We start from the raw sequence: 56,879 nt of genomic DNA on the forward strand, positions 1-56,879 counted from the left end.
CAGCGAAGTCCACTAAGAAGTCACGCACGAGGTAAAACGAGCTGTTAAATATAACGTCTGTCTCATCGAACAACAGCAGCACCCCACTAGAGGGCTGAGATTTCCCCAAATAGTCACAAGGGAGCAACCGCGACTGAACTCTTGAAGTTAGTGCGACTCCAAGTTGAACGATTAAGTAGAGGAAATTACTCAGCGCATCAGGCTCGGGTGCTGCTGCTGTTTTGGGGGGAAAAGTAGGGGAGCCGGTGTAAATGTAAAGTTTCGTGACAAGTGCTTGACGGGGAGTTCCCACCGGCTATACTGAGAACAGAAGCGAGAAAGCTTCTCTGACAGAACCAACAGCGAAGTCCACTAAGAAGTCACGCACGAGGTAAAACGAGCTGTTAAATCTAACGTCTGTCTCATCGAACAACAGCAGCACCCCACTAGAGGGCTGATATTTCCCCAAATAGTCACAAGGGAGCACCGCGACTGAACTCTTGAAGTTAGTGCGACTCCAAGTTGAACGATTAAGGAGAGGAAATTACTCAGCGAATCAGGCTCGGGTGCTGCTGCTGTTTTGGGGGGAAAAGTGGGGAGCCGGTCTAATGTAAAGTTTCGTGACAAGTGCTTGACGACTATTTTCCACCGGCTATACTGAGAACAGAAGCGAGAAAGCTTCATCTGACAGAACCAACAGCGAAGTCCACTAAGAAGTCACGCACGAGGTAAAACGAGCTGTTAAATATAACGTCTGTCTCATCCAACAACAGCAGCACCCCACTAGAGGGCTGATATTTCCCCAAATAGTCACAAGGGAGCACCGCGACTGAACTCTTGAAGTTAGTGCGACTCCAAGTTGAACGATTAAGGAGAGGAAATTACTCAGCGAATCAGGCTCGGGTGCTGCTGCTGTTTTGGGGGGAAAAGTGGGGAGCCGGTCTAATGTAAAGTTTCGTGACAAGTGCTTGACGACTATTTTCCACCGGCTATACTAACAACACAAGCGAGAAAGCTTCATCCGACAGAACCAACAGAGAAGTCCACATTAGAGTAAACGAGGTACACAACACTGTTAAAGCTAGCGTCTGTCTCATCGAACAACAGCAGCACCCCACTAGAGGGCTGATATTTCCCCAAATAGTCACAAGGGAGCACCGCGACTGAACGGTTTCCGTTAGTGCGATGATAGGGGCTGCCGTAAAATTTTGTTTCGAGATTCCCCATTTCTCCTTGATAGAATGCTAGAGTATTCTCGTTAGCTATTGGGGAACACCTCAAGCTGGCTTCTCAAAGGATCAGCTTTTTTGTGGTTTTTTTTACCCATCGAACGCACAAAAATTAAGAAGATTGACCCATGAAAATGAAACAACTTCTAGCTGCTTTCTTACTCATGATTGCCTTGACTTTCTCCATAGGACAAGGACAAGCACTAGCTCAAACAAATTGTGAAAACGTTATCAGTCAGGGAAGCTCCACCATTGAGAGTGGCTGGTTTACACAACAGACTGCAACGATTGGTTGGTATAAGGGACTTATCACAACAGATGTTAAGTATGACGTTTGTACACCAACTGCTGTGATCAGAGTCAATGGGACAGACTGGAACAAACTGGTTGCAGAGGGGAAACTAAACGGCTTGCGATATGAAGTCTATCAATATGCTGATAAAGATGGAAATTACCAAAATTTCTTGTTCAGGAAGATCGTAAATACCGCGCCAACGACAATTACAGCCGCGCAATTTAGACAGTAACAGCAATGTATTAATCTAAATTGTCTATCTTTGAGCCAATTGTATTAACTTCTATTAGCTCAAAAGATTGCTATCACCAGGCAACTAGTGGCTGAGACTTAAGCAAATCAGCCACTTTTTGTAGGGTTGCTGAAGTTAATAGCTTATTGCCCTATTCATCTTGCAAGGTTATTCTCTGGGAGGTTGAGGATAAATCCATTGGCTCAGATTTAGCACCCTACCCCTACAGATATTAATGTGGTTGCCGGTTACGCTATCGCTAACCCACCCTACATATAGAGGTTCCCAGGCGGAACCTGGGAACGAGGATAACGAGGGTAAGATTAGTAGGGAAAGTGATAAATTGCCCTCACCGGCTAGAGGCTAATGAGACTGACTGATTGCGAGGCGCGGGCGCTCCGCGCAGCAACCCTTCGGTGCTGATATCCTCATCGATTTCTTCCCAGTGGATGCCATAGCCCCCACCACAGATTTGCCACTGTTCCCGCTGTTCTTGAGTCGCATTTAATAATCTGGGAAACCACGCTAAGGGGACTGATATTGTCCGCCCATCCATCAGTTCAACACTGAGGGTGTCTTCGTCTATCTGTACTGCTTTGACTCGCTCATCTGCTTGAGGTGCCAAAATACCCATTCCACGCCTCCAAAAACATTTGTTGATTGGTTTCTACTATTGACTGGAGTTTCCTGAGCTCCCTAGCACTAAATCCAATGTTACGGGCTAGGGTGACTGGTGCTAGCCAAAAGGCAGGTATTGAACGCGGTTGACTAAATCTTCAGGTTCGCTGGCTTTAGCAATGATTTCCAAGTCTCGCACGCAATCGCCAATGGTAACAAGCCGTTGGTGAGCGTAGATAACACCGGCAAAACTCACCCCCTCAACCTGACGGCGGTTCGCTTCGACTAGAAAATCCCGATCTTGTGTGAAGATAACGCGCTTAATTTCGGTAGCGCGGTCAAGTATAATAGGATCTGGGCTGCCGGTTCGACCATCTTCTTGAACAGTCAAAACATCTACTCCTCGCCGGCGCAACCCATCTGTAATCCCTCCATGTACATGTTCGTCCATGTAAAGAGCTACCGTCATTTGATAAGCCCCTGTGCGCGAAGTTTTTTAGCCAGAGGAGATTCACCGGCTTCTTGGCGCAACCTTTCGGCATCCTGGAAGCGGCGCTCCATATCGGCATCAAGTTCCTCTTTGCGATCCCAGTAATACGCTAAAGCGGAATAAATTTGGCTCATACTTAGATAGGGATGTTGCCGGTGGATTTCTTCTGGATTCCAACCGTAAATTAGATGAGCTTCCACTAATTCAACGACTTTCATGGTGGTTCCAGCGATGAGCGGGACATTGCGCTCGTCGAGTTCCACATATTTATGTTCGCTTTTTGTGAGGGTCATGGGTTTCGCCTCGTCGATTCCTTCCCTCTCAATTATAGCATGTTTCATCCGGCGAGTTCGTCAAGCCAACTGAGAATCTCGCTGACTAAATTAGGCTGATTTTGCGGAAACCCCCGCAAGGGCGACTCCACAGGAGCGCCGGCAATCCAGCCGATGTGCGCGGTATCCGTGAGCTTGCGGCAGAATTTCACGAGTGCCGGTTCGGGGGCGCAGCTGTGCAAGATTAAGGCTAATGCCGGTGTTTTAACCCGGCATTTAAGGGCTGTCAACTGTCGCGCCAACTGTGCCGCACTGTTGACTTCGGGCGGAATTTCTGTAGAATTGGGAAAGGCGGCGCTATAAATATTGTTGCAGAGGTGTTGGGCAATTTCTCCGGTGTCTGTTTCCCCTGATAGGGTTTCGGCGTTGATGCAAATTAGCTTGACAGATTCCTGCAATTGCGCTTGACGGGCAATCGCACTCGCAAGCACTTGGGGTAAATTGGCGAGGGTGAGGCTCTGCGGGGGTGTGCCGGTGGTTTGTGTGTGCCATGCCTGATAGAATTCAGGGTACGGCATCGTTTGGGCGCAGTGCCAGATGACATTGTAGCAATCCTTGAATTGCTCAAAGTCATTTTCGTAAGTCTCATCGGATAAGAAATCTTTTAAGCCGGTGACAGCAAGCGCCATTTGAGACTTTTCCAAAATCCTCGGCAAACTCCATGCCGCTTGCCGGCGGGTATTTTCATCCTGAGAGGTGCGGATTAATTCCACACGGGCAGCAATAGCTGTTGGGTTGCCTTGGTCAATTTTCTCTAAGCTCTCTGCCGCTCGCCGGCGGGTAGATTTATACAGAGAGGTGCGGATTAAGTCCACACAGGCATCAAAAGCTATGAGGTTGCCTTGGCCAATTTCTTCTAAGTTGCATACCACTTGCGGGCGGTTATATCCATCCTGAGAGATGTGGATTAATTTCTCAAGGGCAGCAATAGCTGTGAGGTTGCCTTGGTCAATTTCCCCTAAAATCTCTGCCGCGTTCCAGCGGGTATATCTATTCTGAGAGGTGCGGATTAATTCCACAAGGGCAGCAATAGCTATTGGGTTGCCTGGGTCAATTTTCCCTAAGCTCCATGCCGCTATCCGGCGGGTATATTCATCCTGAGAGGTGCGGATTAATTCCACAAGGGCAGCAATAGCTGTTGGGGAGCCTTGGCCAATTTTCCCTAAGCTATCTACCGCTAGCCGGCGGGTATATTCATCCTGAGAAGTGCGGATTAAATCCACAAGAGCATCAATAGCTGTTGGGGAGCCTTGGCCAATTTCCCCTAAGCTCTCTACCGCTTGCCTGCGGGTAGATTCATACTGAGAGGTGCGGATTACTTCCTCAAAGGGCTTGATAGCTTTTGTGCGCTCCGTCTCAAGCAGTGCTTCCCTCGCTACCTCTGGCATCGGATCGAAAAACATCACCAAATCCTGTTTTTTTATCTTTAAATTTCTCTTGAAATCGCCCAAAAACCACTTAACGATTTGCGCCACAATCTCATCTGCTCTGGAGCAATCCTTAAACTCGGCAACACCGGCAGCCGCTAGAAAATAAGCGCGATACCTATAAAAATCCCCGCACCCATCCTCAAACTCAACCAGCGCCTTGATAAACTCCTCTTTCCGCTCCCGCGCCACATCCTCACGCCCCAACCACAGCAAAATCACCTCTTTCCACTGCGGCTCAAAGATGCGGTAATTGGACATCGAGGGTGAGGGTGGCAGGGTGTGATTCAGGAAAAAGCGCCAGTCGTCGCCAATCGCCCGCGCCGCGAAATATTCCTCAAAGGTGGGATGGTAGAAAGCGTACACCGGCTCATCCGGATTTTCCGCCGCCACCCCCACCGTATTGATCCACCCCAGCTTGAGCGCCCAATACCCCAACGATTCCTCGTCTTCCGGATCTCCAAGCACCTGGCAAACCAAGTTATGCCGCAACCGAAACCGGGAGCTCTCTCCCCCCATCGCCCGCAGCGCCAGCTCTCCCAGCTTGGCGTTCAGTGCCTTTTGCTGTTTTGGCTTCGTCGGGAAGCGCTCCCCTTTCCATATATATAGTGCTTTGACAAACTGCTCGTAGAGCTGCGCCTTGGTTTCGGGCAAACCGCCCTCCCGCTTGTGCCAAGTGCGGCACAGCAGCGTCAGGCGCAGGGGATTTTTCACCAAATCCTTGATGCGCTCCTTTCCCGGTTCGTCTAGCGCCGCCCGCAACTGCTTCCCGCGCTCCGAATTGCTGTTCTTGAAGAAATTGTCAATGAATTCCCCCACCCGATCCGGTTCCGAACCCTTCCCACAGCTAAACTCCAGAGTGCGATAGGTGTCAAAACCCGTGAGGGCGTTGGGGGTAGCATCCCAGACATTGACGCGACAGCTCAGCATCACCCGCACCTTCTGCGCCCAACCGGCACGAAGCTGCTCATTGAGCGCCGCCAAGGGATTGGCCACCCCCATCTCATCCGCCCCATCCAGCAGCAGCAACACTTTGCCACTGTCGAGCAGTTGCTCCAGCGCTTCCAGCCATTCCGGGGGTGCCGATTTGAGTTTTCCCGCCGCATCCCGCAGCCAAACTTCCTGCAAATACTTGTCCAGCGGTATGTCGCCCACCGCACCCAGGGAAATCCAAACCGGCACTAAGTCGGTATTCTTCAGCACCCAGCCGGCGCTTTTCTGCAACAGGGTGGTTTTCCCCGCCCCCGGTTCGCCGGCGATCAGCAGCCGTTTGCCTTGGCTTTTGGGAGTTTTCCCCTGCAGGAGAGCTTCCTGGAAAAACTCATCGCTCTCATATTTCTTAGCAATCTCGATTTCTGTGCCGGTGGGTTGGGATAACTCGGAACCCCGTTCGGGAGAGACATCGCCATCGCGTTTGGGACGTTCTTTTCGCTCCACCAATCCCAGGGGCACATAAACCCCGTCCAAGTCCAACTCTATCCCATCCGCGTGCGTGAAGAGATTGCTGGTGAGCTGTCTCTGGACATCCAGCCGTGTGCGGCACACTTGACGCCAGTCGATAGAGATCGCAGTGGGAGATGGCGACTCCGCCTCTTGCGCCGATTGCCAGTTAGGGAACTCAGTCTCCCACAACCACTTAAATGCTAGGTTCCAAGGCTCTTCACCTTTGCGGCGTCGCCCCGGCTTGTTTGATTTAACAATAGGACCGCCAGCCAATTCCAGCTTCTGGCAGATTGTCTGCAAGTGATCTTGGAAAGTCTGCTCGCGATTCACCGCCTCGTCCTGATTTGGCCACACAGAGGCGGCAAGGCTTTTATTCTCCTGTCGAGAATTGGCCCTGTTAAATCGCTGTATAAAGACAGCCTGTGTTTTTCCCGCAAAACCGCAGTCCCTGGCCATTGCCTCCAGAAACTTGGCCTCTACCTCTGGGTTCCGTCCTTGCTCTCCTGCGTTCATGCAGCATCTCAAACAGCGCTTTTCAAACCGTAAAGCCCATAATAGGGAAAAATTAACCCGCTGTCAACCCCCTCAGCACCGGCAGGAGTCAAATAGGAGGATTTCCTATTTGTCTATTTAATCTCTATTTAGGCATCTCCTTTGTTCTGCAAGGAGGAGAAGTTAGGCTGAGTTTAGTGGTCAAGAAGGCACTCATCCTAATTGCGACAGGAGCTGAAAACATGAAAAAACTGCACTCCTCTAAGGTTATCGCTGCAGCGTTTGTAATTCAAGCCGCAATGATTGGCGTGCAGGGAAGCCTGCGAGTCTGGTATGGAGATCCCTTACTGGACATTATCCCGTGGATGGCTGTACAAGGAGCCGCCTTAATCATCGAAGCGGCGAAAGAAACTGAACCCAAGTCCCCTTCCGACAAATAAATGCCAGTAGGGTGGGTAAGCGTTGCGTAACCCACCCCAAAACTTGAATTAATCTGCTTGTCATTTGACACGAGGCAAAAACTCACGCAGTTTTTGAGAATCTCACTCTACTCTTAGCCCGCCTTCGCGGGCTTTCATAGTAGAGCGAGACTCTCAAAATATGCGCGTTTTTTTTCCAGAAAAGACAAGGAAAGGGGGGCAAGGGTTCCCAGAAAGCTCCCCTCACCGCACGCGGGGAGGGGGTTGGGGGGTGGGGTTCTTCCCCGAACACCGGCTCAATTTCCCTGGCAAATTGCATCCAGTAAAAATAGCCCCAATTTCTTGTGCAGTCCTTTGTTTTGATGCGGGCATCCGTGCTGTATCAGGCACCGAGGGCAGCCCGAGTCGCAATCGCAAGCTTGCGCTAAAGATTGCGCCTTATCCGCCAATTTTACGAACTCATTAAAAACTGCTTCCGCCGCCCCATTCCCGCCCTCACAGGTATCGAAAAAGTAGCCTGCAACTGAGAGAGTTTGCCCTTCGCCGCTGCTGAGAACCGCCCCGCTCAAGTCGTGACTGGAACTGAGCACCAGCATGGGAAGGGCAAAGGTAATTTGGTGTTCGATGCTGTGCAGCGCGATGAATGCTGGCGAACTCTCCCACAAGTCTTCTACTTCCTCAAAAAGGCTGCCGGTGCCGGCTTTCCTGAAGCTTTGCTTCACCCCGTTCAGCTGATTTCGTAGGGCTTGAAAAATCCCCCGGTTTATCTCCACCGAAACCACCGGCGCTTCGCACACGGTTTGCAGCGGCTCTTCAAAATTGACTAGCTTTTTCTCTGTCTCGATTTCCGCTTGGCGGGTGAGCCGGTGACAGGAAGGACAGGATTTGCTCCCCACCGGCTTGCGATACATCTTGCAAGAAGAGTTCGTGCAGGTTTTCGCCCACTCTTTGCTGTAGAGTTTGTAACCTGTGACTGAGGTAATAATTTTTCCCCAAGATAGAGTCAGCCTCAGCCGCCCATCTGCAATGCCGGTGGGGATAATTTTAGGCTCAGCAAGGGGTTGCAGCGGGGTGATGTCTGTGTCGCTCACTGCTTCGGTGAGCAAACCGGGATTTTGGCTGTAGGGAATTAAGGTAGCTTTTCCCAGTTCGGTGTCTAGGGTTTCCGAGCGGTATTTGACGAGGTTTCCGCGCTCGTCTTGCGCGGTGTAGATTGCGCCGGGGAAAACTTCCCGGTAGGCGATATGTCGCGACATCTTCTCAAATTCCTCACCGCTTCGCTTGTCGGTGAGTTCGATGGAATCTTGCACCGCGCCGCGCAGGTTGACTTCTCTGTGAGGGTATCCCCGCGCCCAAAGATTTCCAGAGTGGCTGAGGGAAATTTTGTTTTGCTGCAGCAACTCACCGGCAATATTCCCCGCAAAATTGCCAAACCGCTCGCTGAGTTCCACAACCGGCACACCACTTTCAACGCAAGCGCACAGCAAATGTTTCCCCAGGATGGTTGGGTAATCTGGGTTAAAGGAGACGCTCTCCACATCCCCGCGCAGCAGTTTTTCCGGATACTTCCCGTAATAGTAATCCAGTGCGCTTTGGGCGACCGGCAAAAATATCACTAAGCCCGGATTTTGCCGCCCAACTCGCCCGACTCGCTGCCAAAAGGACATAATACTTCCCGGATAGCCGCGAATCAGACAGCAATCCAATTCTGGCAAATCAATGCCGGCTTCCAGCGCAGAGGTTGACAGGATAACTTGGATTTTACCCGATGAAATTTGCCCGAGAATATCCCGCCGGCGCTCATCTTTCAGCGAGCCGTGAAACAGGGCGACTTTTCTCGCCAGATGCTCCTCGCCTTGCAGATTGTTGTGAATGACTTCCAGCAGGCTTTTCACCGCCGAGCGGGAGTTGCAAAACACAATGCCGGTCAGATCGTTGCGCAGCCAGGAAATGACTGTTTTGCCGGCATCTGGATTGGCGGTTTCGCTGGGTTTGAGGCAGATCAGGGTTCGCCCTTTAGAACCGGCACCGCTGCGCTCAATCAGGTGGGCGCGATCGCGTTCCCTGCCGCTAAACCGCTGCGCCATTTCGCGGGGGTTGCCGGTGGTAGCGGAGGCAAAGATATATTGAATACTGCTCGAACAGCCACCGGCTCTGTCTGCAGCTCTCCGCAGCCGGCGCATCAAATTGGCGATATGTGCGCCAAACGCGCCGAAATAGGTGTGCGCTTCATCTATTATAACCCATTTCAGGTTGCGCAGGAATTGCCGCCAGGGCTCACCCTCTTGCAGTTGCTGAACTTTGTAGAGCTGCCGGTGCAGCAAGTCGGGAGTCAGTCCCAAAATTTGCGGCGGGTGCGGGAAAAACAGCTGCTTTCTCTCTTCAATAGAGGTGTCGCCCGTCATCATTCCCACTTTAACTTGCTGCGCCGTTGGGAGCGCTGCGGCGAGGTTTTGCAATTTGCCAAACTGATCTAATGCTAGCGCTTTTAGGGGGAAAATGTAAAGGGCTGTGGCGCGGGGATTGGCGAGGGCGAACTCGAAGATAGCGGGGTTGTAGCAAAGTGTTTTGCCGGAAGCTGTGGGAGTGGCGAGACAGAGGTCTTTTCCCGCTCGCAAACATTCCAGCGCCTCAATTTGATGGGAGTAGAAACTGGTGATGCCGGTGCGGTTGAGAGCGGTGCGCAGCGCCAAAGGAAGGTCCTTCGGTAAGGGGTGTCTCTCGCAATCGGTAGCTGGGGTGATTTCCACAGCGGCGACACTCTCAGAGAGCTCCTCCGCCACAGCGCGAAACCTCTCTTCAGGAATTTTGAGAATCTCCTCACTCAGGGATGGTGCCGGTGGGGGAAGCTCACCGGCAGGAATGATTTCGCCGGCAGATATTGCCCTCTCCCAGTTTAGCACTTGGTGGAGAGTGTTGGAGCCTTTCGGGAAACTCAGCACCAATTTCCCTCCCAGGAGGCTGACGACTTCTCCGGCACCATATTGGCGGGAGATGACAAACTTTCCTCCCTTCAGCCACTCTGGGGGAGTGGGGCTGCCGGTATTGCCGGCTCTGATTAAAGCTGCATAATCTGTTGGGTCTTTTTCCTCTGGCATAGGCGGCTCGCACCCCTCAATTTTCAGCATGTCTTGGTGTTCTAATCATTATACAGGAGGGGGAAATTTTCGTCAAGTCGGGGCGAATGCCGGTGTGTGAGGGGGACACCCCACATCAGAAGTAGGGTGCGGAGCGCCGAAAGTACGGCACCCCACCCCACAAGATGAAAGGGGCGAGAGAATGCCGGTGTTCCCAGGGATGCCGGTATCAATCTTCTTCATCCCCATCAGGCAACTTTTCCATCTCCTCGGCAATCATCGCCTGAAAATCCTGCCCGCAGTGAGACTCCAGATGAATCGCTGACGCTAACAGTTCTGCCAAAATCTCAGCCTGCTGTACAGAACTCAAGTGAGGCAGTTGCAGCTGGTAGAGTAGGGCTTGGACTTTCTGGCACTCTTCACCCAACTCGGCAATTAAGGCTTTCAGGGTGGAGTTGGTAACAGGAAGTGGGCGATCGCTAATCTGCATAGTTGTTATTTCCCCAATCGCTTATTATCGTATAGGGGTGCGTTACGCTTTGCTAACGCACCCTACAAGCTGCTACGCTTTTCATCTCATCCATAAAATAGGACGTAGGACAGGCGTCTCGCCTGTCCCTATCCCTACTAGCAAGTGAGATGCCTTGTCCGTTACTGAGCTGTCTATTGCTATAAATGTACCCCTATGAATTTTAGGGCCAAACATGAAGTGGGGTGCGTTAAGCTCGCACCGGCACCCCACAACCTAAAACCCCCGCGCCGCACCTTCGCCGCGCGGATCGGCTGCTCCATCCAACCCCCCATCCGGCGTCACCACAATTGCATTGGCATTCCCCCAACCGGCTCGCTCGTCAATCTTGTGCCCCCGCCGGCGCAATTCATCGAGCGTTTTCGCATCAAATCCCCCGCTTTCCACTCGCAGCTGATCTGGCAGCCACTGGTGGTGAAATCGCGGCGCACCCACCGCACTACCCGCATCCATATCATACACTAGCACATTCAGCACCACCTGCAGCACCGTGGTAATAATTGTACTCCCCCCCGGAGAGCCGGCAGCCATGCGCAACTTGCCATTTTCTGTTACAATTGTCGGCGTCATACTGGACAGCGGAGTTTTCCCGGGCGCAATCGCATTTGCCTCTCCCCCCACCAAACCGAACAGGTTGGGCACACCGGGAGCCGCCGCAAAATCATCCATCTCATTATTGAGCAGAATTCCCGTTCCCGCCGCCACGACACCGGCACCAAAACGCCCATTCACCGTAAACGTCAGGCTCACCACATTGCGCTGCTGGTCCACCACCGTCAAGTGCGTAGTATCCTGAGACTCACCCTTAGCAAACTGGCTGAGCGTCTTTGCATCCACCGGCTTCACCTGACTCGAAAGTCTAGCGCGTTCCATCTGAATTTCCTTGCGGCGAGACGCACCGTAGGCGCGACTGGTGAGCGCCGCCACCGGCACCTTGACAAAATCCGGATCTCCCAGATATTCTGACCGGTCAGCATAAGCAATTCGCATCGCTTCCGCCATCAGGTGCACCGCGTCCGCATTGTGCCATCCCAGGGATTTCAAATCCGTATCCCCAATAATATTTAAAATCTCCAGCAAGTGCACCCCACCTGACGAAGGCGGCGGCATAGAGCAGATTTCCCAGACTCGGAAAACCCCACACACCGGCTTCCGCCAGATGGGTTTGTAAGCTTTCAAGTCTTCCAGCGATATTATACCGCCATTTTTCTGCATATCAATAGTGATAGCGCGGGCAATCTCGCCGGTGTAGAAACTCTGAGGGTTGGCGGCAATTTTCTCCAGCGTCTTTGCCAAATCCCGCTGCACCAACTTATCCCCAACCGCATACATTTTACCATTGCGGGTGAAAATCTCGCGGGCGGCGGGGTTGCTGAGCAGCATTTGTTGGCGTTCAAGAGCGGATTTGATGAATATCTCACCCACAGCAAAGCCATCGCGAGCGAGATGAATGGCAGGTTGCACCACAGTTGCCCAAGGCAATTTACCATACTGCCGGTGAACTTCATAAAGACCGGCAGCCGTTCCCGGCACCCCCGCCGCCAAATGCCCGTCCAAACTCGCCCTGGGGCGCACCTTACCCGCCCTATCCAGATACATATCGCGCGTCGCACGCATGGGTGCTCGCTCCCGGAAATCCAGCGCTTTCGTCTCGCCGGTATCCGACTGGCGCAGCAGCAGAAACCCCCCGCCGCCGATGCCGGCAGAAAAAGGCTCGGCGACAGAAATCGCAAAAGCCGTCGCCACCGCCGCATCAACCGCATTGCCACCCTGTTTCAGCATAGCCAAACCGGCATCGCTCGCCATAGGGTGAGCGGAGACAACCATCGCCTGCAGTGCCGGTGATTTTTTGGCAGGGTGCCGCTCAAGGGTTGCCGGTTGGCAAGAACCCAGGAAGAGAGAAACCGCCACCCAGAGTGTGACACTAATTGCATGTCGAGATTTGTGCTGGCTTTCAGTGAAAGGGAGGCTGAGCCGGCGCGCGTTCGTATGCCCTGCAATGCCTTTGTCACCGCCGGCAATCCTTTTGTATTGCCCTGCAATGCTTATGTCATCGCCGGCAAAAGCTTGAAATTTGTGCTGACTTTCAGTGAAACGGAGGCAGAGCCTCCCGACACTCACTCCCCGGCTGAGCCAGGGAGCGAAAGAAACGAGGAAAACCCCTTTTTTTTCGCCCTCTCCCCGCTGACGGGGAGGGGGTTGGGGGTGGGGTTCCGGCTCGCAAAAACTTTTAATCATCCTTCTCGTGCCCTCTCAACGGAACTACCGATAGTAACCCGTAGTGCGGAGGAAATTGCGCAAATAATCTAGATATTGAGTGCGATCGCTGCCATCGTAACTGTCGAGCACCTGACTCCAGCCTTCTCGCCCCTCACCGAGCAAGTGTTTTTCTGCCAGGTAAGCAGCCAAAACAGCTCTCACATCCTGATTCTGCGAGCGCCGGTTTTCATAGTCCTGCCACAGCTGGCTGGCACTTGCAGCGACTAAACTGGGGTACTGGCGGGTGACATCAAACATTTGCCCCTGCCGGTACTGCAAGATTTGCAAAGGGGAGGGGACTTCCGGAGCGCTAGCGGCAAATTGCACGCCAAATCTGCGATCCGAACTCTCAAATTCCGGGATGCCGTCGAGGTCGAAGTCTTTCAGCTTGTAACCGGCATATCCCCAGGGCTGTTGCATATAACTGTACTGTCTGGAAGACGGGACGTACCGATAAATTAAGGAATAGGAGCAGCAGCCGCGAGCGCGGGGGAAAAAATCCACCAAAATCTCCGGCTCCCTGTCCCCATCTAAATCTTGCAGCCGGAACCCTAAATTGGCGCTAATTCCCGCCCCCACCGGCAGGGGGGTGTCGAGCAGGATTTCATCCCCCCGCTTAACTTGCAAGCGCGGGTTGGTGTAGACGAAGTTTTCTCTCTCATAAAACAGTTGCGCCCGCACTAAACCGCTAGGGGATGTTTGAATTTCCGACTGCACGCCGGCGGTGTTGGGTGTGGTGACAGCATATTGGGGCGGAACCGGCGAGGCTTTTCCGGAACTGGCGAGAGCTTGACAGATAAAGGAAGCCACTTCCGCTCGCGTCGCTTCCCGATTGGGGTTGAGCAACCGCAGATTGGGATAGTTAACCGCCAGACCTTTTTCTGTTGCGCCGGCAATCCCATTTGCCGTCTCAGGCGGAATTGATGCGGCGTCATCATACACCAAGTTTAAGTCGCTCGCCGCAAAGTTTTTTGGTGTGAAATTCAGCCCGTTGGCGAGGGAAACCAGCGCTTGAGCGCGAGTGACTGGCGCGGCAGGCTGGAATACGCCGCCGGGAAAGCCGGCAAGAAAGCCGGTTTCGCGCGCGGTGTTAAACGCCCTCACCTCCGGACTTTGGGCGCTAGCGTCAGCCGGTGGGGTTTCGCTGCTAGCTGCCGGCGCTTTGCGGAAGGCTTTGCTGACGATTGTGGCGAATTCCCCCCACGTCACCGAGGCGTTGGGGCGGAAGCTCCCATCCCCGAACCCGAGGAAAACTCCCCGATCGGCCAGTTCTTCTACGCACAATTGCGCCCAGTGCCCCTGTACGTCGTAAAATGCAGTCCGGGCTGCGGCTGGAGTTTGAATTGCCCAGGGGAGCGCCGTACTGGCTGCCATTCCCACTGCAGCCAGGAAGGCTGAGCCGATTTGCCATTTATCCATGTTTAGCACCTCTGTTAGTTTGCTCTCTTCTTAGTTATTTTATACCCTTTCCCGCCCTTAACTTTTTGGTCGCCCGCCGGCACTCCGCACACTTTCTTTGCATTTTAGCTCGTTCTACCCAGTTGGGTGCGCTGGGTCGCACCCCGCTTTCCCTACAGCCCGCTCAAGTTAGAAATGACCTCCTCAGCTAATGTTAAACATGTGTTGGCGATTTCAGACAGTCCGGGGAAAAAAGCGACATAATCAGCTTGGTTGCGAAACTTTCGCAAGCGCTTCAAGTTGCGTCCTACTGACTGGCGTAGTGGATCGGGACTGAGTTCAAATTGTTCCGGTACATAGCTGTGAGCGTCACCTGTTGTGGGAATGAAATGCCCCTCCTTATCTTCCAAATTGTCTTTCGCCAAGTTGAAAGCTGCGTAATAGGCCAGATGGATAGCCGCACGCCTTCAGGCTTCCAGACTCTCAGGAGGAGTCGCTTGACTGGCAAGTTCTTTCGCTAGATTAAGGTACTGCAACCAGTCAAAACTCATCGGGGAACTCCAGAAGGGTAACAAACACCTTTCGCACCTCGTATGGGAGCCCCAGCTCCCACTCTTTATCCAAGTGCTTGAGCCGGTCGAGCGCCTCCTCTGGCTCGCGCCCTGTCAAAATTGACAGTATCAAGTCGGCACAGTTTAGGATTTCTGGATCGTGGGCAACCTGTAGGAATAGCTGCTCGTCGGGAAAGTGCCGGCGGATATGTTCGGGAGCGGATCGCAAGGTAGGAACCAGAAACGGATATTTCTCCAGAAACTGCACAACTTCTGCTTTCTCCCGGAAGGTGTACAGTCGCTCCAGTAATTCAATGTCTGACGGGTAAATGGCCAGAGTGGCGGCAGAGCCGGTTTGAACTGAGTCTGTCATATCACACCTCCAAAGCGAGCGCGTATGCTATATATTTTAGCACCCCTAACTGAGATTGACGGCGGCATAGCGTCCAAGTTCCCTGCAGTTCTGGCTTTCCGCCCTTGCGAACCCCGACTAACTCCGATATGGGAATTCCCATATCGGCTGAAAGATATTCTAGAAAAGCCCCTGTGCTATTGAGACGGAGGCATTGCGAATCCCCCGCCTATATCGGAATTGCAATTAACCTACCAGAGATGGTATATCAGAAACCCGGTTTCTTAAAGAAATCGGGTTTTGGGGCCCCCGGCAGTTGCGGAAATCATTTAGAACTGCTATATCAGAGTAGAAATAGCAAAACCACGTTCAAGGTTAGAGACAGGCTTGACTCCCCCCACTCCCGTGATATAATTAGTAATATGAGCGTCATCGTTTTCGGCAGCATCAACATGGACTTGGTAGCCAAAACCCACCGGCTCCCTGTCGCCGGCGAAACAGTTGCCGGTCACACTTTTTTTACCGCCCCTGGGGGCAAAGGTGCCAATCAAGCCGTCGCCGCCGCCCGCTTGGGCGTACCGGCACGCCTCGTCGGGCGCGTCGGCAACGACAGCTTCGGGAAGGAGCTGCTCGCCAGTCTGCAAGCCGCCGGTGTGGACACCGGCAGCGTCTCGGCTGACCCCTCCGCCAGCACCGGCATCGCTGCGATCGCAGTAGATGACGCCGGGGAAAACACCATCATCATCGCTGCAGGTGCCAACGGGTGCGCCGGTGACACGGAGTGCGATCGCCTCGCGCAACTGCTCCCCGGAGCTGCCGCCTTGCTCTTGCAGCTAGAAATTCCCCTCAGCGCAGTCCTCGCCGCCGCCCGCGCCGCCCGCGCCGCACAGGTGCCGGTGATTCTCGACCCCGCACCGGCACGCGCCGGCATCCCCGCCGAACTCTACTCCCTGGCGGACATCATCACCCCCAACGAAATCGAAGCGTCCCAGCTAGCCGGCTTTCCCGTCAGCGATCGCAAAACCGCAGCCCTCGCCGCCGCTGAATTCCGCCGGCGCGGTGCCGGCACGGCGATTGTCAAGCTGGGCGATCGCGGCGTCTTCTGCGCCGCAGCGGAAGAAAGCTTCTTTGTGCCGGCGTTTCCCGTCCGAGTTGCTGACACCGTAGCTGCCGGTGACGCCTTCAGCGGTGCCCTCGCCGCTGCGATCGCAGCAGGCTTGCCCCTGCGCCAAGCCGTCGTCTGGGGGGCAGCTGCCGGCGCTCTGTGCGCCACCAAAGCCGGCGCTCAGCCGTCTCTCCCCCACCGGCACGAATTCGAGGCGTTTCTCACAGAGAGAGGCGTGGAACTTTAGAGTTGCGATAGCGGTTTGCATATTAGAGGTATTGAGAACCCCGGTTTCTTAAAGAAACCGGGGTTCTGGGGCGTACTTCATCAAGCGTGAGAACCGCGATAATTTCACAATTCATTTCTCTGCCCCTCTCTCTCCCGTGTTCTTCCTTGGCGCTCCTTTACGGGGGCGGTTTAGCACAGCCGTTGTTGCGATCGCCGCCACACCGCACACCGAAATCCCAGCAACGCGGAGCGTCTGAGCGGCGGCGCGAACCGTAGCGCCGGTGGTGTAAATGTCATCGAGCAGCAGCACAGGACGCGCGTGCCGGTGGCCCAATCCCTTTCCCACCGTGAAAGCGCCGGCAAGGTTTTGCTCCCGCTCAGCCGCACTCAGGCTGAACTGGGCCTCCGTCTCGCGCACCCGCTGCAAACCGTTTCTTTGTAAAGGTAAACCCGTGACCTCGCAAAAATACTGAGCCAGCAGCTCCGCCTGGTTAAAGCCCCGCTTTTTTAGCTTCGCCGCGTGCAGCGGGATGGGGACAACCGTCACCTGTGCGCCGGCGGCACCCTGACTGTTGCGCCAAGCGTCTCCCAGCCAGTGGCCCAGAGGTCTGGCCAGCTCGGGGTGGTTTTCGTATTTGATTGCCGCGATGGCGCGTTTGAGAGTGCCGCTATACGCCCCCCAGACAAACACCGGCAGTGGGTCTTGCCACAATTGGCCCGGATTGGCCAGCTGGCACTGCTGGAGCTGCCGGTGGCAGTACCGGCACAGCTCGCCCTCAGCTGGGCGCTGGCAGAGGGGACAGTGGGACTTGAGGAATAAGTTGAGGAATCTTTTCAGCGAGTCAGTCCAGTTTCCCATCTTCAGTGGCAGTTCTTTTTTGGATCATCCTAACCTGTATGAGCGTTTCCTGAATTCCTGTCCGAGTCGGGATTTGTGAAGTTTTTTATACTTACCTGAGGCGGCAGGGCTGCTTTGCCCCTCTCATATTAAAGTTTTCACTTCATATAATGTGAACATTTGTCACAGGTAATAAAGAACTGAAAATAATCGTTAAGAGCGAGGGAAAATTCGGGCCGTCCCGCTTAATAACTATTCATAATACACACCCTAAGATACTTCAAGGCTGTGCCTGCCAGAGAACTGGCAGGCAGATAATTTTTAACATTTTGTTTAGATTTTCTGGCTCTGCCACCCTGGCAGTTTTAAGGAGCGGAGATCCCCCCGATACCCTCTCCCCTACCACCTGCGGGGGTGTTCTACTGTGTTTTGCTGCCAACTTCATGAAAACTTTACAATTTTCTGGGAATCTAGGGAGATTTTTTAAAGAGTTGATGAAGGGCGAACATAAGTGATTCTAAGGATATAGGCTAGATATAGCGAACCAACCACAGTAAATACCTCAGACCGGCTTCAGCCTTTTCCCGAGACTGGAGGGCCAAGGCCAAAGGGTTTACTGAGACGGTTAGCTGAAGAGCCCCTGAAACTTGCGCAGTTTTCAGGACAGGAGGCAGTACCTGACTGAACTAAAGCTGGTTATAAAGTGAAGTTCAGTCGAGCGATACGCTTGTTTAATAATTGGCTGAGTCTCATCTGGCAGGCTGATATCGGGGTGCGTTTGGAGTTGGGTATCTAGAGACATAACCTGTCGGGCTTATTCTGACTGCTCACAGACAGCAATAAGCACAAAAGATTGAGGACGAGACTGCAGCCAATAGCGCAACGACTCTGAGTTCTGAATAGAATTCAAGCGTCAGTCAGAGGCTGTTAAAACGTTCTTGTGAATTCCCCAGGAGGGGTCTGTCATGTCTGCACTTTCTCTGAACAAATTCTTGACTTCTACCGCCGGCGTGGGATTGATGACTCTGGCAACAGTGATTACTTCCGGCGAAGCCGCCAGGGCTGTTAATTTCGGCACTTCTTGGGACGGTCCAGGACAATCGCTCCAGGAGCAGTTGGACGCAATTACGGTAGGCGGACCAAACATAGACACAGTAAACGACCAGACCGGTTTTCAGCTGTTCACCAACACGGCAAGCGGCGGATCTGTAGCGAGCTTTATGTTTGAGATAGCCGGTTTTGCACCAGCTAACAAGTTCGGGATATACAATGCAAACGGAGTCAAGGCTCAGCTGTTTGGCGGCGCTAATGACGTGTCAGATCAGTCGTTTATAAGCTTCAACAACGGCGACGTTGCGGTTTCAACCATAGGTTGGGCACCCGGTAACGCTCCACCTCCAAGCGCCGCCCTTTACCAAGGCTTTGGGAACGTCTTCGGTTTTTACCTAGAAAATGGTAACGGCGAGACTTTCTATTCGGAGGCTTCTCGCAACCAGGATGGCTATCAACAAAGTGTGATTTATCAGGGAAACAACCAGACTCAACTCCAGATTCCCGGTAAGAGCGCAGGGACATTTACGGAGAATGAATTCATCATCGCTTTCGAGGATCTCACCCGGGCTGGCAGTACCGACCATGACTTTAATGACATGGTGGTTATGGTAGAATCTGTGAAGCCTGTTCCAGAACCGGCAACGCTTGCCGGTTTGGGATTAGTCGCGGGGGCGCTGGGACTGAAAGGCCGGCGCAAAGCTAGCAAGACTTGCTAGATATAAATCCTAGCAGGTTGTCAAGAGAGTGTTGGCTGATTTCCCCCTGGCCATATCCCGACAAACGGAGGAATAAAACCGGGGAGTTTATCGGAAACAGGTAAAGAAGCCAGAAACCGGGTTTATTGTGACAATCAACCCGGTTATTGGCCCAATTAATGCTTACCGGCTGTTGCGAATGTAGCCGGTTTCTTTGAGAAACTTCTGCAAATCAGAGAAAAATTGCTCGCGATTGCGCAGGCGGTAAGCTTGCCGCACCTTTTGCCAGCCGTCCTCTCCCTGACCCAGCAAGTATTTATCGGCAACATAAGCCGCCAAGATGCCTTTCACCGCCAGACCTTCCGCATCGGTGCCATTTTTCTGCGCCTGCTGGAAATCTTGCCACAGCTGGTAAGCTTGACTGTAAATCTGCTGGGGATACTGGCGGGTGACGTCGCTCATTTTGCCCTGCCGGTACTGCCAAATTTGCACAGGAAAACGGGAGCCGGCGTAGGCAGTGAATTGAGCCGCAAATCGGTCATCCCCACTGTTAAACTCGGGCAAACCGTCTCTGTCTAAATCCCGGAGCGTGTAGCCAACATTTCCCCAAGGATGCTTCAGGTAAGTGTGCGGGCTTTTCGCTGAGTCAGAGCGATAAATCAGAGAGTAGGTGCAGCAGTGGGCACCGCCGGTATAAAAATCCACAATCACTTCAGGTTCCTTATCCCCGTCTAAGTCTTGAACCTGAAAGCCGGCGTTTCTGCCCCCCCCTCCCATCGCCGCCAAGGGGCGGTCGTATTCGCTCTCCACCGGCACCGGCTGGTCTGAAACCGTCTTGCCGGCGCGGGTTATTCTCAACCGTACATTGCTGAACCTGTAGTCCTGTTGCTGGTAGCTGAGATCCGCCCTTACATTTCCCGATTCAGCTGTTTTGACTTCAGCCGCAGCCTGGTTTGCCGCCATAATCGCAGCGCTGAAAGCCAGAAATGCCAGAGATTTGCGCAACAAAGAATCAATACAAATCACAGGTTTTCTCCAAAAAATATAAGTAGAATTAGGGTGCCGTTCCCAGCGGTAAAGCACCCCTGCCAATAGAAAACATTGTCAAGATTGTGCGGTCGGCAAGTCTGACTCAGAGGTTCCCGCAGATGTGCGGGCGCGACTTTGCCAGTATAAAATAGCCAAAGTCATTTGCTTGAACAGCCAGTACAAAACAGCAATCACCAGAAACGTAACAGCCATCACTAGGGCCGGACGTTTTTCGGTTAAATCATTGAACACACTCATAACTACATCGTCCGGTTTAGTGAGAATGTGCCAGCTGTTTAACCGTTTAAATCTCCCCAGATAGATGCCAACGGTACTCAGGCCATGCAGAATTAACTCCACCCACAAGATAAATTTGCCTAAACCGTGCCCCTTCAGGTAATACCCCACATAAATCAAAGATAGCACATAGGCTTCAAATCCCACAATCATAAACAGCAGATATTGCGGAATCACGACCAGGGTGATAACCCAAACCGAGTGATACCATTTAAGATTTTCGTAGAAGTGAAGAATGTCCGTTAAAACGTAAGGCGCATTCGGCAAGAACCCGATAAAAACCAGCAATCCAACCCACCAGAGGAGAGAGCGAGTTCCCCGCAGGCGCAACCAGAAAATATCCAGCCCCATGAGAACCAGCGTCAGCGCAATCGCCCCGACTAAGTAACTCGTGTCTATCCCTAAGTCAATGCTGTCCATCTCTGAGTGAATCCTGTGCACGGCAGGCTTCAGTTTGTTCAGGTTCCCGTAATTGTAACTCCCGTAGAAGGGTATCCAAGTAGCGCCCATCAGCAGGAACACACCCCAGCGCAGCCAGCGCGACCTTGGCCAGTAGAACAGCCAAAAACTGATCGCCAGGGGGATCAAGGCCAACAAAAGATTCCAGGTCATCCACCTGTTATTGTCCATGATTACCAGCCTGGCCAAGTGAATCAACTCCATCAACTCCACTTTCATGCTGTTATCTCCTTGCTATAATTAAGGTTTTCCAGATCCAAATTACGGCAGCGCAGCAAAAAACTTCCAGCCGTGCCAAAATGCTCTGCTCACAATAATAGCGCGCTTCCGTTCATTCAAGATTGTGGTTTCGGCAAGTCTGACTGAGAGGTTACCACAGATGCGATGGCGCGACTTCGCCCCGATAAAACAGCCAAAGTTATTTTTTTCATCAGCCAGTACAAAACGGCAATCACCACAAACGTAACAGCCATCACTAGCGCCGGACGTTTGCCGGTTAAATCATTGAACACGCTCATCACTAGCGTGTCCGGTTGAGTGATGATGTGCCAGCTATTGAACCGCTGAAATCGCCCCAGATAGATGCCAATGGCGCTAAGACCATGCACAATTAACTCCACCCACACGATAAATTTCTCTGAGCCGTGCCGCTTCAAATAGTCACCCAAGTAAATCAAAGATAGCACGTAGGCTTCAAATCCCACAACCATAAACAGCAGGTACTGCGGAATCAGGACGAGGGTGGTCACCCAGACCGAGTAGTTCTGGCGAATATCTTCGTAGAGGTGAATAATGTCGGTTAAAACGTAAGGCGCATTCGGCAAGAACCCGATAAAAATCAGGAATCCAGCCCACCAGAGGAGGGAGCGAGTTCCGCGCAGGCGCAACAGGAAGATATCCAGCCCCATGAGAACCAGCGTCAGCGCAATCGCCCCGACTAAGTAACTGGTGTCCATTCCCAAGTAAATGCTGTAAAGGTCTTGCTTGAGCTTGATTACGTGTCCGGCATTGTAACGCCGCACGCCGAGAACGAAAGTAACACCCAGCAGGAGGAACACCCCCCAGCGCAGCGAGCGCGACCTTGGCCGGTGGAACAGCCAAAAACTGATGGCCACCGGCACCAAGGCCAAAAACAGATTCCAGGCCATCCACCCGCTATTGGCCAGGATGGCCTTCCACGCCTCGCCGAGCAGAGAAATCAGTTCAAATTTCACGCTATTATCTCCTTTTGTGCTAAAATACAGGAGGTTAGGCTGTCAGGCCGGCTGTCGCTCAGCCGGGCGAGAACTCAAGCCAGACCCCTGCTGAATCGGAATCTCAATGTGGAATGCGGTTCCTTTTCCGGGTTCTGAAATACAATTTAGCTGTCCGCCATGCTGTTCCACAACTATCTGGTAGCTGATGGACATGCCCAAGCCAGTGCCCTTGCCCATTTCTTTAGTCCACTTCTTTAGTCCTGAAAAATGGGTCAAAAATCCGCTCTTTTACAGACTGGGGCATTCCTGGACCATTGTCGGCAATAAGAACCCTCACACCCCCACCGTCTTTCACCTCAGTGCGGATGGTTATGGCTCCGGGGTTAGCTGCAATTTCTGCCGGCGTTAATTTGCAGTCGCGCTCCTCGATGGCATCAATCGCATTGGCGAGAATATTCATAAACACCTGATTTAGCTTGCTGGCAGAGCACTCCACCGGCGGCCAGTGCCCGTAATCCCTCACCACCTCAATTCCCGGACAGTCGCCACGGGCTTTCATGCGGTTCTTCAAAATCAGCAGCGCACTCTCAATCCCCTCGTGAATATCCACCTCCTTCATATCGGCTTCATCCAGCCGCGAGAAAGTGCGCAGAGAGAGGACAATTTGCCGGATGCGCTCTGTTCCCCCTTTCATATAGGACAGGATTTTTGGCAGGTCTTCCTCCAGGAATTCCAGGTCAATTTCCTCAATCAATTCTTCTAGTCTCGGGCTGGGTTGGGGATATTCCTCTCGATACAGATGTATTAAGTCCAGCAAATCTCCAGTCTAATCCCCGATATGGGTGAGATTGCCGTGGATAAAATTGACGGGGCTGTTGATTTCGTGAGCCACACCGGCAACCAGCTGCCCCAGAGACGACATTTTTTCCGTCTGTATCAGCTGGGCTATTAGAAAATTTAAAGCTATTCAGACAAGCCCTGCCAGTTGCCGGCGAAAAGCGGAACCCGCCGGTGGCGTCCCCCCCGCCGCCGGCCCTGCTATTGGCCCCCACCCCTCTCCCAGTGGCCAAATAGCATAGCCGGTGAGCGCTGTCACGCTCACCGGCTGCTTGATTTCGCCATGATTTCAATCCCTGATAGGGATTAATAACTGCACCCGCCTCAAGACAGTCCAACCCCCAAAGGGATTAAACACAATCTGCCGTGCCGCCTGACCCGGACAGCGGCTACAGCCGCAAACGTGGGCCCACCAGTCCAGCGGGCGGGGCCGGGTTGAAAACCCGCCCCTACCAGTTACGACAGGTAGTTGGCTTCCGCTTCCAGCAACCGAATCAAGTTTTGGTCGCCCTTGGCCCTCGCCAGTTCCAGCCGGTGCTGTAAATTTTTGTAAAGGTTGGCCCGGTGGGTGGCTGCAGTTTCTTTCAATATTTCTTGACGTGTTTTGTTCATGGTGAACATTCCTCAAACCCAACTTGCTATACTCGCTTCATCTTCAATATAGCACGTTCAGAAAAAACTGTATCGAAATTTACCGAATCTTTATCTTTTTGTTTAGATTCCTCACCCGTGGCCAGCCCCATCGCTGAGCCGCCCAGAGGGCCTGCCGCTTTGCCGGCCACTAATCCGGCTAATGAGCAGGCAAACAAGTGCGCGTGCCGCCAGACGCCCGGTTTCTCAAAGAACCAGGCTTCTTAGCTCCGAATGCGGTGTCCCGCCTGCCGGCTTTCTGAATTTGAGATAATTTTACTGCCGGAAAGTATTTAAGTATACCTAGCCGGCAGCGAAATCCTCAACCCTGACCGGCACGGCACCCACCCCAGCCAGGAATGCCAGCAGCTGACTTGCGCCGGCACCGTGCCGGTGCCGGCACCCCCTCCAGTGTCAGGGTGCCGGTCCGTCCCCGAACAGTAACCTGAAAAGCATTATATTATATCACTGTCAAACCTTTCTGTCAAGATAAACGCACGGGTGCCTTGGTTCGAGTGCCGGAGCGCCGTCACCGGGCCAGAACCAGTTAGTGCGAAACAGCGGGGGACTTTGGAGCGGGCTTTTGGCTGAAATAGGTTTTGAATATCTCGTGAGCGATGGGGACAGCAGAAACAGCGCCAAATCCGCCATTTTCCACAACGATACCGATGGCAATCTGCGGGTCGCTAGCGGGCCCATAGGCCACATAATTGGCGTTGTCTTCCTGTCCGGGGACTTCAGCGGTGCCGGTTTTCCCAGCCGTCAGGGGGATGGAACCGTCATTGAGCTGCTGCCCCGTACCCTTTTGCACCACAGCAATCAGTCCCTTGCGAATGGTTGCAATCGTTTCCGGTTTCATGCCGGTGGGCTCCGGTTTAGTCGCCGGCGTGTTAGTTTGAGAGGCCAGCAGGTGCGGCTTGACTCTGTTCCCGCCATTGGCAATCGCCGCCACCATCACCGCCATCTCCAGGGGCGTCACCAGCACCAGACCCTGACCGATGGCCATCGTCACCGTATCCCCCACATACCAATCCTCACCGTAAAGCTTCAGTTTCTCCGCCGGCGCCGGTGCGGAACCGTGAGCCCCCTGATCCAGCCCCAGCAGGCCCAAATCCGTTGTCTCGCCAATTCCCAGCCGGTGCGCCCATTTGGAAATCTCTTCCGGGCCAACTGCCACACCCATTTGATAGAAAAAGGTGTTGCTGCTGTAGGCAAAGGCGTCAGGAAAGCCGATTGGGCCATAACCGGCACCGTGTTCGTAGAAATCAATGCCCCCGATTCTAACAGAAGAAGAGCTGACCAGAACAGAGTTCGGTGGGAACTTGCCCGACTCCATGCCGGCTGCTGCAGTGACAATTTTGAACGTGCTTCCCGGCGGGTAGCCTTGCAGGGCGCGGTTCAGAAATGGCTTGTCCTGAGCCTGCAGGCGCTGCCAGTCGGCTTGGGTTATCCTGCCGGTGAACAGGTTGGGGTTAAACTTCGGCCCACTGGCCATCGCTAAAACCGCTCCCGTTTTTACATCCAGCACCACCACCCCTCCGCGCCGGTTGCCGAGGGCTTTTTCGGCGGTTTTCTGCAAGTCCAGGTCAATCGTCAGCTGCACCGGCTCCCCAGCAATCGGAGGGTTGATGCCGAGCTCGCGCAACTCGCTGCCGGTGGCGTCCACCTCCACCAGCCGGTTGCCCCAAACACCGGCGATTTTATCATTGATTTGGCGTTCCAGCCCCATTTTGCCGACAATCATCCCCATCGGATACTGCGGGTTAGCTTGCAAGTCCTCTTCACTTGCTTCCCCAATGTAGCCCAGGACGTGGGCGGCGAGATCGCCGTGCGGGTAGTTGCGGCTGGATTCCGCCCGAATTTCCACCCCCGGAAATTCAGGCGAGCGCTCCGCCAGGGCCAAAAACGCCTTTGAGCTGAGATCCCGGCTGACGCGCACCGGCATTGGGGATTTATAGCCCGCCTTCTCCAGTGTTTTGAGGATGTCACTGGCGGGAATGTCCAGCAGAGCGCTGAGCTTGGCCGCCGTCTGGGGCCATTTTTGTTTCGGCTGTTCCTTCGGCCACAAATACACCGAGCGCGACAGGCGGTTAGCCGCCAGCAGTTTGCCATTGCGGTCGAGGATGTTGCCCCGATCGGAAATAATCGGCACCGGGCGGAGGCGGTTTTGCTCCGCTCGCTGCCGGTTCTCCTCCCCGTGAAGCACCTGCAGCTGAACCAGACGGGCAACAGACGCGCTCATTAAAACGGTCACGAGCCCCATCAAAATCACCGACCGGCTGGCTCGGGGCAGAGTTATGTCAGCAGGAGGTTTTGGAGAAGAAAAAGAAAATTCCCTAGCCATGTTCGCACAAGCCTCTCTCGGATATAAATTTCTTCACAGTTGCACCAAGGAGCTTTTCCGTTCTCGCTCGGAAATACCCTGTGGCCAAACACGCCATCTCCCCGCTCGGCTGTAATGACGTCGAACATTAGATACGCCGGTCCAATCCGCTGGCTCCGGAACGTTTTTTCTGTCTGCGATCTCAACACCAGTAAGCAGACGTTCCGAGCAGCACTCCCCACACGGCAGATGAAAAGCTCTTACCTTGTAGACTTGCTATACACTGATGTGTTTCCACAAGGCACGCTCTCACTCACCCGCAGTGCAGTTCCCCCAGGACTGTCAGAATTTTCTCAGAAATGCCGGCGCTGGCAGGCGGCACGCTCCTTTTGGCCCTCTGTCACTGGCGGCACCGGCAGCATCCCCCTTTGGCGCAAAGACGACCGGCTTGAGGAGCGGGACGCCGTGAGGGTTTCGCACCCTGGTATGTTGCCCTCTATTGCGGTATCTTTGCCAAATCGCGCGCCATTTAGGGAACAGGGCTTGCCCGACACAGCGCCAACTTTATCCCGCAAGGTGCCGGCAGTGCTAAGAAATACTTTAATTGCAGTCTGCCGGCGCTTCCTGGCAGCGCCGGCAGCCCCTCTCTAACAGCGCAGAAATTCTACAGCAGGGATTGGCATCCATTCCGTTCAAAACCATCCGGATTGAAGCGCTTAATTTGGGAATCTTGTTCCCATCAGCACTGTTTGCTATCAACTTCTTATGTCCTTTAAATTAAAACTCCTATCCATTGACGGCGGTGGCATTAGAGGGATTATCCCCGCCCTGATTCTAGCAGAGATAGAAAAGCGCACAGGAAAGCGGATTTCCCAGATGTTCGATTTGATGGCGGGCACTTCCACCGGCGGCCTGCTGGTTTTGGGCCTCACCAAGCCAAATCCGCAGAATCCCGAGCAACCTCACTACACCGCTGAGGATCTGAGCGAGTTTTATCGCCAGCATGGAAAGCGCATCTTTTTCGAGCCATTTTTTCAAAAATTAACCGACATAGATGACCTGTTTTTGCCGAAATACTCTGACAAGGGCAGAGAAGAAGTCGTTGCGGAACTTTTGGGCATCACTCCTCTCGCAGCTGCCTTAAAAGAAGTTTTCATCACCAGCTACGACACCGACCTGCGGATGCCTGTTTTCTTTACCAGCAAGCCAGCGCGAGAGAACAGGCAAGCTAAATCCTTCCGGAAGATATGCAATGGCTTCACCATGACAGAAGCGGCAATGGCAACTTCCGCCGCTCCGACTTTTTTCCCGCCCTACCTCCTTCCCACCGGCCAAACCGATCCAGAATTTTATACCTTGGTGGATGGGGGGCTGTTCGCCAACAATCCCACCTCTATGGCCATCATGGAAGCCATCATTGCCTCTAAAAAGGCTGGGAAAAAGCTAGAATTAGATGATATATTAGTCGTTTCAGTGGGAACGGGTTCGCTCACCCGCCGGTTTACCTACGAGCGCACGAAAAATTGGGGGGTGCTGCACTGGGTGCAGCCCGTGATTAGTATTACTCTGGACGGTCAGAGTGAGGCAGTGGCCTGCCACCTGGAACAGTTGCTCCCTGAGGCGGATGGCAATCCCAAACAGTATTATCGCTTCCAAGACCTGCTGACTGATGCTAATGACGATATCGATGATGCGAGCCCTGAAAATATCGAGAGCCTAAAAGAACTGGCTGAGAAAATCATTGCGGACAGAACTGCAGATTTGGACGAGCTGTGCGAGCAACTTCTTATCAGTTAGTAGGGGGGGTTCCTCTGAAAGCGTAGAAACCGGGTTTCTGGCCCCAGCACAGTGCTGTGCGAGTGAGTAGGGTGCGTTCCAGAGGAACGCACCCTACAAGTCTTTCGAGGCGCGAAAATGAAAGGAGATAACCGCTACCCGCAATCTTCCAGATGCCTCAGAACAGGATACTGACTCTGTTAACCGATTTTGGCCTCAGCGATGTTTATGTGGGGGTGATGAAGGGTGCGATCGCCCAAATCAACCCCTCGCTGCCGGTGGTGGATTTGACGCACCAGATTCCGCCCCAGAATGTCGCCGCCGGCAGCTTTTGTCTGATGTCTGCAGCCCCCTATTTCCCCACCGGCACGGTCCATGTCGCGGTGGTCGATCCGGGGGTGGGCAGTCACCGGCGGGCGATAGCGCTGGAAACGGCAGCGGGTTTCTTTGTTGGGCCAGATAATGGGCTGTTTACCGGCGTTTTGAGCCAGAATCCGGCAATCGCAGCGGTGGAACTGACGGACCGGCACTTCTGGCGCACGCCGGCACCGAGCGCGACGTTCCACGGGCGGGATATCTTTGCCCCCGCCGGCGCGCATCTGGCAAGCGGCGCACCTCTGCAACAGCTGGGACGCCCCATCGACCCCGCCGGTTTGGCCCACCTGCCCCTGCCGGCGCTGGCGGCAACGGATGCCGGTTGGGCCGGTTGCGTCCAGTATATCGACCGCTTTGGCAATTTAATCACCAATATTCCCGGTTCTTGCGTTGCGGGGCGCAGCTGGGAAGCAATTGCCGGCAATCTCACCATTAAGAGCGGCCAAACTTACAGTGACGCGCCGGCAGGCACCCCCATTGCCTTAATTGGCAGCTCCAACTGGGTGGAAATTGCCGTCTGTGGCGGTAACGCCCAGTCGCAGCTGCAGCTCAACTGGGGCGAGCCGGTGCGCGTGGCGCTCATTTAAATTGCATTATTGTGCCGTTTCGTTGCGGTAACGCACCCCGCAAAACGGACGCCACTCACTGAATTTAAATGTAATTAACAAACCAAACCGCATAATCATCCAAGAATTCGGCGCTGGCGGATTCCTCGTCTGTTGCCTCCAGTTCGTATAAGTTCAGCGTGAAATTCTTGCTGTCAGTCAGGCGCTGAACTTCAACCAGAATCCCATCGTCATCGCTCTCAATCTTATCCTCAAACCGAATTATCTGGAACTTGTCCGTGTGAGATGGCCTGATTCTCTTGAGCTTTTCATATTCTTTCAAGCTGCCCGGGCCGTAGAGGTAATACTCTTCCCATTCAAACTCTTGGCAGGCTTTGACCGGACAGGGAACTCTCACATGTTTTTTGAGGAATTCCAGATAGGTTTTTAAGGTTCTCTCACTGACTTCGAGCTGTTTTTTCCCTAAAATCGCCTGAAGTCTCTTCTCGAATTCTTCCTCTCTTTCTCCCTCCCCCTCATCTATTATTTCTTCCCTCGGATCGTCCCCGTCGCCAAACTCCTCGACGGCCACCATTACTCTGGCCTTCCTCAACTCAGCAAATCTGCCCTTTTGCTTCTCCAGTCTTTGTGAGAGTCTGCCAAAGACTCCCTCATCAATTTCAATGATTTTAGGTTCCTCTCCCGGCGGGTTGGGCTGGCTTTTACTATTTTTCTTATCGGATTTAGACATTCCTCGCTCCCTAAAGCTGCGCTATAACTAATAATATCAGGTTTCGCGCCATCTTGATTGCACAGTGAGCCCCGGAAGCGAGCGGGTGCCATCTGGGCGAGAATTGCCAGCGCCCCACTCCCGCCCCCGTGCCCAAACTCGCTAGCCTCACAAAACCGGCGCAAGCGGATATATATAAAGTGTATCTTGACAGCAGTGCCAACGCAGTTGAGCTTTCCGGAGTAAACCATGACGCAACTAGCGGATGTTGAATCAAACGTTTTCCAAGGCCAGTTTGGCGAGTTTACCATCACTGAGAGCGACCGTTTCGGGGTGATCGTCTACCGCACCGGCTTGATGGTGGCGGCGCTCAGCTTTGCCACCGGCACCGCTTTGGTGTTCTGGGGCGGCGGCGCGCCGGCGGTGGCTTTCGCCCTGACGCCCCTGTACGCCTGTTTCTGGCTGGCGCTGGGCGTCAGCTTGCTGACAGTTCACATTTATATGGCCATTTTGCACCGGCTCCTCCAGCTGTTTTGGGCGATTGGCGGCGTGGCTGCTTTTATTTTAGCTGTGCAAAGCAGCGCGCCTCTCGTCCTAACAGTGTACAGCCACCCAGTCACCCTTTTCGGCGTCGGTTTTACCTTTGCAGCGCTGGCGGGGATTTATTTCAAAGAAGCCTTTTGCTTCAACCGGCTGGAAACTAAGCTGCTGACGCCCCTGGTGCCGGCGCTGCTGCTGGGGCATTTGGCTGGGGTGCTGCCGGTGGAAGCCGAACGCGCCTGTCTCGCAGCCTGGGCGGTGCTGTTTGTGGTGTTCGCCCTGCGCAAGGCTTTTCAGCCGGTCCCCCCCGACATCGGGGACAAGAGCGTTTTTACCTATCTCAAACAGCAGCGCTCCGCAAAGGCTTGAAGTCAGCGCCGCACGTCTGAAAAACTGTAGGGGCAATCCCCCTGTGGAACTCCCGTCGCACGGTGAGGGGGCAGGGGTAGGGTGCGTTCCCTCTTAGGGAACGCACCCTGCGAGTTACACGCTGTCGCCCGTGCCTGCCCCTACAGTGATTGTCCATAAGATTTATAGCCATTATATTATAACTTCAATTGTGTTCCCTGTCAATCCTATCTATTCCTTTCTCGCTGTCAGTTCCCCCATCCCCGCTGATGTCTTGGTTGTCGAGGGCTGGCTGCCAGACTATGCCCTCAAAGCAGCTATGGCTGAATTCAAACGCGGTTCTTATCGCTATCTGATTACCACCGGCGTGGCTTTGCCGATAGGGTTTTATCTGGCGGAATACAAAACTTTTGCGGAGGTGGGGGCGGCAACTTTGGTCGCACTTGGCTTTGAATCAGTGCGACTGGCAGCCGTTCCCGCACATAATGCGCTCAAGGACCGCACCGCCGCCGCTGCTGTCGCTCTTAAGGAGTGGCTCCCCACGTCCGATTTACAAGTCAGCGCCATCAATCTTTACACTCTGGGGGCTCACGCCCGCCGCAGTTGGTTTATCTTTAAAGAAGCGCTGGCTCCTGACATCAAAGTTGGTATAATTGCGGCAGAACCTCTGGATTATGATGCCCGCACTTGGTGGCAGTCGAGCGCCGGTGTGAAGACAGTCATGTTCGAGACAATCGGTTATGTCTATGCGCGGTTTGGCGACTGGCGGGATTAAACTGGCAACGGGGCAGTCTCCGTGGGTGCCCCGCCCCTACAGGATCTGCCTCCCTTTTCCCAATAAATACATGAAAAGCGGAACAGCTTAAAAGGGTAGAAATTGAACGCTATTGCGCATAAAATAGGAGAGGGAAAATTGGTGCGAGAACGGGCATATTGGCTGGCTTGGTCGCAAATTTACGGAATTGGGCCGGTTTTGATGTTCCGGCTGCACCGGCACTTCGGCAGTCTAGCGGAAGCTTGGGCAGCCCCAGCAAGAGTTCTGGGAGAAGTGGAAGGATTTGGTCGCCAAACGGTGGAAAAAACGGTGCGCTTGCGAACTCAAATTCAGCCAGAAAAATTGCTGGAAGAACACTTGCAAAAAAACCCGCATTTTTGGACACCGGCTGACGGCGGATACCCCCGTTTGCTATTAGAAATTGCTAACCCGCCGCCGCTGCTGTACTACCGGGGGGAGGTTGAGGTTTTGGAAAATCACGGCATCACGCCGATGGTGGCGATTGTGGGCACTCGCACGCCTTCGGAGTACGGGCGCAGGTGGGCTCGCCGGCTGAGTGCGGTTCTGGCAAGTCGGGGGTTTAGCATTGTTTCCGGGATGGCGGCGGGGATTGATGGGGAAGCGCACCGCGCCTGTCTGGATGCCGGTGGGCGCACTCTGGCGGTGCTCGGCACCGGCACGGATGTGGTGTACCCCTTGGAGAATCGCGAACTGTACGAACGGATTGTGGCAGGGGGGCTGCTGCTGAGTGAGTACCCGGCGGGCACTCCGCCGAATAGCAATCACTTTCCCCAGCGCAACCGGATTATTGCCGGTTTGTGCCGCGCGGTGCTGGTGGTGGAAGCGCCGGTGAAGTCGGGGGCTTTGATTACGGCGGATTTGGCGAATGATTTCTGCCGGGATGTGTATGCTTTGCCGGGGCGGGTGGATGATTACAACTCGCAGGGGTGTTTGCGGTTGCTGAAAAATGGCGCTGAGATGATTGTCAGCGAAGAGGGGTTGCTGGAAATGCTGGGCGCGATGCCGCCGGTTGACGCACCGCAACAGCTGTCGCTATTTGAGGGGATGCCTGCAACTGCGGATGCCCCTCCGCCCCCCGCGCCACAGGGGGGGTTGGAGGAGAGGGTGCTTGCGCCGCAGCTGCCACCTGACTTAGCGCGGGTGCTGCGGGTGGTGCCAGCCGAGCCGCTTCCGTTTGATTTGATTGTGGTGGAGTCGGGATTGCCGGCGGCTTCTGTTTCCAGTGCGCTGCTGCAGCTGGAATTGCTGGGGCTAGTGTCGCAACTTCCGGGGATGCGATATCAGCGGTGCTGATCATTGGGTATGGGGGGGCATGGGGCATGGGGCATGGGAACGATATAGCAATAGACAGCTCAGTAATCGCTCGATACGAAGTATAGACGTAGGGCAGGCGTCTCGCCTGCCCTTAAGATATCTGGGGCAGGCGAGACGCCTGCCCTACGCCTTTTCTCCCTAGTTCGCAGTTGGGCTTTAGCCCAACCGGCACCCCCCGCCTCCAGGCACCGCAGAAGTAGAAACGCACCCTACTATCACCCAACTCTTCGGGAAGGCACCCCACAAGCCGGCATTTGTGGCAAAATCAGTATCAACTAAAGTGCGGGGCGGAAAGCGGATGATAGGAGATACACTGGGCGGGCGCTACCACATTATTGAAAAACTCGGAAGCGGGGCTTTTGGCCAAACCTTCAAAGCAAAAGACACGCAGAAATCGGAAGACTTCCACTGCGTCGTCAAGCAACTCAAACCCGTGTCTAGCGAGTCGCATGTCTTGGAGATAGCCAGAAAGTTATTCGACAGGGAAGCGAAAATCCTGTTTGAGTTGGGACACCATGACCGAATCCCGCAATTTCTGGATTACTTTGAGGAAAATCTGGAGTTCTATTTAGTCCAACAGCTGATTGAGGGGCGCGATTTGAGCAAAGAGATCCCTTTGGGCAAGCCAAAGGATGAATCCTACGCCATTGCTCTTTTGCGAGACATCCTGGAAGTTCTGGCATTTGTCCACGGGCAGGGTGTCATCCACCGCGATTTGAAACCCTCGAATTTAATCAGACGCGCTTCTGATGGTAAAATAGTATTAATTGACTTTGGGGCAGTCAAAGAAATCACCACCACGGTGGTGAACCCTCAGGGGCAGATCGCTCTTACTGTAGTTGGCACCCCGGGTTATATGCCGGTTGAACAGCACAATGGAACTCCCAAATTCTGTAGCGATATCTATGCAGTGGGGATGATTGGCATCCAATCGCTCACCGGCATCCCAGCCAGCCAACTGCCAAAAGATCCCACTACCGGTGAAGTTATCTGGCGCAACCGGCAGCCTGTGAGCGATCAACTGGCAGCTCTTTTAGACAGCATGGTGCGCTACCATTTCCGAGAGCGGTGCCAGACGGCTGATCAGGCTTTGCAAGCTCTCGACAGCTTAAACAATTCTATCACATTAGCAGAGATTCCAGCAACTCAACCTGACGCTCCCACAGCAGTTGAAACCCCACCGGCACCTCCTCCCCCGACAGTTCCTCCCGCGCCGCCACACGCACCCCCACGCCAAAAGCTTTGGAAAGTTTTCATTGGTGCCGGCATCGCAGCGGTTTTGTCTGTTTCGGCGCTAGGCTATTATATTCTAGCACCAAAACCCGCCTCTTTGCCTTACGAGAATTCAAATTTGGGGGTGAAGATTCAGTATCCGGAAACGTGGGGTGTGCAGCCAGATCCGATTGCCGGTGAGGTGAGATTCTTCTCGCAAGGCAATTCTGCCGGCGCGCCGGCAGAAACGTTTCTGATAACAGTTGAGTCTTTACAGCCGCCGATGACTTTAGATGAGTATACCAGCAGTTTTATCCAGCGCATCAGCAAAGAATTCACTTCGGATATTCTTTCTCCGACGCCGGCATCGCTGGCGAATCGCGAGGCGCGTCAAGTTGTGTACACGCATAAGGAGGGGGAGCGCCGGTTGAAAGCCAAGCAAATTTGGGCGGTGGGGAAAGATAAGGCGTATGTGGTTACTTTGACGGCGGAGGAGGGCAAGTTTGCGCAATTCGAGAAAACGGCGCAGAAGATGATTGACTCCCTGGAAATTCTCCCTTAGGGGGTTGCGCGTCTTGTCCTAATTTGTGGGGGCGGGTTTATTCAGGTTATCTGTGGGTTGCCGGTATTCGGGATAAACCCGCCCCCAGTGTGTAGCAAAACTTACGCAAAACTTCTATCTGTAGGGTGGGTAAGCGTTGCGCGTAACCCACCACACCATTCAAGTCAATGCGTAAGTCCTTTGTACGATTGAACCGGCAGTCTGTACGATTGAACCGGCAGTCTGTACGATTGAACCGGCAGTCTGTACGATTGAACCGGCAGTCTGTACGACTGCGCCGGCACTGGGTACGACTGCGCCGGCAATTTATACGACTGCGCCGGCAATTTATACGACTGCGCCGGCACTGGGTACGATGCGCCGGCAATCTATACGATTTAACCGGCAATTTATACGACTGCGCCGGCAATCTATACGACTGCGCCGGCAATGTATACGACTGCGCCGGCACTGGGTACGATTGAGCCGGCACTCTGTACGATTGAACCGGCACTGGGTACGATTGAACCGGCACTGGGTACGGGAGCATCTCATTTTTGTAATCCCCCTCACCCCCAACCCCTCTCCCACAAGGGGAAAGGGGAGAATTCTTGATTCTTTCCCCCCTCTCCCGCTCTTGTAGAAACGCGATTTATCGCGTCTGGGGTTAGGGGGGTGAGGGTGAAAATCTTTGCAAAAAGCGGATGCTCCCGGTTGCCGGTATCAGGGATAAACCCACCCCTCGTGGGGATTGCCGGTGGGGGCGGGTTTATTCAGGTTATCTGTTGGGTGCGGATACACCCCCGCATCAAAAGCCTTAATCCCTCGCCGGTGCGGTGGACTTTGCCTGGGATAGGAGGGCTTGAATTTGGGGAGTTTCTAAAAGCTTCTTCGCATCTGCTCGCAGCTTGTCTCCCCAGAGATTTTCCTTGAGAAACTCTAATTTCCCAAACCGGCTATCCAACTTCAGCGCCGCTTCTGCCATTGCTAAACCCTGTTGGGTATCGCCCTTAGCATAGAGCGCCACTGCGAGCGCCAGTTGTGGTTCGGCTTGCTTGCCGTCAATTTCAACTGCAGAGCGCCACTGGCGGATGGCTTCTTCCACTTCTCCCATTTCGTACTTGATTAAGCCAATCTTAACAAGAGCCGGCAACTGTTTTTTATCAATTGTGAGCACCTGGTTGTAATCCGCAAGCGCCCCCTGCTTGTCTCCCAAAGCATAGCGGGCAACACCCCGGCTGTAGTAGGCTTCGGCATAGTTAGGCTTGAGTTCAATCGCCTTACTGTAATCCGCAATTGCCCCCTGCTTGTCTCCCAAATCTGAGCGGGTAACACCCCGGCTGCCGTAGGCTTCGGCATAGTCAGGCTTGAGTTCAATCGCTTTATTGTAATCCGCTATCGCCCCCGGCTTGTCTCCCAAAGCATAGCGGGCAACACCCCGGATGAAGTAGGCTTCGGCTAAGTCAGGCTTGAGTTCAATCGCCTTATTGTAATCCGCAATCGCCCCCGGCTTGTCTCCCAAATCATAGCGGGCAAAACCCCGTCTGACGTAGGCACCGGCATCGTCAGGCTGGAGTTCAATCGCCTTATTGAAATCCGCAATCGCCCCCGGCTTGTCTCCCAAAGCATAGCGGGCAACACCCCGGCTGTAGTAGGCTTCGGCTAAGTCAGGCTGGAGTTCAATCGCCTTATTGAAATCCGCAATCGCCCCCGGCTTGTCTCCCAAAGCATAGCGGGCAACACCCCGGCTGTAGTAGGCTTCGGCTAAGTCAGGCTTGAGTTCAATCGCCTTATTGTAATCCGCAATCGCCCCCTGCTTGTCTCCCAAATCATAGCGGGCAATACCCCGGCTTCTGTAGGCTTCGGCATAGTCAGGCTTGAGTTCAATCGCTTTATTGTAATCCGCAATCGCCCCCGGCTTGTCTCCCAAAGCATAGCGGGCAATACCCCGGCTTCTGTAGACTTCGGCAAAGTCAGGCTTGAGTTCAATCGCCTTATTGAAATCCGCAATCGCCCCCTGCTTGTCTCCCAACTCATAGCGGGTAATACCCCGGATGAGGTAGGTTTCGGCAAAGTCAGGCTTGAGTTCAATCGCCTTATTGTAATCCGCAATCGCCCCCTGCTTGTCTCCCAAATCATAGCGGGCAATACCCCGGCTTCTGTAGACTTCGGCAAAGTCAGGCTTGAGTTCAATCGCCTTATTGAAATCCGCAATCGCCCCCTGCTTGTCTCCAGACTCATAGCGGGCAAAACCCCAGAGCAAGTAGACAGACGAGAAATCAGGATTGAGGGCAATACCCTGGTTGAGGTAGCCTTTGACTAAGGCAGGCTTGAGTTCAATCGCCTTATTGAAATCCGCAATCGCCCCCTGCTTGTCTCCCAACTCATAGCGGGTAATACCCCGGATGAGGTAGGTTTCGGCAAAGTCAGGCTTGAGTTCAATCGCCTTATTGTAATCCGCAATCGCCCCCGGCTTGTCTCCCAAAGCATAGCGGGCAACACCCCGGATCAAGTAGGCATACGGGTGACCAGGATTCAGTTCAATCGCCCTGCTGTAATCAGCTATGGCTTCTTTCTTGCGCTTTAACTTATCCAGCACATCACCTCGCCACGCATAAACGATAAAATTATTGGGATCTAGAGCGATTGCCCTGTCAAAAGAAACCAGCGCCTCCTCGTATCGCTTCACCGAATATAACGCCCCACCCCGCCTCCGCCAAGCGGGCGCGAATTTCTCCTGACTTTCTCGAATCGCCCTGTCATAAGCTGCAATCGCCTCTTCATATCGCTCCAGGAATTTCAGCGTCACCCCCTTCGCGTACCAAGCTTGATAGAAAGCCGGCTGAATTTTAATCGCCCGATCAAACGCCGCCAGCGCTTCTTCATTCTTTCCCAACCGCCACAGCTGATTGCCATAATTCAGCCACGCAACAGCATCCCCACTGGCACCGGGCGCATCTACTGTCAGCACACTTTCCTGGATTGAACTTCTTTCAACTTTTGTCAGCACCGGCGGCGCATCTTTCTCCACCCTCAGCCAACCGGGATCTACCCCCACCTCCTTTGCCAAATTCACAAACGTCCTCACCGGCACCCCCAAACTGTACCCCAGCTGAATGGAACGCACCTGCGAACCCGCCTGATCTACCACCGTTTTTTCTCCATCCGCCCTTCCGTGAATTCCTATCACCCGCCCCCGCATATCCAGCACCGGCCCACCGCTCATCCCCGCTTCGGTAATATTAGTATAAACCAGTTCGTACCCGTAAGTCAAAGACAGGGAATCCTTCCCCAGCGCAGCCCCCTCTTCCCTGCTGAAAATACCCCCCGCCGTGAATAACCGGCTGGCTTGAGCGCCCGCCCCTGCCTTGGGCCACCCCGAAGTGAAAACAAACCCCCCTTCTCCCAGTTTCAAATCATAGTTTGCCAGAGTTGCCACCCGGTAATTTTCGCTGCTGCTGAACTGCACCACCGCCAAATCCGCCCCCGGCAAACGCTTGACATTGCTGTCGCTCACCGCCACCGCATATCGCTTGCCATCCGGGGCGACTACCTCAAAATTTGTCTGGTTCCGCACCACATGCTCCGCCGTCAGCACATAATAAGTGCTCCCCTGCTTGGCAACAATCACCCCGGAACCGTTGCCATTTGGCCACTCTATCAAAACCGTAATTTCTTTGGCAATATTGTTGACATCATTGGCGATGGGTGGTAAACTGGAAGCAGGGAGAGAATTGGCTGCCGGCAGTGCGGCCTGTCCGGCGTAGGCGGGAGCCAGCTGCGCAAAAGTCTGCATGGGAATTCCCCAGCTGTACCGGCGCATCAAATCCCGCTCCCCCGCCGTCGGGCGCGAACCGTCTTCATAGATATAAGGATCTCCCCACAAGGGATCGGCGTAAATGCCATTAATCCCAATCACTCGCCCTTGGCCATTGAGAATTGGCCCACCGCTCATGCCCTTTTCAATCTCATTGCTGTACCCTATCTGGTAGCCTTCCTTAAAGGCTCGCGCCGGCACATACAAAACCTGTCCCGCCGTAAAGGCAAACCCGCTCTCATAAGGAAACCCCGCCGCAAACACCGGCTCATTAATCGCCACCGTTCCCAAATTCCCCAAAGCCGCCACGGCATAATTCGCCTTAGCGCGAAACTGCAACAAAGTCAAGTCTTTTGACTGAAAATTAACATTTTTTACCAAATCAGCCGGGTAGATTTGGCCGTCGGGCGCTTCGATGCGAATGCGAGCCGGTTTTCCCGGTTCGAGGACGTGCTGGTTGGTGAGGACAGTATAGACCTCACCCTCTTTTTTAATCAAAATCCCGGAACCGCCGCTGTCGCCGGCTAAAACCCGGACAGTCACCGACTGGGCGATTTGTTTGAGCTGGGCTTCCGGCAGTTGGGAAGCCAGCTGGAATGCCGGCGCTGGAGTGTTGGGTGCCGGTGCGGAAAACGCCGGTGCCGGGAGCATTAGTAAGGTGCCGGTGCCGGCAATCAGAAATAGTAACCTGTTATTCATTTTCCCCTGTGACTTGAAAAGGTTTGTAGTTGGGCTTTAGCCCTACCGGCTTGCCGGCGGTGGCGCTAAAGCCCAACTATAGACAGCTCAGTAATGGACACGCTCGATACGAAATATAGGCGTAGGGCAGGCGTCTCGCCTGCCCTCAAAGTCTCTGGGACAGCAGAGACTGTTGTCCTACGTCTTAACCTAAGTGGCTAGTGCTATACAAACTGGATTGGGCTAAAGCCCAACTACAAACTGATTGGGCTAAAGCCCAACTACAAACCTTTGGGCTAAAGCCCAACTACGAACCTTTGGGCTAAAGCCCAACTACAAACCTATTGGGCTAAAGCCCAACTACGAACCTTTGGGCTAAAGCCCAACTACTTTCTTTCCTGCAGGAGCAGGTTCATGTCAATATAGATTTGACTCTCGCCATTTCCCTGAGAGAGCGGCCCTTTAGCCCGATAGCCCACGCCAAACAGGGCGTTAATCACGGCAGCCGGATCGTCTTCCGGTCGGAGGGTGAAGAGCAAGTCGCTGCAAGGAGCTCCGTACTCACTGGCGGCGCACACGACTTTTTGACCTCCCATCACCCCATGCGTGAGGTAACTGAGGATGCCTTTTGCCGAAGCGCTTTGGAATCTCTCGGAAACGATCTTGCAGCGATCTTCGCGGCTAATCCCGCCGCCCCACTCCTTTGCCCACCTAATCACTTCAATTTTCCTGCCGGTGGCGTTGCGGGCGAAAGTCGTGGGAACGCCGTTCTTACCCTCACCGCAAAAGTAGGTAGCTGTTTGAGCTTGGCTGGGAGGAGTCAGGACAGGGAGGGTGCCGAGGGCCAGCGTTAAGCCGGCGACTGCCGGCGCAAACAATTGGGATTTCATAGTGAGCCACGCTTCCTGAAACTGAGCGTATATTAATTTTAACTTATTGTGGCATAAAATTAACACTAGTAAATGCAATTTAACTTTTCTTTACCTGAGCCGTTCCCCGAGCCGGCCCCAACCGGCTTTCCCGGCACCGGACCGGCACCCCGCGATAAGATAGGGGTAAGAACCCCTGACCCTTAGGTGGCCAGATACCTGACCACACACGCCTATCGAAACCGTCTACGGCAACCTGCAAGGTCTAAAATCCAGCCAGCTGAAACAGCTTCAGCGGCTGTACCACCAGCGCCTTCCCGGCGACAGCACTGTCACGCCGGAATTCGGCCAGCGCCTCGCCGCCATCAGCACAGAAATTGGGCAGCCGGTGTGCGCCTACATCAACCGGCGGGGACAGGTGATCCGCGTGGGCGTGGGCACCCCCCGCCAAACCCAAATTCCCCCTCTGGAATTGCCCCGCTACGGTGCCGGTCGCCTGAGCGGCATTCGCTGCGTCGCCACCAGCCTCAAAGACGCCCCCCCAGACGAGAGCGCCCTCACCGCAATGGCCCTGCAGCGGCTGGACGCCCTGGTGCTGCTCACCCTCACCGGCCAGGGTTTTGAGCGCCGGGGCGGGGGAGCCACCGGCTATGTCAGGGACACCTACCTGGCCCATCTCCTCCCCGAACCCGAGGACGGAGACGGACAGGGAGCCCCCGGCTGGATCGTGTTCCCGCCCCTGAACTTGGACCTGCTCGCCAACCAGGACTTCCTGGAACTCGTCGAAGCGCTGGAAGCCGAATTTGAGCGGGAATTCACCGCCGAGGAAGTGGATGCCGGCATTGACCGCGCCCTTCTCGTGGGCGTAATGACCGACGGCACCACCCGCCAGGAGTTCGAGGACGGACTGGCAGAACTCGCCCGCCTGGTGGACACAGCCGGCGGCCAAGTCCTGCACACCCTGCAGCAGCGCCGCCCCCACCCCCACCCGCAAACCGTCGTCGGCGAAGGCAAAGTCCAAGAAATCGCCCTCGCCGCCCAGTCCGTTGGGGCAAACCTGATCGTCTTCGACCGCGATCTCTCACCGGCACAAGCGCGCAACCTGGAAACCCAAATCGGCGTCCGCGTAGTAGATCGCACGGAGGTGATTTTGGATATTTTCGCCCAGCGCGCCGGCAGCGGAGCCGGCAAACTGCAAGTCGAGCTAGCCCAGCTCGAATACATGCTCCCCCGCCTCACCGGCAGGGGGCAAGCCATGTCCAGACTCGGCGGCGGCATCGGCACCAGAGGTCCTGGCGAAACCAAACTGGAAACAGAGCGCCGCGCCATCGGGCGGCGGATAGCGCGACTGCAGCAAGAAGTCAACCAGCTGCAAGCCCACCGAGCCCGTATGCGCCAGCAGCGCCAGCATCAAGAAGTGCCCTCCGTGGCCATAGTCGGCTACACCAATGCCGGTAAATCCACCCTGCTCAACGCACTGACAGATGCCGGTGTTTATACGGCAGACCAGCTATTTGCCACCCTCGACCCCACCACCCGCCGCCTCGTGATTGCCGATGCCGTCACCGGCGATCCCCGGTCAATTGTAGTCACAGATACAGTTGGTTTCATCCACGAATTGCCGCCGGCGCTGATTGACGCCTTTCGCGCTACCTTGGAAGAGGTAACGGAAGCCGACGCCTTGCTGCACCTCGTGGACTTGTCCCATCCCGCATGGCAGAGCCAAATTCGTTCCGTAATGGCAATTTTGGCAGACATGCCGGTGACGCCCGGACCGGCACTGCTGGCATTTAACAAAATAGACCTGGCCGGTGGGGACACCTTGGCGCTGGCGAGAGAGGAATTCCCCCAAGCAGTCTTTATTTCAGCCTCCTGCGGGCTGGGGCTAGAAACCCTCAGACAGCGGCTCGCTCAGCTGATTCATTACGCTGCCGCCCCCCGGTAAAAACTTCAAATTTCCCGGAGGGGGAACTGGTAATTTCACTGTTGACAAACCCGGAGAAATTTGAGATAAAATAGTTAAGACTGCCTATCCCGTTTGGCAGAACAGCCCAAAGTGGGGACAAAAGTCCCGCGCATCTACTTATCGCTCGCCCGCTCTTGCCGAAGATCTCCCTGCTGGGGCGTGCCGCCAAAGAAAGCCGGCACACAAAAACTTCATCAACTGGGCGTCTTAGATGAAGATTTGAAGAAGCTGTCCATCCGCAATGGACATCGCACACCCCGAACATTTAGATTAGATACGATCTCCTAGAAATTGGCGGGCTTTGCGACACGAGCGCGAGATGGGTTGGTTTCAACCCTTAAATCGACCAGTGAGCCCACAGGGTGTGATCGCAAACACAGTGTGACCGTGACAGGTCACAGTGCATTTCGGGGAATTTTGTTCCATCCTAAAAATATACAGGTAGCAATCGGTCAAGCAATATGTTTAGGCCACCATCAAAACTAGCCTTTGGACTCGCGGTCCTAGCCTCAGCTGGGGTGTATTCTGTGGCTGCCGCTCCTTCGGCTGCTGCCTTCACCTTCCTGAACAGCGGCAGCGGCGTGGGCATAAGTGCGGACGATCTCAACAAAACCTTCTCCGTCAACTTTGACGGCAACGTCGCCACGCAAAACGTGACTGGACTGACCTCGGAGGCCACCTTTAAGTTTCTGGGGTTCAATACCGTCAATCTCAGAAGCGGCACAAGAACCGAGGCGGCGTTTGAAATCACCCTGTCCAACACGACTAGCGCCCCCCTCCTGTCCCGCACTTCTGCCTTGGGCTTCGACGTTTGGAATTTCAACGGCACCAGCACCGGCTCCGGGCTGGCTCTCCAGGGAATCGGCAACTCCTCTGACAGCGGCGACACCCGCTCCATCGGGCTTTTCGTCAACGACAGGAGCGGCGCGTTCCCCAATCAGTTCGGCGATGTGGACGTGTGCTTCACCAACGGCAACACCTGTCAGGGAGGCACCTCGGGCGGCGTTGACAACAACCCCACGACCGACAACCCGCAGACGGGCACGTTCACAGCCACCCTGGCTTTCAGCGGTTCTGTTGACAAGTTTGCCCTGAATAACTTTGGCGTCCGCTACCAAAGCATCGAGGGCACCAGTCTGGGCACCAGCGGCACCGGTCAGGGAACAGCTGTCAACCCTTCCACCTCTGAGTCCTCTGGCCCCCGGCAGATACCGGAACCCGGTACGGTTGGGGCTTTATTGCTGATGGGTGCCGGCATGCTTCACAAAAGCCGCAGGAAACAGCCAGCTGTCAGTCAGCCGCAGCTTGACCTGTAGCTGCCGCCGGCCATTCTCAAAATTGCTTATTTCCCCGCTCCTGTTGGGCAGGGACAAATTTTGTCGTGTGCTGGCGCGGGCTATGGGCGAAGCGGCGCTACAGGTGCCCCGGGCAGAGTGTGGCCCTAGTGCAGCTGCAACCAGGAACAGACCGCCGGCTGTCAAACTTGCAGTTGGGATAAGGAACAGCAGAGATGCCCGCTTCTCTCGATTCCGGCACCCCCACGCCTGACAGTTCTGATACTGCTGCCGGCTTTTTTACAAGTCTTCTTAGGTTTTTTTGGCCCGGGCTGGGGCGAGACAGACTTGCTTCACCCGTTTAAAATTTAATTAATAAAACTTAAACCGAAGCGCATACTATGGCGGCTAAAGTAGAAATCTACACCTGGCGCACCTGTCCCTTCTGCATTCGTGCCAAGCACTTGCTGAGAAACAAAAGCGTTGAGTTTACCGAATACAGCATCGATGGGGATGAAGCGGCGCGGGCTGCAATGGCCTTCCGCGCCAACGGGCGGCGCACCGTGCCCCAGATTTTCATCAATGACCGGCACATCGGCGGCTGCGACGACATCCACGCCCTAGACGCCGAAGGAAAACTCGACGAACTCCTGAAGACCACTCCAGCTTAGAGCGCCGCCGGAGGGCTTGCGCATTTAATTTGCACTAGCTATCCCTATCTCGCGTTCCCAGACTCCCCCTGGAAATGGGGATAGGCCGGCAGACACCCCTTTATACAACAAGCAGATTAAAAGCAGAAAAGCTAAAAAAGACCCGGCCCGCCCTTCTGCCCGCCCCGCCGGCAGACCGCGCGAAGTTCCCTGCCTGGTAATGTAATAGACTAAAGAACGCGATAGTTCCTTTTCAGATGGACCAGACAGAGCGATTGGCACCCTACTGGGGGGAAAGAGCAACGCTTGTGCCTTCCCCCAAGTATCAGGGGAACACAGGCGCTATCTGCCGGAGGATGCACTATAGCAGTAGCCACTTAGGTTAGGACGTAGGAATTGCGTTCCGTCCGACCCTGTACCTTAGGTTAAGACGTAGGAATTGCGTCTCGCCTGTCCCTATACCTGCTACTCAGTAAGATGCCTTGTCCATTACTGAGCTGTCTATTGCTATACCAGACCTCCCCTATCGCTCTTGACAGTTAAGTCAGAGGGATTACTGTCTGTCGGAATTGGGATAATCTCCCAATCTTTAACTGGGTTGTGAGGGCTAGAAGTCCGAGCGTCCATCTACATTCTAGTCAATCAACGCCTATTACAGTCCACGCTGTGAAGGAAGTTTGACAATCCGCGCTTTTGGCAAGATTGAGAAGGTACAAGGGTGAAACTTGCGTTTATTATTGACCCCATTCAGCGGCTCGACCCCACTCACGACACCAGCGTAGCGCTGATGGAATCGGCACAGGCGCTGGGTCACGAAGTGTGGGTAACTCAGGCAAACCGGCTGAGCGTCGTGGATGGCAAAGCTTGGGCAATCTTGGAACAGGTAAAGCTGACGCCGGTGCAGCTAATCGAAGGGGGATGGGTGAAAGCGCCTTCCTGGTATGAGCGGGGAGAGCGAGTTTTGCAGCCCCTCGAAGACATGGACGCCGTGTTCATGCGCACCGACCCCCCCGTCAACGTTGCCTACCTGTACGCCACCTACATTCTCGACTACATTGACGAAACCAGAACCCTGGTGATAAACTCCCCTCGCGGGCTGCGGGCTGCCAACGAAAAAATGTACGCCATGCAGTTCACCAAAGTAGTTCCCGAAACCATTGTCAGCTGCGACAAATCCGTAATCCGGCAATTTGTCGATCACAAAGGAGCCGCCGTCCTCAAACCGCTCGGCGGCAAAGCCGGCGAGGGAATTGTCTTCCTCCAGCCCAAAGACCCCAACTTCAACTCCCTGATTGAAATCAGCACCCAGCAGGGTCAAATTCCGGTGATGGTTCAAACCTACCTGCCGGCGGCAAAAGAAGGAGACAAGCGAATTATCCTGCTCAATGGCAAACCCATTGGGGCAGTCAACCGGCTCCCCAGCGGCAGTGAATTTCGCAACAACATGGCCGTCGGCGGCAAAGTGGCGAGAACCGAACTCACCCAGCAAGAGCACATTATTTGCGCCAAACTCGCCACCAAACTGCGAGAGGATGGCCTGTACTTCGTGGGCATCGACGTGATTGGCGGCTTCCTCACCGAAGTCAACGTCACCAGCCCCACCGGCATCCGCGAAATAGACCGGCTCGACAGCACCCGTCTGGGGCACAAAGTCATTGAGTGGGTGGAAGAAACGAAATACGGGAAAGGCAAGAAAAAGAAATCAGGATAGCACTTCATGCCCTCAACCTCAACCTCACCCGCACAGCAGCCGGCCATCGGCGTAGCAATTGCCGGCACCGGCTTCGGGCAAAAAGTCCACATCCCCGCCTTGCGGGAGAACCCCCGCATTCACCTCGCCGCCGTCTACCACCGGCACCCCGACAAGGCGAAAGCAATTGCTTTAGCTCACAATATTCCCTATGCTTGTGATACAATAGAAAAACTTGTATCCCTGCCAGAAGTGGGGGCGGTCAGCATCTCCACCCCGCCATTCGCCCACTTTGAAATGGCGAAAGCCGTATTACAAGCCGGCAAGCACCTGCTGCTAGAAAAACCGGCAGCCCTGACCGCAGCAGAAGCGCGGGAACTGCACAATCTGGCGCTATCTACCGGCAGCATCGCGGCGATGGATTTTGAATTTCGCTTCGTGCCGGCGTGGCAAATGCTGGCAGAATTGCTCGCCGGGGGGTACTGCGGGAAAAAGCGCCTGATTAAAATAGATTGCTTAGTGTCGAGTCGGGCAGACGCCAGCCGCCCTTGGAACTGGTACGCCCAAAAAGACAGGGGCGGCGGTGTCTTGGGCGCGATGGGCTCCCACATTTTCGATTACATCAGCTGGCTGTTCGCACCGGCGCGCCGGCTTTCCGCCCAGCTGCTGACCGCGATTCCCGCCCGCCCGGACCCCGCTGCCGGTGGGGAACTCAAGCCGGTGGATGCCGACGACAGCTGCGCGATGATGCTGGAACTGGCAGACGGAACCCCCTGTCAGGTTTGCCTGAGTTCAGTAACCTATCAGGGGCGCGGGCACTGGGTGGAAGTGTACGGCGAAAAAGGCACCTTAATCTTAGGCAGCGACAGCCAGCAGGATTACGTCCACGGGTTCCGCCTGTGGGGGAGTCAGGGAGGCGAACCCCTCGCTGAGATTAAAGTGCCAGAAAGGCTGGCGTTTCCCCGCATCTTCCCCGACGGGAGGATTGCGCCGGTGGCGCGAGTTATCGACGAGTGGGTGCGGGCGATTGATGCCGGCACCCAGCCGGTCCCAGGGTTGCGCGAAGGGGTTTACTCCCAGCTGCTCATGGATTTAAGCCACCTTTCCAGCGCCACCGGCACCTGGGTGGAAGTGCCGGCGCTGGATGATTTTCTCGCCAGCCGGTGAGCGAACAGACCTAACTGAAAGAGGCTCAGTTTTGAGCCTCTTTTTTTTTGCCTCATCCCCCGGGGAGGGGGCGCTGGCACAGGACTGCCGGCGGCAACTCATACCAATTTGAGATTTTAGATTTTGGATTTTGGATTGAAACCCCGGGCATCCAGGGGGTTTCGTCCTGCGCAAAAAAATACTATCTATCTCAAACCGGCTGAGCCATGCTCTTAATCTGCTATTCGCAGAAAGAACTGAGCAAACATAGCCACGCAATTATGGACTATGGGGGCGACCCTACAGAGGGAGATAGCGCAAATTAAATGCGCAACAGCTTACTTGTCGAAAGAGCTGTCCCCCTGGAGGTCCAGCAACTCGTCCCAAGAGCAGCCGAAAGTTTCCTTGATTCGTCCGATGGGGTCCATCTCCATCTTGTTCATCGGCTGCGTCGCGTAACGCCAAACCGTGCTGTAGGTGACACCGGAACGCCGGCTCAGCTCGCTGATGCTCCAGTTGCGAACCTCGCACAGCTCTTTGATCCTGACTTTGACTTGGTACATACTCTCCTCTTTAGTGTTGGGGCCTACAAGTTATAATATCAAAAATTTAACATTGACGTTGTAACGCGGGTGTGCTATCATAGAGATGTCAGCTGAGAAACCAGAGGTCGCCATGATGAAACTCCCCCGCCGCCTGATCTACCCGAAAACCTTCGCTATCACCCGCTGGCAAATCGCCAAGCTGCTCAAGATTGACCCCAGCAGCATCCTCAGATGGGAGAAGTGGCAGCATGTCCTGTGGGTGCACATCAAGGGGCGCGGCGGGCACTTCGTCAGCTATCGCAAGCTCAAGCAGTGGGTGAGCGCCTGCGGCGTCCTCCTGCGGGAGTGCCTCACCCTGCCGGCACTGACAGAATTGTGGGAAGCGATTCAGAATCCGAAAGAGGCCAAGCGCTACACGGAAGAAGGGATGGCCAAACTTGAAGGAATTTGGCAGCGCCAGCGGTCCCGCCTGTCAAATTCCTGAGCCAGCCGGCCACCCACACCCCCGACGAACGGGCGGGGCAGTTATAGCGGCGCTCACGCAAGCAGGCAGCCGGGATCTGGAAATCTGTTGCGCTCTGCAGGAACTGCGGAGTAGATTGGCGCGACTGCCGGTGAGGGAGTGAAATAATATCAAGTTCAGACAGACAGTATTTTTGCCTCTCGCTGAAAAGGCTTTACTGCCGTTTTTTGCATGCCAAAATTCGGGGGCAGGCACCGCTGCATTGAGATAAGATACTTCTAGAAGCGGATGTCTTTGAGCCGGCATTGAGGTTAACTAGCAAGAAAGCGGACGTCAGAGCCCGCGACCTCGGTGGCGCAGCTGCGCAATCCACCAAAAGCACATAGGGAAAAACACGCAGATGACTTTACCCAGCCAACCGGCATCCTTCTGGCGCGTCACCACTGCCGAAACTCACTTTCCCCAGCTGATCGCAGATATCGCCGTCGATGTGGCAGTCGTCGGGGGCGGCATCACCGGCATGACAGCCGCCTTACTCCTGGCGCGTGCCGGTGTGAGAGTTGCCGTCATCGAAGCGGGCAAAATCGGCACCGGCACCACCGGCCACAGCAGCGGTCACTTGAGAGAGGTCCCCCCTGCCGGCTGCCAGCAGCTGATCTCTAGCGCCGGTGCTCTAAACGCCTCCCTCGCAGTGCAGTCGTGCCGCGCCGCCATCGAGCTTCTCGCAGCGCTTATCCAAGAAGAGGGGATTTCCTGCCACTTCCAGCGAGTCCCCGCCTATCTCTACACCGAGTCGCTCGAAGACCTCCCCTATCTCGAAGACGAAATGGAAGCCGCGCGAGAGCTGGGGATTGACGCCACCCTGACAGCAAGCGCGCCCCTGCCCTTTCCAGTGCGCGCCGGCATCCTCTTCCCCAGTCAGGCGCAGTTCCACCCCGCACAGTACCTGCACGGACTCGCGGAGGCGTTTGCCCGCGCAGGAGGTCTGATTTTTGAGAGAACCCGCGTTCTCGACATCAGCGACAGCCAGCCGTGCCGAATTTACACCGAGCGAGGCTCCGCGAAAGCTCAAAACGTCATCCTCGCCACCGGCACCCCCATCCACGACTGGTTCCGCCTCCCCGACTTGCTGGGAGTCGCCGCCAAAATAGCCCCCTACCGCTCTTATTTGCTCGCCGTGCGGCTGGTAGAAAAGCGCTTTGGCCCCACTGCGCCCCTGCCTGCAGGGCTGTTTTGGGACACAGCAAACCCGTCACACTACACGCGCAGCTATACAGACAGCAGCGGTGAGGTTCTGATTGCCGGTGGCGAAAACCACAAAACCGGTCACGAGACAGACACCGAGGCGTGTTACCGGCGCTTGGAGGAGTACGTGCGGGTTCGCTACGAGGTCGAGTCCGTCACCTGCAAGTGGTCGGCGCAATTCTACGAACCTGCGGACGGTTTGCCTTTTATTGGCAAGCCGAACTCTCACGAACACCTCTACATCGCCACCGGCTACTCTGGCAACCTCAGCTTCGGCACCGCTGCTGCTGTGCTGCTTGCTGACCTGATTCAGGGCAAGCCCAATCCCTGGAGCCAGCTGTATGACCCGAATCGGGTGCCAATCGCCGGCGCAACTCGCCTGGTGGCGGAAAATCTCGATGTCGCCGCCCGGTTTATTGCTGACCGGTTCGTGTCAGAAGCCAGCAGCTTGTCTGAGGTGGGGGCCGGTGAGGGGAAAATTGTCGATATTAATGGGGAAAAAGTGGCGGTTTACCGCGACAGGACCGGCGCGACTTACGCCCTGTCGCCGGTGTGCGCCCATTCTGGCTGCATCGTGCACTGGAACAGTGCGGAAAAAAGCTGGGACTGTCCCTGCCACGGGGGGCGCTACAGCCCAGCAGGCAGGGCGATCGAAGGTCCGCCGATTAATGGTTTGCAGCCCAAAAAAATTCCCCCGCTTTAGGTGAAATACGCCGGCAGGCAGAGAGGTCGCTGCGCCGGTTTGTAACTGTAGGGGGATATTTTTTTATAACCCGCCCTCGTGAAGGGACGCCAAGGAAGCGGAGGGAGCGGAACTTGGATAAGAAACCCGGTTTCTTAAAGAAACCGGGTTTCTCAGCACCTCACTCATATGAAAAAGGCGATATTCTATCTGGAGTTGGAGAGAGGGATCTGCAATAAGAGCGATTCTCACAGGTGGGGAAAGCTTTATTTGTAAAGAAGAGCCCAAAAAGTTTGAAGAAGGAGAGCTTTATGCCAGAACAGCAGCAGCTGCAGCCGCCTCAGGAGCAGGAGCGGCGTCCCGGACTGGAATCGGAGATGACGCCGAAACCGAAGTCAGACGATGCGCAGTATAAAGGCAGCGACAAGTTGCGGGACAAGGTGGCGCTGATCACCGGCGGTGACAGCGGAATCGGTCGCGCTGTGGCGATTGCCTGCGCTAAAGAAGGAGCGAAAGTTGCGATTGTCTACCTCAACGAACATGAGGACGCTCAAGAGACGAAACGGCTGGTGGGAGAATATGACCGCTCGTGCTTGCTGATTGCCGGTGACGTCGGCGACGAAAAATTTTGCCAGCTGGCGGTGCAGCAGACGGTAGACACTTTCGGGCACCTGGATATTCTGGTGAACAACGCCGCCGAACAGCATCCGCAGCCCAGTATAGAGGAGATCAGCGCCGAACAGCTGGAGCGGACGTTCCGCACTAATGTTTTCTCGATGTTTTACCTGACGAAGGCGGCGCTACCGCACCTGAAAGGGGGAAGCGCGATTATTAACACTACATCTGTGACGGCTTATCAGGGCAACCAGCAGCTGCTTGACTATTCTTCTACGAAAGGGGCAATAGTTGCGTTCACTCGCTCCCTATCGCAAGCGCTGGTTGAAAAGGGAATTCGCGTCAATGGCGTAGCGCCGGGACCGATTTGGACGCCGCTGATTCCTTCGACTTTCCCCGCAGATAAAGTGGAGAGTTTCGGGCAGCAAGTGCCTATGGGTCGTGCCGGCCAGCCGGAAGAAATTGCGCCCTGCTATGTGTTTTTGGCGTCGGATGACTCTTCTTATATGTCGGGACAGATTTTGCACCCTAACGGCGGGGAAGTTGTTAACGGCTAATGGCAACCGGTAGAGAGGGCAACCAAAGCCAGCCGCTGGTAGCGGCTGGTATCCTGCTGGGCGTGGGGCTGGCGGGATTCTTCGATGGAATTGTGTTCCACCAGATTCTGCAATGGCACCAGATGCTGGCGAGCGTTTTGCCGGCAACGAGTGTTTATAATATCAAGCAGAATATGTTCTGGGACGGACTTTTCCATGCAGTTATGTACGGGATATCCTGCACCGGCATTTGGTTTTTGTGGCGTGCCGGTCAGCGGGGCAAAGTGCCGGGAGCGTCAAATCTCTTCGGTGGGGCTTTGCTGCTGGGTGCGGGGCTGTTCAACCTGATTGAAGGTGCTATCAACCACCAGATACTGGGCATCCATCACCTGAAACCGGGTGCGAATCAGCTGGCATGGGATCTGGGATTTCTCGCCTGCAGCGCTATCCTCGCTGCAGCCGGCTGGATTGTATTGCGCGGCGGGATTCAGGATGCCCCGACTTCGGGATATAGCCGGTCTAAATGATTTGCGCAACCGCTCTCGGGTCCAGAACCCCGGTTTCTTTAAGAAACCGGGGTTCTGAAATGCACACGAATGATTTAGACGCGCTCTAGGTAGGAAAAAGAGAGGCGCTGATCGCCTCCCCAACACCGGCTTCTCATTCAAGTGACCGCAATCATCTCGTCCTCCAGCTGGTTTCTCATGTTTTGGAACTCTTCCGCCAGCTGGTCGAGTTCTTCAGCGCTCATGCACTGGCGAACTTTGGGAAACACCTCGTTTTCTTCTTCTTCTACGTGATGCTGGACCGCCTCTTTCAGGTCGGTCAGTCTTTCTCGAAATTCAGGTGAGCTGAGGCTCACTGATTTCATCTCTTCTATCATCACCTTGACATCGACATGCTCTTCTTCAGCTTCGTCAAGGAATTTTTCAGTCTCCTCGTACTCGCGCATGGCTGGGTAGAAGGTTAATTCCTCGGATTCGGCATGCACGCTTAACTCTCTGTAGAGTTGGTTGAACAATTTTTGCAGTTTCTTGCTGTCGCGAGTCCCCTCAAGTTCGGCAAACAGGTTCTCGACTTCGCGGTGATCTTTTTGGATTAGCTCAAAAATGTCCATCTCGGTTTTTACTCCTTGGTATATAGCAGCAGCCACTTAGGGAACGGACGTAGGACAGGCGTTCCCTCCGCCCCTATCTCTACTAGCAAGTGAGATGCCTTGTCCATTACTGAGCTGTCTATTGCTATAGCTAGTTTATTAGAAGTCAGGTATCAGGACAAAAGTCCCACCACTGCAGTGGTGGGAGTGTCTTGCTGCCCTCAGGTTTGAGACTGGGCTATCGCAGCTGGATTAGGTTGCAGCTATCTCATGGAACTCCTGGAACTCATGGAAGCTGCCATTTGCTCTTGCAGCTGGCTCTTAACGCGCTTGAACTCGCTCGCCATCTGCCGCTGCTGCTCGTCGCTGAAGTTGTCGCGGATGATGGGGAACATCTCGTTTTCTTCTTGGTTTTTGTGGTGGTGAACCATATCCCGCAGCCGGCTGACATTGGTTTTGAAGTCGGGTGCGGAGGGGTTCAGGGACCGCATTTGCTCCAGCATCTGCTTCATGTCCGCTTGCTCGGAGTACAGCTCTTGGGTTTTGTTATAATAGCTGCGGACAGCTGGGTAGACGACTTGCTCTTCAGCGTTGGCGTGTGCGCTCAGGTCTTTGTAGAGCTGGCCGAAATATTCTTGGATCTTTTGTGCGTCGTCACTCCGCTCAATTTCCATGAATAGAGTGTCGGCTTTGGTGTGATCCATGCGGATGATATCGCGGATGCTCATTTCGTCGGCGCTGCGCGTCACCGCACTGCCGGCAATCCCCGTAAAGGCGGCGATTGCATCTTGAACTCGCGCCCACAGCCCCTGATCTGGCTCTTGACCGGTGAGTTCGCGGGTTCCGAGAATTTCCAGGATGCCTTTCAGCTGCTCTTGGTGAGCCCGGTTTTCAAAGTTAACCGTATTCAAGGGAGTGATCGCGGCTTCAATGTCAGCACCGGCAACTTGCGCTGCTTTGTGGATCAGCAACCCGCCCATCGTTTGCTTGTGCTTGAGCAATTCATGCTCAGCAACCTTTTCATAGAGACTGTACTCAGAACCTTGCATGATGTTCTGAGCTTTCTCAATGAACTGCTGCGTTGTGTCCTTGGGCTGTCCCTTCACACCGTACTGAACGATCACGGTTTCCAGAATGCCCAGATTTTTCCGGTCGTCTTCCAGCATGTCGCGCACGCGATCGCGAATTTCTTGGTCGCTGCAGGCGCTCATCAGATATTCTTCATTAGATATCAGGAGGTTTTGCAGCGCCTTCATATCTTCCAATTTAGACGCGATAGCAGTGCGCTTGGCGTCTTCAAGGGTAACAGGCATGTCGGTTCTCCTCTTGAAAGGACTTTTTTTATCAGATGCTCTTTCAGCTTAATTAGACGCTTTCGATACACTCATCCGCCTTGCGGCAGATTTGTGGCGATCTCAGGAGGTAGAACCGCAACCCCACCCGTCACCGCCGGCACTTTATAACACTTGGAAAAATAATGCCAAACTTTAACATTTATTTAAGGATAACTGAAATGGCCACAGCTTTGCCGCCGGCTCTCTATCTCCGGGAAGAGTCTATTTGTAAAGTAAGCGTTTCTCATCCTTTGTGAGGTACTGAGAAACCCGGTTTCTTTAAGAAACCGGGTTTCTGGGCCATAGTTCATCCAACTGAGAAACGCTATATGTAATAACACACGGCCTGTAGGGTCAGCCCCCCCCACGGAGACTGCCCCGGTTTCTCACTCCCTCACATTTCTTCACAAACACTTTCTAAGTATTTCCGCTGGCACCCGAGGGGCGCGCCTGCCGGTTTGCCGCAGGCGCTGGGAGCGTCCAACTGCTGTAAATAGGATCTTTAGGTGCGTGACGCGCCCGTTGCAAGGCACCCCACTTCTGCCCGTATGCTCGCGGTGCCGGCATCCCCAACGCCCCAGGCGCGTCTCTGTAAAATTACTGATGTGGGCTGTACCATACTTATGAGATAATTTAGGGCGGATAAAATTTAACTGGTATTAGGGGAGTTGGCACAATCGTGAAAGTCCAGTTATTGGGGCGACGGTTTACGCTTGCTGTGGCGTTAGGCGCAACTGCTACCATCGCGGTAGAGACGGGATTCATCGCGTCTGTAGCTGCTCAGCAGCGCAATACGTTCTACTGCGGCACCTGGGACAAGGCACCGACAACCCTCATCCGCACCTCACGGGGAAACGTGCCGGTGATTAGCTGGACTTCCAACTTTTTCCCGCCGCCTTTGACTCCCCAGCAGCGCTGCGAGATAGTTTCTCAGCGATTCCAGGAATTCTACAACCAAAATAAGCTCAAATATATCATAACTGGCAAAATGAAAGGTCAGCCCGTGGTTTGCGTTGCCAATCGCAAAGACGGTGACTGCGCCGGCTTGCTATTTACCCTCAAACCGGGGAGCGATCCGCAGCTCACTCTCAAAAGACTTTTAAGTGACCGGGCTCTTGCTGCCGGTAATGCCCTCAATGAAAGTACAGGGGAACAGCTTTACATCAATATGGAAGAATTTATGAAGACAGAGCTGGCTGATGGAGAGAGCGCCCCCAGCGCTGGGCCGGCAGAATCGGGCGACACTCCCTAGTTTACTAACTCAGAGATGAATTGGCGCTTTCTCGGGTTGCAACCTGTGACTCTCTGGCGGATTGCCGGTGCCTTCAGTTTAGCAGTGGCGCTGACAGCGGCAACACCGGCGGGTGTGTCTGTCCCCAACGTGACACCGGCACCCCCTCAATCCCCCGCAACGGCTTCGCAGCAGCTGGCCAAATCCATCACCGTCAAGGTACTCTCATCATCAGAATCCGGTTGGGGTTCAGGAACCCTAATCCAGCTGCAAGGGGACGTTTACACTGCAGTGACAAACGAGCACGTACTCGTTGCGGGAGATCCGCCCTATCGCATTCAAACCCCAGATGGGAAGATACACCCAGCTACAGTAAAGTTGCGGGGGGCGTCTTTCCAGGGGAACGATTTGGCTTTGCTGGAGTTTCGCAGCACCGGCACGGTTTATCCGGTGGCGAAGCAGGGGGCGACACCGGCACCGGGGGATGAAGTCTTTGCCGGTGGGTTTCCCTTTTCCTATGAGGCGTCGCTTCCCCCCAACTCCCCCGCAGGGATAGAGGGGTTCAAATTCACCGCCGGCAAAGTCTCCTTAGTTTTGGACAAAGCTTTGGAAGGGGGATACCAGCTTGGATACACCAATGATATCGAAAAAGGCATGAGTGGGGGGCCGGTGCTCAATCGTGCCGGTGCGCTGGTGGGGATTAATGGCATGCACGCCTATCCCCTGTGGGGCGATCCGTATATATTTCAGGATGGCTCGGAGCCAACCCCACAGATGCGCGAGCAAATGATTCCCCTGGCTTTCGCAATCCCGGTGGGGACATTTACCAGAAGTCTTCAGGCGGACATGGGAAAGCCCGCACGCAAAGAAAGCCGGTTTGACAAAAGCGTCAAAAACAGGTAAATAGTAATTAGATTTATATTTGGGAGTGGAGGAGAGGGAGAGATGAGGTTTTCTTACGGACTGCCGGTGGCGCTAGCCGGTGCAGTGGCGACTGCAGCACTGGTGCAGCCTTATATTGCCTTGGCAAAGACATCACGTCAGGTTGCCGGGATTGCCAACGATATCACGGTGTTAATTGAGGGGCATCCATCTTCCGGCCCTTCCTCTTTCGGTTCCGGGGTGATTGTCGCCAAACAAGGGAAGACCTATACTGTACTTACTGCCAAGCATGTGGTAGAAAATAAGAATAAAAAATATAAAGTTGTCACCTTTGACAGCAACGGAAATCCAGATACCAAGGACGGAAATCCAGTCAACTACAGCACCGTCAAACCAATGGACGGTGTGGATTTAGCTGTATTGCAGTTCACCAGCGATAAAACATACGGTGTCGCCAGTCTTGGCAATTCCGCACAAGTAACAAAGGGCACACCAGTTTATGTTGCTGGGTTCCCCAAACCAGGAATAGAAATCAAAAAACGCGACTTAGCTTTCAAAGAAGGAATTATTTCAAGGCGCTCAAATACGCGAGATGGTTACGATTTAATCTACGACATCCCCACACGGGAGGGGATGAGTGGGGGGCCGGTTCTGGATGAGGAGGGAAAGTTAGTTGGCATTCACGGACGCGCCGATGGTGATAAGCTTGACTCAGGGGAAGTGGTTAAGAATGGCGATAATTTGGGTATTCCCATCAATACCTTTTTGACCTGGGCATCGCAAATCGAACTGCCTTTGGGTTCAGCAGCGCCTGTCGCTCAGCAACCCAGCTCACCCCCTGCGCCACCCCCCTCAGCAGCAACCGCTCCTCCCGCCTTGCGCTGGGGGTATCAAAATGTTAATACCGGCATTTATGAGTGTTTAGACCAAGCCTATAGCATCATGCAGAAGGACAGCTTCAAGAACTTAAATTACAATAAAGAAGATTTATTTGTCTCAGGGATAGCTGGCAGTTACGCCGTTGATATTAGCTGCAAGTCAGGATATTCGGCGATAATCGTTGCCGGGCCTGATAAAAATACAGCTGGGCTGTGGTTAGATAGATTCTGGAAGGCTATGGCACCCTATCGTGTAAATCTGCCACCGCGTCCCGCTAATGCACCGGCATCACCCGCAACTCCCCCTCCTGCTTTGCGGTGGTCGTTTCGGGATAACAATATGAGCGATGATGAGTGTGTGAATAAAGCCTACCGCATCATGCAGCGAGAGGGACTCAGAAATCTCACTAAAAAGGGTGATATTACAAAGCAATACGTTTCAGGGTTTGCTGACAAGTACGCTGCAGATATTAGCTGCAACACAGAAGATTGGATGGTGGTGGTTACGGGAGCGGATAAAGCTACGGCTGGGCGATGGCGCGATAAATTGCGGGATGCTATGGAACGGTGAAAGCCCTCAGGTTGGGACACCGGCAGGCCATCAGAACCTGTACCAGAGGCCGGCGATATCGCCTTTGGCGGGAAGAGGGGCGAACATTTCCCCTACCCGGAGTGCGTCCCGATTTGGCAGCGGAAGATGGGGCGAGGGAGAGGATAAATTTTTATCCCTTGCCCGCCACGCTCCCCCCTGACTGACTGTATAATATAAACGTCAGCCTTTCATTGGGCGGGAGGAAAACCAGATGAGTTTGCAACTTAATATTCCTGATTCTATCCTGCAGGCCATCCCGCTGCCAGAAAAACGGATGGAACAGGAACTTTTGAAAGAATTGGCGGTTGCCTTATATGCCGAAGAGCTTCTCTCTTTTGGCAAAGCCCGAGAATTAGCTCGGATGAGCTATTATGAATTCGCGCAGTTACTGGGAGAGCGAGGCGTGCGCCGGCACTACGGCGAGGAAGCATTTAAGGACGACCTAAATTATGCCAACCGTGAGTAATATAGCAGTAGCCAGTTAGGTTAGGACGTAGGACAGACGTCTCGCCTGTCCCTATCCCTACTAGTAAGTCAGATGCCCTGTCCTTAACTGACTGTCCATTGCTATACCTCGCCACTCTTAAACGCAGTGCGATTTTCCGTCGGCTCGCAAAATAGTCACTCGATCTCAACTGAATCAATCATCTTTTGCGCCACCGGCAGAAACTGTAGGTATTTCTGTTCCTCGGCTTCATAGG

The 56,879-nt window shown here is 54.3% G+C and carries 54 protein-coding genes and 1 pseudogene (1 of these 55 only partly in view); 26 read left to right on the forward strand and 29 right to left on the reverse strand.

Going from position 1 to position 56,879, the window contains the following annotated elements:
* Positions 1-292, reverse strand: a 292-nt coding sequence (locus OSC10802_RS54090) for a hypothetical protein (RefSeq protein WP_232731627.1), incomplete at its 3' end; no start/stop codon positions are given.
* 1,044 nt (positions 293-1,336) lie between these two features.
* Between OSC10802_RS54090 and OSC10802_RS0106035 the strand changes: the two genes are divergently transcribed.
* Entirely contained in the window at positions 1,337-1,735 is a 399-nt protein-coding gene (locus OSC10802_RS0106035; RefSeq protein WP_017715885.1) for a hypothetical protein, read from the forward strand.
* A gap of 349 nt (positions 1,736-2,084) precedes the next feature.
* Here the strand turns inward: OSC10802_RS0106035 and OSC10802_RS0106040 are convergent, their stop codons facing one another.
* Genes OSC10802_RS0106040 through OSC10802_RS38855 form a run of 5 tightly spaced genes read right to left on the reverse strand, consistent with a single transcriptional unit; the run spans position 2,085 to position 6,558 of the window.
* Entirely contained in the window at positions 2,085-2,369 is a 285-nt protein-coding gene (locus OSC10802_RS0106040) for a DUF2442 domain-containing protein (RefSeq protein ID WP_017715886.1), read from the reverse strand.
* The gene (locus OSC10802_RS45870; protein WP_082218386.1) at positions 2,341-2,490 is read right to left on the reverse strand and encodes a DUF4160 domain-containing protein; all 150 of its coding nucleotides are present in this window, start codon (positions 2,488-2,490) and stop codon (positions 2,341-2,343) included. The genes OSC10802_RS0106040 and OSC10802_RS45870 overlap by 29 nt, the downstream gene beginning before the upstream one ends.
* Positions 2,472-2,822: a DUF5615 family PIN-like protein gene (locus OSC10802_RS0106045; protein WP_017715887.1), complete on the reverse strand. Its 351-nt coding sequence runs from the start codon at positions 2,820-2,822 to the stop codon at positions 2,472-2,474. Before OSC10802_RS0106045 ends, OSC10802_RS45870 begins: the two co-directional genes overlap by 19 nt.
* On the reverse strand, positions 2,819-3,184 hold the full coding sequence (locus OSC10802_RS0106050; RefSeq protein ID WP_017715888.1) for a DUF433 domain-containing protein: 366 nt from the start codon (positions 3,182-3,184) through the stop codon (positions 2,819-2,821). The genes OSC10802_RS0106045 and OSC10802_RS0106050 overlap by 4 nt, the downstream gene beginning before the upstream one ends.
* Positions 3,181-6,558, reverse strand: a complete 3,378-nt coding sequence (locus tag OSC10802_RS38855) for an NACHT domain-containing protein (RefSeq protein WP_017715889.1) — start codon at positions 6,556-6,558, stop codon at positions 3,181-3,183. The genes OSC10802_RS0106050 and OSC10802_RS38855 overlap by 4 nt, the downstream gene beginning before the upstream one ends.
* Before the next feature lie 221 nt (positions 6,559-6,779).
* On the opposite strand from OSC10802_RS38855, the gene OSC10802_RS0106060 reads away from it, so the two are divergent.
* Positions 6,780-6,977, forward strand: a complete 198-nt coding sequence (locus tag OSC10802_RS0106060; protein WP_155967413.1) for a hypothetical protein — start codon at positions 6,780-6,782, stop codon at positions 6,975-6,977.
* A gap of 275 nt (positions 6,978-7,252) precedes the next feature.
* Here OSC10802_RS0106060 and OSC10802_RS0106065 read toward each other — a convergent pair whose 3' ends face one another.
* The 8 genes from OSC10802_RS0106065 to OSC10802_RS54095 form a co-directional block, all read right to left on the reverse strand.
* Positions 7,253-10,084: a DEAD/DEAH box helicase gene (locus OSC10802_RS0106065; RefSeq protein WP_017715891.1), complete on the reverse strand. Its 2,832-nt coding sequence runs from the start codon at positions 10,082-10,084 to the stop codon at positions 7,253-7,255.
* 42 nt (positions 10,085-10,126) lie between these two features.
* Entirely contained in the window at positions 10,127-10,276 is a 150-nt protein-coding gene (locus tag OSC10802_RS48955) for a hypothetical protein (protein ID WP_155967414.1), read from the reverse strand.
* A complete protein-coding gene (locus OSC10802_RS0106070; RefSeq protein WP_017715892.1) occupies positions 10,263-10,523 on the reverse strand; it encodes a hypothetical protein in 261 nt (86 codons plus the stop codon). The genes OSC10802_RS48955 and OSC10802_RS0106070 overlap by 14 nt, the downstream gene beginning before the upstream one ends.
* Before the next feature lie 255 nt (positions 10,524-10,778).
* Positions 10,779-12,800 (reverse strand): gamma-glutamyltransferase, encoded by a 2,022-nt coding sequence (gene ggt / locus OSC10802_RS0106075; RefSeq protein WP_017715893.1) that lies wholly within the window; start codon positions 12,798-12,800, stop codon positions 10,779-10,781.
* 24 nt (positions 12,801-12,824) lie between these two features.
* Positions 12,825-14,240, reverse strand: coding sequence for an S-layer homology domain-containing protein (locus tag OSC10802_RS47410; protein WP_017715894.1), 1,416 nt, complete (start codon positions 14,238-14,240; stop codon positions 12,825-12,827).
* Positions 14,241-14,392: 152 nt separating this feature from the next.
* Complete coding sequence (locus OSC10802_RS38865; RefSeq protein ID WP_369797111.1) at positions 14,393-14,674, reverse strand: HEPN domain-containing protein; 282 nt, start codon at positions 14,672-14,674, stop codon at positions 14,393-14,395.
* An 85-nt stretch (positions 14,675-14,759) separates the two neighbouring features.
* Positions 14,760-15,143 carry a hypothetical protein gene (locus OSC10802_RS0106095; RefSeq protein WP_017715896.1) on the reverse strand — a complete coding sequence of 128 codons (384 nt, stop codon included), beginning with the start codon at positions 15,141-15,143 and terminating at the stop codon, positions 14,760-14,762.
* Between the two features lies 1 nt (position 15,144).
* Positions 15,145-15,285 carry a hypothetical protein gene (locus tag OSC10802_RS54095; RefSeq protein WP_155967415.1) on the reverse strand — a complete coding sequence of 47 codons (141 nt, stop codon included), beginning with the start codon at positions 15,283-15,285 and terminating at the stop codon, positions 15,145-15,147.
* Positions 15,286-15,544: 259 nt separating this feature from the next.
* On the opposite strand from OSC10802_RS54095, the gene rbsK reads away from it, so the two are divergent.
* The gene (gene rbsK, locus OSC10802_RS0106100; RefSeq protein WP_017715897.1) at positions 15,545-16,474 is read left to right on the forward strand and encodes a ribokinase; all 930 of its coding nucleotides are present in this window, start codon (positions 15,545-15,547) and stop codon (positions 16,472-16,474) included.
* Positions 16,475-16,585: 111 nt separating this feature from the next.
* Here rbsK and OSC10802_RS0106105 read toward each other — a convergent pair whose 3' ends face one another.
* Entirely contained in the window at positions 16,586-17,314 is a 729-nt protein-coding gene (locus OSC10802_RS0106105) for a ComF family protein (RefSeq protein WP_017715898.1), read from the reverse strand.
* 944 nt (positions 17,315-18,258) lie between these two features.
* Between OSC10802_RS0106105 and OSC10802_RS38870 the strand changes: the two genes are divergently transcribed.
* Positions 18,259-19,062, forward strand: coding sequence for a DUF4114 domain-containing protein (locus OSC10802_RS38870; protein WP_017715899.1), 804 nt, complete (start codon positions 18,259-18,261; stop codon positions 19,060-19,062).
* 162 nt (positions 19,063-19,224) lie between these two features.
* On the opposite strand, the gene OSC10802_RS0106115 is transcribed toward OSC10802_RS38870, so the two are convergent.
* From OSC10802_RS0106115 to mrdA, 7 genes and pseudogenes are all read right to left on the reverse strand, one after another.
* Positions 19,225-20,067 (reverse strand): hypothetical protein, encoded by an 843-nt coding sequence (locus OSC10802_RS0106115; RefSeq protein WP_017715900.1) that lies wholly within the window; start codon positions 20,065-20,067, stop codon positions 19,225-19,227.
* Between the two features lie 78 nt (positions 20,068-20,145).
* Positions 20,146-21,045, reverse strand: coding sequence for a DUF1361 domain-containing protein (locus tag OSC10802_RS0106120; protein WP_017715901.1), 900 nt, complete (start codon positions 21,043-21,045; stop codon positions 20,146-20,148).
* A gap of 116 nt (positions 21,046-21,161) precedes the next feature.
* Positions 21,162-22,040 (reverse strand): DUF1361 domain-containing protein, encoded by an 879-nt coding sequence (locus tag OSC10802_RS0106125; RefSeq protein WP_017715902.1) that lies wholly within the window; start codon positions 22,038-22,040, stop codon positions 21,162-21,164.
* Between the two features lie 42 nt (positions 22,041-22,082).
* Positions 22,083-22,968, reverse strand: a pseudogene (locus OSC10802_RS0106135) (sensor histidine kinase); the annotation flags it as partial.
* Positions 22,969-22,989: 21 nt separating this feature from the next.
* The gene (locus OSC10802_RS55455) at positions 22,990-23,124 is read right to left on the reverse strand and encodes a hypothetical protein (protein ID WP_255349120.1); all 135 of its coding nucleotides are present in this window, start codon (positions 23,122-23,124) and stop codon (positions 22,990-22,992) included.
* A gap of 191 nt (positions 23,125-23,315) precedes the next feature.
* Positions 23,316-23,471, reverse strand: coding sequence for an arginine synthesis PII-interacting regulator PirA (gene pirA / locus OSC10802_RS52635; RefSeq protein WP_198525070.1), 156 nt, complete (start codon positions 23,469-23,471; stop codon positions 23,316-23,318).
* 565 nt (positions 23,472-24,036) lie between these two features.
* Positions 24,037-25,833 carry a penicillin-binding protein 2 gene (mrdA, locus tag OSC10802_RS0106155; RefSeq protein WP_017715908.1) on the reverse strand — a complete coding sequence of 599 codons (1,797 nt, stop codon included), beginning with the start codon at positions 25,831-25,833 and terminating at the stop codon, positions 24,037-24,039.
* 228 nt (positions 25,834-26,061) lie between these two features.
* On the opposite strand from mrdA, the gene OSC10802_RS0106160 reads away from it, so the two are divergent.
* From OSC10802_RS0106160 to OSC10802_RS0106170, 3 genes are all read left to right on the forward strand, one after another.
* A complete protein-coding gene (locus OSC10802_RS0106160) occupies positions 26,062-26,463 on the forward strand; it encodes a hypothetical protein (protein WP_017715909.1) in 402 nt (133 codons plus the stop codon).
* A 114-nt stretch (positions 26,464-26,577) separates the two neighbouring features.
* On the forward strand, positions 26,578-27,609 hold the full coding sequence (locus OSC10802_RS0106165; RefSeq protein WP_017715910.1) for a patatin-like phospholipase family protein: 1,032 nt from the start codon (positions 26,578-26,580) through the stop codon (positions 27,607-27,609).
* A 152-nt stretch (positions 27,610-27,761) separates the two neighbouring features.
* Positions 27,762-28,550 carry an SAM hydrolase/SAM-dependent halogenase family protein gene (locus OSC10802_RS0106170; protein ID WP_017715911.1) on the forward strand — a complete coding sequence of 263 codons (789 nt, stop codon included), beginning with the start codon at positions 27,762-27,764 and terminating at the stop codon, positions 28,548-28,550.
* A 64-nt stretch (positions 28,551-28,614) separates the two neighbouring features.
* On the opposite strand, the gene OSC10802_RS38875 is transcribed toward OSC10802_RS0106170, so the two are convergent.
* Positions 28,615-29,259 (reverse strand): calcium-binding protein, encoded by a 645-nt coding sequence (locus tag OSC10802_RS38875; protein ID WP_044169982.1) that lies wholly within the window; start codon positions 29,257-29,259, stop codon positions 28,615-28,617.
* Between the two features lie 228 nt (positions 29,260-29,487).
* On the opposite strand from OSC10802_RS38875, the gene OSC10802_RS0106185 reads away from it, so the two are divergent.
* The 6 genes from OSC10802_RS0106185 to OSC10802_RS48970 all read left to right on the forward strand — a co-directional run bounded on the left by OSC10802_RS0106185 (position 29,488) and on the right by OSC10802_RS48970 (position 34,604).
* Positions 29,488-30,147: a DUF2301 domain-containing membrane protein gene (locus OSC10802_RS0106185; protein WP_017715914.1), complete on the forward strand. Its 660-nt coding sequence runs from the start codon at positions 29,488-29,490 to the stop codon at positions 30,145-30,147.
* A gap of 190 nt (positions 30,148-30,337) precedes the next feature.
* The gene (locus tag OSC10802_RS38880; protein ID WP_017715915.1) at positions 30,338-30,901 is read left to right on the forward strand and encodes a hypothetical protein; all 564 of its coding nucleotides are present in this window, start codon (positions 30,338-30,340) and stop codon (positions 30,899-30,901) included.
* Positions 30,902-31,039: 138 nt separating this feature from the next.
* Positions 31,040-32,215: a DNA-processing protein DprA gene (gene dprA, locus OSC10802_RS0106195; protein WP_026098214.1), complete on the forward strand. Its 1,176-nt coding sequence runs from the start codon at positions 31,040-31,042 to the stop codon at positions 32,213-32,215.
* Positions 32,216-32,534: 319 nt separating this feature from the next.
* Positions 32,535-34,010: a serine/threonine-protein kinase gene (locus OSC10802_RS0106200; protein WP_017715917.1), complete on the forward strand. Its 1,476-nt coding sequence runs from the start codon at positions 32,535-32,537 to the stop codon at positions 34,008-34,010.
* Between the two features lie 167 nt (positions 34,011-34,177).
* Positions 34,178-34,474, forward strand: a complete 297-nt coding sequence (locus tag OSC10802_RS48965; RefSeq protein WP_155967416.1) for a hypothetical protein — start codon at positions 34,178-34,180, stop codon at positions 34,472-34,474.
* Complete coding sequence (locus OSC10802_RS48970; RefSeq protein WP_155967417.1) at positions 34,440-34,604, forward strand: hypothetical protein; 165 nt, start codon at positions 34,440-34,442, stop codon at positions 34,602-34,604. Before OSC10802_RS48965 ends, OSC10802_RS48970 begins: the two co-directional genes overlap by 35 nt.
* Before the next feature lie 202 nt (positions 34,605-34,806).
* Here OSC10802_RS48970 and OSC10802_RS38885 read toward each other — a convergent pair whose 3' ends face one another.
* On the reverse strand, positions 34,807-38,505 hold the full coding sequence (locus OSC10802_RS38885) for a serine protease (protein WP_017715918.1): 3,699 nt from the start codon (positions 38,503-38,505) through the stop codon (positions 34,807-34,809).
* Between the two features lie 365 nt (positions 38,506-38,870).
* Positions 38,871-39,374: a COP23 domain-containing protein gene (locus OSC10802_RS0106210; RefSeq protein ID WP_017715919.1), complete on the reverse strand. Its 504-nt coding sequence runs from the start codon at positions 39,372-39,374 to the stop codon at positions 38,871-38,873.
* Positions 39,375-39,741: 367 nt separating this feature from the next.
* Here OSC10802_RS0106210 and hflX point away from each other — a divergent pair, with 367 nt between their 5' ends.
* The 5 genes from hflX (at position 39,742) to OSC10802_RS0106235 (ending at position 46,100) form a co-directional block, all read left to right on the forward strand.
* Positions 39,742-41,298 (forward strand): GTPase HflX, encoded by a 1,557-nt coding sequence (hflX, locus tag OSC10802_RS0106215; protein WP_017715920.1) that lies wholly within the window; start codon positions 39,742-39,744, stop codon positions 41,296-41,298.
* A 548-nt stretch (positions 41,299-41,846) separates the two neighbouring features.
* A complete protein-coding gene (locus OSC10802_RS0106220; protein ID WP_232731628.1) occupies positions 41,847-42,635 on the forward strand; it encodes a cistern family PEP-CTERM protein in 789 nt (262 codons plus the stop codon).
* Positions 42,636-42,994: 359 nt separating this feature from the next.
* Positions 42,995-43,264, forward strand: coding sequence for a glutaredoxin 3 (gene grxC / locus OSC10802_RS0106225; RefSeq protein WP_017715922.1), 270 nt, complete (start codon positions 42,995-42,997; stop codon positions 43,262-43,264).
* A 697-nt stretch (positions 43,265-43,961) separates the two neighbouring features.
* The gene (gene gshB / locus OSC10802_RS0106230) at positions 43,962-44,954 is read left to right on the forward strand and encodes a glutathione synthase (RefSeq protein WP_017715923.1); all 993 of its coding nucleotides are present in this window, start codon (positions 43,962-43,964) and stop codon (positions 44,952-44,954) included.
* Positions 44,955-44,960: 6 nt separating this feature from the next.
* The gene (locus OSC10802_RS0106235) at positions 44,961-46,100 is read left to right on the forward strand and encodes a Gfo/Idh/MocA family protein (protein ID WP_017715924.1); all 1,140 of its coding nucleotides are present in this window, start codon (positions 44,961-44,963) and stop codon (positions 46,098-46,100) included.
* 317 nt (positions 46,101-46,417) lie between these two features.
* Here OSC10802_RS0106235 and OSC10802_RS0106240 read toward each other — a convergent pair whose 3' ends face one another.
* Complete coding sequence (locus OSC10802_RS0106240) at positions 46,418-46,642, reverse strand: helix-turn-helix domain-containing protein (RefSeq protein ID WP_017715925.1); 225 nt, start codon at positions 46,640-46,642, stop codon at positions 46,418-46,420.
* A gap of 85 nt (positions 46,643-46,727) precedes the next feature.
* On the opposite strand from OSC10802_RS0106240, the gene OSC10802_RS0106245 reads away from it, so the two are divergent.
* The 4 genes from OSC10802_RS0106245 to OSC10802_RS0106260 all read left to right on the forward strand — a co-directional run bounded on the left by OSC10802_RS0106245 (position 46,728) and on the right by OSC10802_RS0106260 (position 50,692).
* Entirely contained in the window at positions 46,728-47,108 is a 381-nt protein-coding gene (locus OSC10802_RS0106245) for a hypothetical protein (protein WP_232731629.1), read from the forward strand.
* Positions 47,109-47,487: 379 nt separating this feature from the next.
* The gene (locus OSC10802_RS0106250) at positions 47,488-49,035 is read left to right on the forward strand and encodes an FAD-dependent oxidoreductase (protein ID WP_017715927.1); all 1,548 of its coding nucleotides are present in this window, start codon (positions 47,488-47,490) and stop codon (positions 49,033-49,035) included.
* A 290-nt stretch (positions 49,036-49,325) separates the two neighbouring features.
* Positions 49,326-50,186 (forward strand): SDR family oxidoreductase, encoded by an 861-nt coding sequence (locus OSC10802_RS0106255; RefSeq protein WP_017715928.1) that lies wholly within the window; start codon positions 49,326-49,328, stop codon positions 50,184-50,186.
* Positions 50,186-50,692 carry a DUF2243 domain-containing protein gene (locus tag OSC10802_RS0106260; RefSeq protein ID WP_017715929.1) on the forward strand — a complete coding sequence of 169 codons (507 nt, stop codon included), beginning with the start codon at positions 50,186-50,188 and terminating at the stop codon, positions 50,690-50,692. Before OSC10802_RS0106255 ends, OSC10802_RS0106260 begins: the two co-directional genes overlap by 1 nt.
* A 137-nt stretch (positions 50,693-50,829) precedes the next feature.
* Here the strand turns inward: OSC10802_RS0106260 and OSC10802_RS0106265 are convergent, their stop codons facing one another.
* Both OSC10802_RS0106265 and OSC10802_RS0106270 read right to left on the reverse strand, forming a co-directional pair.
* On the reverse strand, positions 50,830-51,318 hold the full coding sequence (locus OSC10802_RS0106265) for a hemerythrin domain-containing protein (protein WP_198525071.1): 489 nt from the start codon (positions 51,316-51,318) through the stop codon (positions 50,830-50,832).
* A gap of 206 nt (positions 51,319-51,524) precedes the next feature.
* A complete protein-coding gene (locus OSC10802_RS0106270) occupies positions 51,525-52,574 on the reverse strand; it encodes a hemerythrin domain-containing protein (RefSeq protein ID WP_017715931.1) in 1,050 nt (349 codons plus the stop codon).
* 700 nt (positions 52,575-53,274) lie between these two features.
* Between OSC10802_RS0106270 and OSC10802_RS38890 the strand changes: the two genes are divergently transcribed.
* The 4 genes from OSC10802_RS38890 to OSC10802_RS0106290 all read left to right on the forward strand — a co-directional run bounded on the left by OSC10802_RS38890 (position 53,275) and on the right by OSC10802_RS0106290 (position 56,644).
* On the forward strand, positions 53,275-53,847 hold the full coding sequence (locus tag OSC10802_RS38890) for a COP23 domain-containing protein (RefSeq protein WP_017715932.1): 573 nt from the start codon (positions 53,275-53,277) through the stop codon (positions 53,845-53,847).
* Between the two features lie 15 nt (positions 53,848-53,862).
* On the forward strand, positions 53,863-54,729 hold the full coding sequence (locus tag OSC10802_RS0106280) for a S1 family peptidase (RefSeq protein ID WP_017715933.1): 867 nt from the start codon (positions 53,863-53,865) through the stop codon (positions 54,727-54,729).
* Positions 54,730-54,771: 42 nt separating this feature from the next.
* Positions 54,772-56,157, forward strand: a complete 1,386-nt coding sequence (locus tag OSC10802_RS44015) for a S1 family peptidase (RefSeq protein ID WP_017715934.1) — start codon at positions 54,772-54,774, stop codon at positions 56,155-56,157.
* A gap of 232 nt (positions 56,158-56,389) precedes the next feature.
* Positions 56,390-56,644 (forward strand): UPF0175 family protein, encoded by a 255-nt coding sequence (locus OSC10802_RS0106290; RefSeq protein ID WP_017715935.1) that lies wholly within the window; start codon positions 56,390-56,392, stop codon positions 56,642-56,644.
* A 155-nt stretch (positions 56,645-56,799) separates the two neighbouring features.
* On the opposite strand, the gene OSC10802_RS0106295 is transcribed toward OSC10802_RS0106290, so the two are convergent.
* Positions 56,800-56,879, reverse strand: the end of a protein-coding gene (locus OSC10802_RS0106295) for a serine/threonine-protein kinase (RefSeq protein ID WP_017715936.1). It continues 1,471 nt past the right edge of the window; the window shows 80 of its 1,551 coding nt (coding positions 1,472-1,551); its start codon lies beyond the right edge, outside the window; its stop codon occupies positions 56,800-56,802.

This window comes from Kamptonema formosum PCC 10802 (assembly GCF_000332335.1).
Taxonomy (GTDB): domain Bacteria; phylum Cyanobacteriota; class Cyanobacteriia; order Cyanobacteriales; family Oscillatoriaceae; genus Oscillatoria.

Bases quoted from the DNA above. Each gene is read 5' to 3' on its own strand.
- OSC10802_RS0106245 (WP_232731629.1), top strand. From the start codon at position 46,728: ATGTCAGCTGAGAAACCAGAGGTCGCCATGATGAAACTCCCCCGCCGC.
- OSC10802_RS0106235 (WP_017715924.1), top strand. From the start codon at position 44,961: ATGCCCTCAACCTCAACCTCACCCGCACAGCAGCCGGCCATCGGCGTA.
- OSC10802_RS0106255 (WP_017715928.1), top strand. From the start codon at position 49,326: ATGCCAGAACAGCAGCAGCTGCAGCCGCCTCAGGAGCAGGAGCGGCGT.
- OSC10802_RS44015 (WP_017715934.1), top strand. From the start codon at position 54,772: ATGAGGTTTTCTTACGGACTGCCGGTGGCGCTAGCCGGTGCAGTGGCG.
- OSC10802_RS0106185 (WP_017715914.1), top strand. From the start codon at position 29,488: ATGACGCAACTAGCGGATGTTGAATCAAACGTTTTCCAAGGCCAGTTT.
- OSC10802_RS48955 (WP_155967414.1), bottom strand. From the start codon at position 10,276: ATGAAGAAGATTGATACCGGCATCCCTGGGAACACCGGCATTCTCTCG.
- OSC10802_RS0106095 (WP_017715896.1), bottom strand. From the start codon at position 15,143: ATGACAGACTCAGTTCAAACCGGCTCTGCCGCCACTCTGGCCATTTAC.
- OSC10802_RS0106070 (WP_017715892.1), bottom strand. From the start codon at position 10,523: ATGCAGATTAGCGATCGCCCACTTCCTGTTACCAACTCCACCCTGAAA.
- OSC10802_RS0106060 (WP_155967413.1), top strand. From the start codon at position 6,780: ATGAAAAAACTGCACTCCTCTAAGGTTATCGCTGCAGCGTTTGTAATT.
- OSC10802_RS38855 (WP_017715889.1), bottom strand. From the start codon at position 6,558: ATGAACGCAGGAGAGCAAGGACGGAACCCAGAGGTAGAGGCCAAGTTT.
- OSC10802_RS0106165 (WP_017715910.1), top strand. From the start codon at position 26,578: ATGTCCTTTAAATTAAAACTCCTATCCATTGACGGCGGTGGCATTAGA.
- rbsK (WP_017715897.1), top strand. From the start codon at position 15,545: ATGAGCGTCATCGTTTTCGGCAGCATCAACATGGACTTGGTAGCCAAA.
- pirA (WP_198525070.1), bottom strand. From the start codon at position 23,471: ATGAACAAAACACGTCAAGAAATATTGAAAGAAACTGCAGCCACCCAC.
- OSC10802_RS0106210 (WP_017715919.1), bottom strand. From the start codon at position 39,374: ATGAAATCCCAATTGTTTGCGCCGGCAGTCGCCGGCTTAACGCTGGCC.
- OSC10802_RS0106105 (WP_017715898.1), bottom strand. From the start codon at position 17,314: ATGGGAAACTGGACTGACTCGCTGAAAAGATTCCTCAACTTATTCCTC.
- OSC10802_RS38870 (WP_017715899.1), top strand. From the start codon at position 18,259: ATGTCTGCACTTTCTCTGAACAAATTCTTGACTTCTACCGCCGGCGTG.
- OSC10802_RS0106270 (WP_017715931.1), bottom strand. From the start codon at position 52,574: ATGCCTGTTACCCTTGAAGACGCCAAGCGCACTGCTATCGCGTCTAAA.
- OSC10802_RS0106250 (WP_017715927.1), top strand. From the start codon at position 47,488: ATGACTTTACCCAGCCAACCGGCATCCTTCTGGCGCGTCACCACTGCC.
- OSC10802_RS0106280 (WP_017715933.1), top strand. From the start codon at position 53,863: ATGAATTGGCGCTTTCTCGGGTTGCAACCTGTGACTCTCTGGCGGATT.
- ggt (WP_017715893.1), bottom strand. From the start codon at position 12,800: ATGATTAAAAGTTTTTGCGAGCCGGAACCCCACCCCCAACCCCCTCCC.
- OSC10802_RS0106040 (WP_017715886.1), bottom strand. From the start codon at position 2,369: ATGGGTATTTTGGCACCTCAAGCAGATGAGCGAGTCAAAGCAGTACAG.
- OSC10802_RS0106065 (WP_017715891.1), bottom strand. From the start codon at position 10,084: ATGCTGAAAATTGAGGGGTGCGAGCCGCCTATGCCAGAGGAAAAAGAC.
- OSC10802_RS38885 (WP_017715918.1), bottom strand. From the start codon at position 38,505: ATGAATAACAGGTTACTATTTCTGATTGCCGGCACCGGCACCTTACTA.
- OSC10802_RS0106035 (WP_017715885.1), top strand. From the start codon at position 1,337: ATGAAAATGAAACAACTTCTAGCTGCTTTCTTACTCATGATTGCCTTG.
- OSC10802_RS0106200 (WP_017715917.1), top strand. From the start codon at position 32,535: ATGATAGGAGATACACTGGGCGGGCGCTACCACATTATTGAAAAACTC.
- mrdA (WP_017715908.1), bottom strand. From the start codon at position 25,833: ATGGCTAGGGAATTTTCTTTTTCTTCTCCAAAACCTCCTGCTGACATA.
- OSC10802_RS0106050 (WP_017715888.1), bottom strand. From the start codon at position 3,184: ATGAAACATGCTATAATTGAGAGGGAAGGAATCGACGAGGCGAAACCC.
- OSC10802_RS0106160 (WP_017715909.1), top strand. From the start codon at position 26,062: ATGAAAAGCTCTTACCTTGTAGACTTGCTATACACTGATGTGTTTCCA.
- OSC10802_RS0106290 (WP_017715935.1), top strand. From the start codon at position 56,390: ATGAGTTTGCAACTTAATATTCCTGATTCTATCCTGCAGGCCATCCCG.
- grxC (WP_017715922.1), top strand. From the start codon at position 42,995: ATGGCGGCTAAAGTAGAAATCTACACCTGGCGCACCTGTCCCTTCTGC.
- OSC10802_RS0106260 (WP_017715929.1), top strand. From the start codon at position 50,186: ATGGCAACCGGTAGAGAGGGCAACCAAAGCCAGCCGCTGGTAGCGGCT.
- OSC10802_RS0106170 (WP_017715911.1), top strand. From the start codon at position 27,762: ATGCCTCAGAACAGGATACTGACTCTGTTAACCGATTTTGGCCTCAGC.
- OSC10802_RS48965 (WP_155967416.1), top strand. From the start codon at position 34,178: ATGCGTAAGTCCTTTGTACGATTGAACCGGCAGTCTGTACGATTGAAC.
- OSC10802_RS54095 (WP_155967415.1), bottom strand. From the start codon at position 15,285: ATGGGAATTCCCATATCGGAGTTAGTCGGGGTTCGCAAGGGCGGAAAG.
- OSC10802_RS47410 (WP_017715894.1), bottom strand. From the start codon at position 14,240: ATGGATAAATGGCAAATCGGCTCAGCCTTCCTGGCTGCAGTGGGAATG.
- OSC10802_RS48970 (WP_155967417.1), top strand. From the start codon at position 34,440: ATGTATACGACTGCGCCGGCACTGGGTACGATTGAGCCGGCACTCTGT.
- OSC10802_RS38875 (WP_044169982.1), bottom strand. From the start codon at position 29,259: ATGTCTAAATCCGATAAGAAAAATAGTAAAAGCCAGCCCAACCCGCCG.
- OSC10802_RS0106240 (WP_017715925.1), bottom strand. From the start codon at position 46,642: ATGTACCAAGTCAAAGTCAGGATCAAAGAGCTGTGCGAGGTTCGCAAC.
- OSC10802_RS0106120 (WP_017715901.1), bottom strand. From the start codon at position 21,045: ATGAAAGTGGAGTTGATGGAGTTGATTCACTTGGCCAGGCTGGTAATC.
- OSC10802_RS0106045 (WP_017715887.1), bottom strand. From the start codon at position 2,822: ATGACGGTAGCTCTTTACATGGACGAACATGTACATGGAGGGATTACA.